At 38.5% G+C, this 57,671-nt stretch carries 41 protein-coding genes and 1 pseudogene (2 of these 42 running past the window's edge); 21 read left to right on the top strand and 21 right to left on the bottom strand.

The features are described 5' to 3' along the window. The 3 genes from S4054249_RS23195 to S4054249_RS23185 all read right to left on the bottom strand — a co-directional run. Window positions 1–1,509, bottom strand: partial view of a DEAD/DEAH box helicase gene (locus tag S4054249_RS23195; RefSeq protein WP_046356742.1) — the beginning only. It extends 1,590 nt beyond the left edge of the window; 1,509 of the gene's 3,099 nt are visible here — the first part of the coding sequence; its start codon is at window positions 1,507–1,509; the stop codon falls past the left edge of the window. A gap of 146 nt (window positions 1,510–1,655) precedes the next feature. Further along, complete coding sequence (locus tag S4054249_RS23190) at window positions 1,656–2,621, bottom strand: ParB N-terminal domain-containing protein (RefSeq protein ID WP_046356741.1); 966 nt, start codon at window positions 2,619–2,621, stop codon at window positions 1,656–1,658. Between the two features lie 17 nt (window positions 2,622–2,638). Beyond that, the gene (locus S4054249_RS23185) at window positions 2,639–3,868 is read right to left on the bottom strand and encodes an AAA family ATPase (RefSeq protein ID WP_046356740.1); all 1,230 of its coding nucleotides are present in this window, start codon (window positions 3,866–3,868) and stop codon (window positions 2,639–2,641) included. Between the two features lie 708 nt (window positions 3,869–4,576). Here S4054249_RS23185 and S4054249_RS23180 point away from each other — a divergent pair. Beyond that, window positions 4,577–5,791, top strand: coding sequence for a replication protein A (locus tag S4054249_RS23180; protein ID WP_046356739.1), 1,215 nt, complete (start codon window positions 4,577–4,579; stop codon window positions 5,789–5,791). 47 nt (window positions 5,792–5,838) lie between these two features. Here S4054249_RS23180 and S4054249_RS23175 read toward each other — a convergent pair whose 3' ends face one another. Next, window positions 5,839–6,714, bottom strand: coding sequence for a DNA replication terminus site-binding protein (locus tag S4054249_RS23175; protein WP_046356738.1), 876 nt, complete (start codon window positions 6,712–6,714; stop codon window positions 5,839–5,841). Between the two features lie 2,707 nt (window positions 6,715–9,421). Between S4054249_RS23175 and S4054249_RS23170 the strand changes: the two genes are divergently transcribed. Beyond that, complete coding sequence (locus S4054249_RS23170; protein ID WP_046358249.1) at window positions 9,422–10,777, top strand: class II 3-deoxy-7-phosphoheptulonate synthase; 1,356 nt, start codon at window positions 9,422–9,424, stop codon at window positions 10,775–10,777. A 29-nt stretch (window positions 10,778–10,806) separates the two neighbouring features. On the opposite strand, the gene ppsR is transcribed toward S4054249_RS23170, so the two are convergent. Beyond that, entirely contained in the window at window positions 10,807–11,616 is an 810-nt protein-coding gene (ppsR, locus tag S4054249_RS23165; protein WP_046358248.1) for a posphoenolpyruvate synthetase regulatory kinase/phosphorylase PpsR, read from the bottom strand. Between the two features lie 141 nt (window positions 11,617–11,757). Between ppsR and ppsA the strand changes: the two genes are divergently transcribed. Next, window positions 11,758–14,133, top strand: a complete 2,376-nt coding sequence (ppsA, locus tag S4054249_RS23160) for a phosphoenolpyruvate synthase (protein WP_046358247.1) — start codon at window positions 11,758–11,760, stop codon at window positions 14,131–14,133. 434 nt (window positions 14,134–14,567) lie between these two features. Here ppsA and S4054249_RS23155 read toward each other — a convergent pair whose 3' ends face one another. Next, window positions 14,568–15,869 (bottom strand): HD domain-containing phosphohydrolase, encoded by a 1,302-nt coding sequence (locus tag S4054249_RS23155; protein ID WP_046358246.1) that lies wholly within the window; start codon window positions 15,867–15,869, stop codon window positions 14,568–14,570. 96 nt (window positions 15,870–15,965) lie between these two features. Here S4054249_RS23155 and S4054249_RS23150 point away from each other — a divergent pair, with 96 nt between their 5' ends. The 9 genes from S4054249_RS23150 to S4054249_RS23110 all read left to right on the top strand — a co-directional run bounded on the left by S4054249_RS23150 (window position 15,966) and on the right by S4054249_RS23110 (window position 28,716). Next, window positions 15,966–17,030 (top strand): response regulator, encoded by a 1,065-nt coding sequence (locus tag S4054249_RS23150; RefSeq protein WP_046358245.1) that lies wholly within the window; start codon window positions 15,966–15,968, stop codon window positions 17,028–17,030. Next, entirely contained in the window at window positions 17,027–17,566 is a 540-nt protein-coding gene (locus S4054249_RS23145; RefSeq protein ID WP_046358244.1) for a heme NO-binding domain-containing protein, read from the top strand. The genes S4054249_RS23150 and S4054249_RS23145 overlap by 4 nt, the downstream gene beginning before the upstream one ends. Before the next feature lie 2 nt (window positions 17,567–17,568). Then, window positions 17,569–18,519 carry a sensor histidine kinase gene (locus S4054249_RS23140; protein WP_046358243.1) on the top strand — a complete coding sequence of 317 codons (951 nt, stop codon included), beginning with the start codon at window positions 17,569–17,571 and terminating at the stop codon, window positions 18,517–18,519. A 505-nt stretch (window positions 18,520–19,024) separates the two neighbouring features. Continuing rightward, window positions 19,025–22,147 (top strand): glycosyl hydrolase family 18 protein, encoded by a 3,123-nt coding sequence (locus S4054249_RS23135; RefSeq protein WP_046358257.1) that lies wholly within the window; start codon window positions 19,025–19,027, stop codon window positions 22,145–22,147. 85 nt (window positions 22,148–22,232) lie between these two features. Then, a complete protein-coding gene (locus S4054249_RS23130) occupies window positions 22,233–23,666 on the top strand; it encodes a lytic polysaccharide monooxygenase (RefSeq protein WP_046358242.1) in 1,434 nt (477 codons plus the stop codon). A gap of 67 nt (window positions 23,667–23,733) precedes the next feature. Next, window positions 23,734–26,193 (top strand): glycosyl hydrolase family 18 protein, encoded by a 2,460-nt coding sequence (locus S4054249_RS23125; protein WP_046358241.1) that lies wholly within the window; start codon window positions 23,734–23,736, stop codon window positions 26,191–26,193. Between the two features lie 155 nt (window positions 26,194–26,348). Continuing rightward, window positions 26,349–27,119: a substrate-binding periplasmic protein gene (locus S4054249_RS23120; protein WP_046358240.1), complete on the top strand. Its 771-nt coding sequence runs from the start codon at window positions 26,349–26,351 to the stop codon at window positions 27,117–27,119. After that, window positions 27,116–27,526 carry a hypothetical protein gene (locus S4054249_RS23115; protein WP_046358239.1) on the top strand — a complete coding sequence of 137 codons (411 nt, stop codon included), beginning with the start codon at window positions 27,116–27,118 and terminating at the stop codon, window positions 27,524–27,526. The genes S4054249_RS23120 and S4054249_RS23115 overlap by 4 nt, the downstream gene beginning before the upstream one ends. Before the next feature lie 5 nt (window positions 27,527–27,531). After that, entirely contained in the window at window positions 27,532–28,716 is a 1,185-nt protein-coding gene (locus S4054249_RS23110) for an anhydro-N-acetylmuramic acid kinase (RefSeq protein ID WP_046358238.1), read from the top strand. Here the strand turns inward: S4054249_RS23110 and S4054249_RS23105 are convergent. Then, a complete protein-coding gene (locus tag S4054249_RS23105) occupies window positions 28,705–29,199 on the bottom strand; it encodes a hypothetical protein (protein WP_046358237.1) in 495 nt (164 codons plus the stop codon). The genes S4054249_RS23110 and S4054249_RS23105 overlap by 12 nt on opposite strands. Window positions 29,200–29,315: 116 nt before the next feature. Next, on the bottom strand, window positions 29,316–30,455 hold the full coding sequence (locus tag S4054249_RS23100) for a Na/Pi symporter (RefSeq protein ID WP_046358236.1): 1,140 nt from the start codon (window positions 30,453–30,455) through the stop codon (window positions 29,316–29,318). A gap of 333 nt (window positions 30,456–30,788) precedes the next feature. On the opposite strand from S4054249_RS23100, the gene S4054249_RS23095 reads away from it, so the two are divergent. Beyond that, on the top strand, window positions 30,789–32,768 hold the full coding sequence (locus tag S4054249_RS23095; protein ID WP_046358235.1) for a sensor histidine kinase: 1,980 nt from the start codon (window positions 30,789–30,791) through the stop codon (window positions 32,766–32,768). A 76-nt stretch (window positions 32,769–32,844) separates the two neighbouring features. Beyond that, entirely contained in the window at window positions 32,845–33,348 is a 504-nt protein-coding gene (locus S4054249_RS23090) for a YcgN family cysteine cluster protein (RefSeq protein ID WP_046358234.1), read from the top strand. A 59-nt stretch (window positions 33,349–33,407) separates the two neighbouring features. Here the strand turns inward: S4054249_RS23090 and minE are convergent, their stop codons facing one another. The 3 genes from minE to minC are packed head-to-tail and all read right to left on the bottom strand — an operon-like array spanning window position 33,408 to window position 35,189. Continuing rightward, a complete protein-coding gene (gene minE, locus S4054249_RS23085; protein WP_039610476.1) occupies window positions 33,408–33,671 on the bottom strand; it encodes a cell division topological specificity factor MinE in 264 nt (87 codons plus the stop codon). A 1-nt stretch (window position 33,672) separates the two neighbouring features. Continuing rightward, the gene (minD, locus tag S4054249_RS23080) at window positions 33,673–34,482 is read right to left on the bottom strand and encodes a septum site-determining protein MinD (protein WP_046358233.1); all 810 of its coding nucleotides are present in this window, start codon (window positions 34,480–34,482) and stop codon (window positions 33,673–33,675) included. A gap of 5 nt (window positions 34,483–34,487) precedes the next feature. Further along, window positions 34,488–35,189 carry a septum site-determining protein MinC gene (gene minC / locus S4054249_RS23075; RefSeq protein WP_046358232.1) on the bottom strand — a complete coding sequence of 234 codons (702 nt, stop codon included), beginning with the start codon at window positions 35,187–35,189 and terminating at the stop codon, window positions 34,488–34,490. 146 nt (window positions 35,190–35,335) lie between these two features. Between minC and S4054249_RS23070 the strand changes: the two genes are divergently transcribed. Further along, window positions 35,336–35,617, top strand: coding sequence for a YcgL domain-containing protein (locus tag S4054249_RS23070; protein WP_046358231.1), 282 nt, complete (start codon window positions 35,336–35,338; stop codon window positions 35,615–35,617). Further along, the gene (locus tag S4054249_RS23065; RefSeq protein ID WP_046358230.1) at window positions 35,610–36,626 is read left to right on the top strand and encodes a lytic murein transglycosylase; all 1,017 of its coding nucleotides are present in this window, start codon (window positions 35,610–35,612) and stop codon (window positions 36,624–36,626) included. Before S4054249_RS23070 ends, S4054249_RS23065 begins: the two co-directional genes overlap by 8 nt. Before the next feature lie 64 nt (window positions 36,627–36,690). Here the strand turns inward: S4054249_RS23065 and cydB are convergent, their stop codons facing one another. From cydB to S4054249_RS23045, 4 genes are all read right to left on the bottom strand, one after another. Further along, complete coding sequence (cydB, locus tag S4054249_RS23060; RefSeq protein ID WP_046358229.1) at window positions 36,691–37,692, bottom strand: cytochrome d ubiquinol oxidase subunit II; 1,002 nt, start codon at window positions 37,690–37,692, stop codon at window positions 36,691–36,693. After that, window positions 37,685–39,031 carry a cytochrome ubiquinol oxidase subunit I gene (locus S4054249_RS23055; protein WP_046358228.1) on the bottom strand — a complete coding sequence of 449 codons (1,347 nt, stop codon included), beginning with the start codon at window positions 39,029–39,031 and terminating at the stop codon, window positions 37,685–37,687. The genes cydB and S4054249_RS23055 overlap by 8 nt, the downstream gene beginning before the upstream one ends. Before the next feature lie 16 nt (window positions 39,032–39,047). Further along, window positions 39,048–39,593 carry a GbsR/MarR family transcriptional regulator gene (locus S4054249_RS23050; protein WP_039610469.1) on the bottom strand — a complete coding sequence of 182 codons (546 nt, stop codon included), beginning with the start codon at window positions 39,591–39,593 and terminating at the stop codon, window positions 39,048–39,050. A 405-nt stretch (window positions 39,594–39,998) separates the two neighbouring features. Next, complete coding sequence (locus tag S4054249_RS23045) at window positions 39,999–40,592, bottom strand: carboxymuconolactone decarboxylase family protein (RefSeq protein ID WP_046358227.1); 594 nt, start codon at window positions 40,590–40,592, stop codon at window positions 39,999–40,001. A gap of 67 nt (window positions 40,593–40,659) precedes the next feature. Here S4054249_RS23045 and S4054249_RS23040 point away from each other — a divergent pair, with 67 nt between their 5' ends. Together S4054249_RS23040 and S4054249_RS23035 are read left to right on the top strand one after the other, a co-directional pair. After that, complete coding sequence (locus tag S4054249_RS23040) at window positions 40,660–41,262, top strand: MarR family winged helix-turn-helix transcriptional regulator (protein ID WP_052961161.1); 603 nt, start codon at window positions 40,660–40,662, stop codon at window positions 41,260–41,262. Between the two features lie 81 nt (window positions 41,263–41,343). Further along, window positions 41,344–42,873, top strand: coding sequence for a cytochrome-c peroxidase (locus S4054249_RS23035; RefSeq protein WP_080928466.1), 1,530 nt, complete (start codon window positions 41,344–41,346; stop codon window positions 42,871–42,873). A gap of 119 nt (window positions 42,874–42,992) precedes the next feature. Here the strand turns inward: S4054249_RS23035 and S4054249_RS23030 are convergent, their stop codons facing one another. After that, window positions 42,993–45,590 (bottom strand): ExeM/NucH family extracellular endonuclease, encoded by a 2,598-nt coding sequence (locus S4054249_RS23030; RefSeq protein WP_046358226.1) that lies wholly within the window; start codon window positions 45,588–45,590, stop codon window positions 42,993–42,995. 523 nt (window positions 45,591–46,113) lie between these two features. Between S4054249_RS23030 and S4054249_RS23025 the strand changes: the two genes are divergently transcribed. After that, window positions 46,114–47,100: a hypothetical protein gene (locus S4054249_RS23025; RefSeq protein ID WP_052961160.1), complete on the top strand. Its 987-nt coding sequence runs from the start codon at window positions 46,114–46,116 to the stop codon at window positions 47,098–47,100. Between the two features lie 60 nt (window positions 47,101–47,160). Here the strand turns inward: S4054249_RS23025 and S4054249_RS23020 are convergent, their stop codons facing one another. Next, window positions 47,161–47,817, bottom strand: a complete 657-nt coding sequence (locus S4054249_RS23020) for a DUF1826 domain-containing protein (RefSeq protein WP_046358225.1) — start codon at window positions 47,815–47,817, stop codon at window positions 47,161–47,163. Window positions 47,818–48,062: 245 nt separating this feature from the next. Here S4054249_RS23020 and S4054249_RS23015 point away from each other — a divergent pair. Continuing rightward, window positions 48,063–48,824, top strand: a pseudogene (locus S4054249_RS23015) (IS5 family transposase). Window positions 48,825–48,855: 31 nt separating this feature from the next. On the opposite strand, the gene S4054249_RS23010 reads toward S4054249_RS23015, so the two are convergent. Next, complete coding sequence (locus tag S4054249_RS23010; RefSeq protein WP_046358224.1) at window positions 48,856–50,844, bottom strand: methyl-accepting chemotaxis protein; 1,989 nt, start codon at window positions 50,842–50,844, stop codon at window positions 48,856–48,858. A 283-nt stretch (window positions 50,845–51,127) separates the two neighbouring features. On the opposite strand from S4054249_RS23010, the gene S4054249_RS23005 reads away from it, so the two are divergent. Continuing rightward, on the top strand, window positions 51,128–56,377 hold the full coding sequence (locus S4054249_RS23005; protein WP_046358223.1) for a hypothetical protein: 5,250 nt from the start codon (window positions 51,128–51,130) through the stop codon (window positions 56,375–56,377). Window positions 56,378–56,613: 236 nt separating this feature from the next. On the opposite strand, the gene S4054249_RS27110 is transcribed toward S4054249_RS23005, so the two are convergent. The 3 genes in view from S4054249_RS27110 to S4054249_RS22990 are tightly spaced (at most 44 nt apart) and all read right to left on the bottom strand, a layout consistent with a single transcriptional unit that may run on beyond the window. After that, complete coding sequence (locus S4054249_RS27110; protein ID WP_052961159.1) at window positions 56,614–56,832, bottom strand: hypothetical protein; 219 nt, start codon at window positions 56,830–56,832, stop codon at window positions 56,614–56,616. Next, a complete protein-coding gene (locus tag S4054249_RS27105; protein WP_052961158.1) occupies window positions 56,832–57,380 on the bottom strand; it encodes a DUF1501 domain-containing protein in 549 nt (182 codons plus the stop codon). The genes S4054249_RS27110 and S4054249_RS27105 overlap by 1 nt, the downstream gene beginning before the upstream one ends. A gap of 44 nt (window positions 57,381–57,424) precedes the next feature. Then, on the bottom strand, window positions 57,425–57,671 hold the 3' end of the coding sequence (locus tag S4054249_RS22990) for a hypothetical protein (protein WP_046358222.1). 599 nt of this gene lie beyond the right edge of the window; the window shows 247 of its 846 coding nt (coding positions 600–846); the start codon falls outside the window, past its right edge — the gene reads right to left on this strand; the stop codon is at window positions 57,425–57,427.

Genomic DNA, 57,671 nt, shown 5'->3' with positions numbered 1-57,671 from the left:
TTCGTACACACCTTTCGAGATAGCATAATATTGCTGAGCTATTTGTACGTACTGGAAAGTATTGGCAATGGAGTTAACTTCATGGCAGGGTGCTTTATCCCAATCTAGTAAAATTTGTCGATCATCAAACATTACTTTACCGATGACATGATGCTTTTTATCTCGTTTGAGCTGCAATGTTACTTTCGGTAGCAGTACCTTTTTAGAATTTTGCAGTTCTTCAACTTGCCACATCTTGCGCTGTAAATAAGGCCTCACTTCACAGTTATACCAGTGATAAGCAACCTCATCTTCAACTGGAAGCTTAAACCCGCCACCTTGAGCTTCGAAGCCCAAACCGAGAAGCATTTTTTCGCATCGATTTAATTGCTTCTCTGTTGAGTATTTCTTTGTAGAGTCGAATAACGACAACTTAAGGTGCGTATATTCTCCCTCATTTACTGACAATTTAGCGACTAACTTGTTTTTGTCGATTAGGTTTTCATAACCCTGTGGAGGAGGTATCACATTATCAGCAAAAATATCTTGGAATCGCTTAATAACAGCTTCAATTTTAGCCTTTTGAATACTAGGCATTGTATGCAAATGAGCAATTTCTTTTGCACTTAATTCTGATTCAATTCGCCCAAGGAGCATGTTTTCAGTATCAAGGTAGACAGGAGGATCTGATTTTATCAACAACCATTGATCAACCTCAGATAAATGACTGACCAGCTTAAAGTCATCATTCTCCTTTTGCCAAGAAAAATGTAAATGCTGCATATGGCCGAACTGAAGTGGCTTGCGACTATTGCCAAAAAAGCAACGTTTAGTAGAGGTTAGCTGTTGAAGAGCTGCAAACCCCCACTTACCCGATAATTCAAAATGTCCTGGTGTATTTTGCGAGCGTACCCAGCTGAACAGACGATAATCACTCTCAAGAATATCTTTCGGTGGAACATGTGCATTGAGTTGTTTTTCAGTAAGTACACGGCCTAACGGATAATGCCCATCAGGCTTATGAGGTGACATTTTAGGGTTTAATAACACTTCATTGCCTCGTTGTTCCAAGACAAACAAAAGTACATTAGATGCGTCTAAATCCGATGACTGCTGAAGTGCTGATAATTCATTAAACCAATCATTTACCAAAAAAGATTCGCCAAAACCACCTGAATGGTCGACCTTCAACTTTAATAACACAGCAGCAATATGACGACATTTAGGGTTATTCGAACACGAGCACTGCGCTTCAACAGAAGGAGTCCCTTTTACTTGCTCAATTTTGATGTGCTGCGTAAAGGTGTTGCCATGATTCCCAAGAACTTGAGCATCTATTCTGGAAAAGTCATCACTGTGCTCCAAAAATGATATTTGATCATCATTTAGGTACTCTTTAGCCTTCGTTAACATAGCAGAATTGAAATACTGCTTTAAGAAACGATCTGATAAAGGAAACTGCGACGACTGTTCCTGTTTAATTTCTTCAAATAAAGCTAATAGTTGCTCTTTAGATAACTGCGAGGACATTTCTTAACAAGTAATAAAACGTAAAGGACCAGTATATGAAATTACCGTTTTGAGCTAAAGAGGAAAATGGGACTAAATTATGAAAAATTGACTGGTTGGATGTCAAAAAATATTAAAAAGGCCTAGAAAAACTAGGCCGTAACATATTAATTAAAACTGTTTAACAGTTTTTGTAACTGCTCTAAACGTTTATCTGTCAGTACCTTATCATCAATTTTTACAGTGATTGCACCTGAATTAAGACTGCGTTGGACTTTAACGTACTTATTTTCTAACAGTGCCTCTGAACGGCTTGTAGACTCGTCATTAAACGTAGTTAAGTACTTAGTTATGGCAATGGCACGCTTTTCATCACTCATTTCTTCAGTGAAAAGTGTCTGAACTGAAAACTGGGCAAGCTTTATATCAAATTGCTCAGGTTGTTCTTTTCTTGCATTTATGAGCTTTTTAGCAACTTCTCGGCCTAAATGATTTGGCGTAGGATAGAGCAAAACAACATCACGATTTATATGTTCGTATGCTTTAATTGCATCAGCAACTGCGGTGTGTGACACCCCCTCTATCGCAGCAATTTCTCGGTATGAGCCTTTATTACCAACTTCTTGAAGCTTAGAACGAGTCTGTTCATAAGCTTTACCTAATTCCCATAAACTCGGTGCAATATATTGATCTGAGGAAACCGCTAATACTTTCGCATCTTCACTTGTAAAGTCTTCAGAAGTCAACACTACATAGTTCGCTTCGGCAATTAAACAAGCCTTGCGCCTTCTAGAACCGGATAATACATGAAGCTGACCGCCTTTTTCCCAACAAAGCGCTGGATGCATATTTCGACCATCATTTTTGATAGCAGGGAGAATATCAGCAACCGACTTTTCGTTTAATAAGGATTGTTCACGTCGGTTCTGACCAAATACAACTGTTTTGTCTGCAATTTTAGAAAAAGGGATCACTTCACACTTTAATTTGATCGTTCTATTAGGATCGCTGGGTGATGGCATTTGCACAACATCACCGATATTTGTTTGACCAAGTAATTCATCCAAGCTGCTATTTTCTACAGGTGTTGCAAAGGGATCTAATCGAGTATCATTCTTACGTTTTCTAGCCATTGTTTAACCTTGGTTTATTAATCTAAGCTTGATTGTGTGGAGGCCCAATTTGAACGAATTAGCATTTCTAATTCATCGACGACATCTTTTATGTTTTCTTGAGCGCGAAGCAAGGACTCTCTGCTTGCAAGCGAGTCTGATGTTTTTTGATCGAAAATAGTATTAAAAGAGGAGGAACTTGCTGTGATTGCAGAACTGTGATTAATGGGATAGCTCATAACTTGACGGCCAAATGCGGTTCTAACGTCTTTAACAATATCTCGTTGTGAATGATTGCCTTTAACATAATTAGTAACAAGGAATTGCATAAAGTCCCAACCATCATGACCAAGAGCTGCAACGGTATGATAAATCTCACCAAGCCTTTTAAGGTATTTGTTGTTTGCGTCAAAATCTACAGCTTCTGGGTGAACAGGGATCAGCATGGCTGTAGAAGCCATCAGAGCGTTGTAGAACATGAAATTAAGAGAAGGAGCAGTATCTATAAGAATTATATCAAACTCGTCTTGTACAGGCTCTATGACACGTTCCTTTAACTTATGGTAATGTCTTGTTTGCTCGTAACCATTAGATTCTTTTAATTCGGTTGCGGTTTCATGCTCAAAATAGAAGTCGTCCATACCAGACGGGAGGATTCTAATATTTGGAATATGTGTCTTTTGAAAAGAATCAGCAACAAGTTGAGACCACGTTTCACCTTCATCAAGCTCTATGCAATCACGCATAAGATCGCCAACAGTGATCGGATCATGATCATTGGAAGGAAAGAAACTAGAGGAGGATCCTTGAGGATCTAGATCAATTATGCCGATCCTGTAACGTTTAATATTTGTTGTAGCCAATGCAGCTGCTAAATTGACCAAAGATGTTGTTTTGCCACAACCTCCTTTTAGGCTGTTGATTACAATAACTTGGAGTTTGTCGCTTGAGTCTCTGTGATCTGCTTTGATCCCAAGGATATCGGCCATAGCAAAAATATTACTTAAGGTGTAAGCATAATGACCATTAGCGCCTTTTTGGATTTGTAATAGATCAAAATCGCCTTGATCATGTCTTCTTTTTAAAGTGCGATTATTAACACCTAATAAATCGGCTGCTGCTTTTTGAGTATAAGTTCTGAGTTCTTTATCATCAGATTTGAGATGTGCTCGATAGTGTTGAATTCTACCTTCAAGAGATCGTTCTGCAACTTCAGCTGTTGCTTTCAACAATTTATAAGTAGAAAGTGCGTTGCTATTTATAGACATACGTATAATCCTTAAATTTATACCTTATATTATAATGTCCACCTATTGAAACGTAAACCTATAAAGTAGAAGACATCTAAAAAAAATATGATTTATTAATTTTCATAAGATTAATAAAGAAGTTTAAGTATGTTTAAATATAAAGGTATATAAGGTTAAGGACGCAGAATCTAATTCTAATTGCTTGTTTTAAATGAATTTTTGTAATTACAGCAGATCAAGAAAATACGTGGTAAAGATCAGATCTATTACTACTGACAGATCAAGATAATACTAACCACTAACAATCATTTTATTATAATAACAGCTTATCCACAGTCTTATAAACAATACTGGCGTTATAGATCAAATTTATACTAAGAAAAATAAAGTAGTTATCAACAAACCTTTCAAAAATCATAAAAATAAGTATATATAGATCTGATCTATACTATGAATAGATCAGATCTTTACTAAATCGGCGTACTGTTATGCACAGGGCTACGACAAACATAAGTAAAATCGAGCTTTTTTGAAAACATTTAGTATGAAGAAACACGAATTTGCACCCCTGTTAGTAAAAAATTGATCTGTGTAGCCATTAAAGTAGGTAAAATATTGATCTATGAAAAAACTTGAGAACAGATCAGTTTTTTACTAACTTTAATTATTAACTTTTTCCTTTGAATGTGTTGTTATTAGCTGTCGGAAGAATCAGGAAGTAAAAACATGAGCCGCAAGGTAAACATCTCTGTTGACAATCTGCCAGACTCATTAAGAGGTCAAATCCATGGCGTTGAGAGTGCAATTGATAACGAAAGTTTAGCTCTCTTTACGGATAACAAAGATGTACGAATTTCAATCGAAAATACCAATCATGGCCTGAGAGCATATTCAAATACTTTTAACCACTATGATTTGTGGGGACGGTTTGTTCGTTCTGGTTACAAAAAGTTGCCATTAGAAGAGGCGCCTAAAAAAACCATTATTACAAGACGGATATCTGAGAAAGTTGATGGTATTTTGTACGATGGTGAAATAAAAATCACCCCAGCTGTCGTGAGCAGTAAAAAAGATGGTGAAGAAACGGAGTTTTTAGTTTGGCCATCAGATAGGGAAGAAAAGGTTGAACGAGCACTTATTCGCCTTGCTTCAAAAGGAAAAATAGTAAAAATTAATTTTAAGTCCGGTATTCAATATGCTGTGATTTTTTCTATGAATGAATTGGCCCAAGAGCTTAAAGCTGTAGGCCAATCAATGCCTTACCCTCAAATAAAAGAATCTTTAGAAGCGCTTCAAGGTTCTAAATTGTCTTTCAAATATCGAGCGACAGATACAAAAAATAGTAGCGTGGATGATTCGTTCTACGAATCTAATATGAACTTCTTATCTTCATTACATTTTAGTGGTAAAAAAGGACAAGGCGGAAATATTAAATGTGTTGCTTGTCTTAATGCATTTGTACATAACATGATCGATAATTTAGAGTACAAAGGTTATTATTTTAATAGTGCTCAAGAATTAAAGCGCGGATTATCTCGATGGATGATGCTGAGACTTTATCATTTATGGAGATACGCGGCGCCTGGAAAAACATATCACTTTAGACTTTTATCGATAATGGAAAAGTATGGTTCTATCTATTCAACGGATGAGATTACAGATAATAAATTGAAAGCTCTTCGTCGAGATATGACAACTACTATGAAAGATCTAATCGAAAAAGGTGCTATTTCTGAATATAACATTTCAAACGTGAAAGATGATGATAGTGGTCGAATTGTAGACTATGTTTATGAAATGCATCCATCAACACAGTTTTGTGAAGAAATTTTAGCCTTGAATAAACATAACAAACGAATTGAGATTCAGGGTGGTAAAAGACTAGTTGAAACTGCTGAAATCATTGATGAAGATATTCTAGAAGAAATTGTAAAGAAATAACAGAAAAGGCTAATTATGTTAAATTAGCCCTCAATAACTCTTGCTCTTTAACTATCGTTTAGATTTTCAAGGTAAATCCTCTCTATTAGGTAAGAATAATCCTTCTTTCTCACATCGATATTTCTAGAATTGTAGTTAGGCAGAGATCCTATTTTCGTTTCTTTTTGAGGATTTAACAAAATAAATGGAAGCGCTCCACTAACATGATAACGATTTTTTGCTGTAAACCTGATGTTTACTTCAGGTGTTACTCTTGTCGGTCTTTTAATTCTTAATTTACTTTTTTCGCTTAAACTGGATACTCTAATTTTTTCTAACTCAACAATTTGTTGCCAACTTTGTTGATCTATTACTCTAGGATTTGAATATCCAGATGATTTATTAAGCATTTCTAAAGCTAAGGACTTTGATAACGTAGTAGTAGAGTGCTTTTTCATCCAAGTGAAGCGAACAGAATAGGGGATTGTATCTTCAAAGTGTATTTTTCGATAAGCTGCTAATGTAATTAAATTTGGTATCGCATTATGTACAGCTTCAAACCTTGCGTCGTTATTAGATATTTTAAGAATTAACTCTTTAAAGTTGTTTTTTGCTTTATTAACTTCAATTAGACGAGCTTTCAATTTTCCTTCAAAATCATTGACTGAAATAAGGCCTGGGTGACGAGTTAGAATTTTGCTACTTTTTTTATCTCCTACATAAAGATCTTTATATCCAGAGATACATTTCTTAAAAGCCTCATCACCAGATAGAGTAATAACAGGAATACTATCTGGAGCCTTTTTTTCATCTTCATGTTTTACGTCTGGTAATTGAAAATAGCTACAGTTAATAATTTCAGCTATTTTTAATTCTTCACATAACAAGTTTATTTGGTCATTTAGGTAATCAAAATTACTTCTTAATTTAAATTTGGATGACATTGTAATTTTATAAGTATGATGTGTTCCTTTTATTATATATAAAAAATGGCTGTTTATCTAATGTAATCAATAAAATTAGTTAAATAGGATTAAGAACACATCATCCGAATGTGTTCAGCGTGCATGGATATTTATATCTTGTTAGTTTGTAAGTTTAAAAATCAGGCGATGGTGTGGATTATTCTTAATAACATATAAGTATGATGTGTTCCTTTATAAAATACCATTTCTTTTATTATTATCAACTTAAATATTGAAATGTAATGTTATACAAAAGATTAGTTATTCATTTAACGCACATTTGATATGCAGGGCCAAACTTAAGAATAATGTACAGACTTTTAAGAATCGAGAATAGGCTAAATAAAAGAGAGCTTATTTTATACAGTTGAGTTTCAGAGTTGAGTTTCAGAGTTGAGTTTCAGAGTTGAGTTTCAGAGTTGAGTTTCAGAGTTGAGTTTCAGAGTTGAGTTTCAGAGTTGAGTTTCAGAGTTGAGTTTCAGAGTTGAGTTTCAGAGTTGAGTTTCAGAGTTGAGTTTCAGAGTTGAGTTTCAGAGTTGAGTTTCAGAGTTGAGTTTCAGAGTTGAGTTTCAGAGTTGAGTTTCAGAGTTGAGTTTCAGAGTTGAGTTTCAGAGTTGAGTTTCAGAGTTGAGTTTCAGAGTTGAGTTTCAGAGTTGAGTTTCAGAGTTGAGTTTCAGAGTTGAGTTTCAGAGTTGAGTTTCAGAGTTGAGTTTCAGAGTTGAGTTTCAGAGTTGAGTTTCAGAGTTGAGTTTCAGAGTTGAGTTTCAGAGTTGAGTTTCAGAGTTGAGTTTCAGAGTTGAGTTTCAGAGTTGAGTTTCAGAGTTGAGTTTCAGAGTTGAGTTTCAGAGTTGAGTTTCAGAGTTGAGTTCAAGTTTAAGTAAAGAGTTGAGTTCAAGTTTAAGTAAAGAGTTGAGTTTCAGAGTTGAGTTTCAGAGTTGAGTTCAAGTTTAAGTAAAGAGTTGAGTTCAAGTTTAAGTAAAGAGTTGAGTTCAAGTTTAAGTAAAGAGTTGAGTTCAAGTTTAAGTAAAGAGTTGAGTTCAAGTTTAAGTAAAGAGTTGAGTTCAAGTTTAAGTAAAGAGTTCAAGTTTAAGTAAAGAGTTCAAGTTTAAGTAAAGAGTTCAAGTTTAAGTAAAGAGTTCAAGTTTAAGTAAAGAGTTCAAGTTTAAGTAAAGAGTTCAAGTTTAAGTAAAGAGTTCAAGTTTAAGTAAAGAGTTCAAGTTTAAGTAAAGAGTTCAAGTTTAAGTAAAGAGTTCAAGTTTAAGTAAAGAGTTCAAGTTTAAGTAAAGAGTTCAAGTTTAAACAACCTGTGTTAGTGGCAACTAATATAAATTCGGATTAACGATAAATTTAACATAACAAATATTTGTGAGCATAAAAAGCGATTGGAATGCGCATATACTTTTGACCAATATTTTTTTAAATTTTACTCAGTAATAATTTATATTATTTATATAATAAAAGTATGATGTGTTCCTATAAGGTTAACCCTTTCTAGTTACTTTGACAAGTTTCGGTTTGCTCACACTCTGGAATATTTAAGTTGAAGAAATATCAAAATCAATATTTTATCAATTGATCGAATAAAGTTTTAGATCGCTTATTCCCAACAGGATTATTACTCAAATCAAAATAATTAACAATTTAAGGAAATATTCATTTTTAAACTCAATACTTAAGCATTAGAATGAGTAGGTTTAAACAGCTGGAAGTAATAGCGTGACGAACTGAAAATAGTTAAATACGTCTAAAAGTCAAAAGTGGCTTGTATATAAGTAGAGCCTCGGTGCTACTGTACATAGAAAAAGGCAATTAAGAGTACTAAGGATAATCACTTTTCAAAATAAGAATGGGAAAGTAGTTATCTATAAAATATGAAATGAATCCACGAATCCACGAATCCACGAATCCACGAATCCACGAATCCACGAATCCACGAATCCACGAATCCACGAATCCACGAATCCACGAATCCACAATTTATTATTGCCATTTTTTTAATTTAAGATATCTCAATATTAATCTTAATAACTTCGATAAACGTACAGGATCATTAAGAATCTGTTAAAGGAGATTACTAATTTGATTATATTGCTCTAATGATTAATCTGAAAAATGAGGGGATGTATTAAATTTAAGCACATAATATCATTTTTAATCATTTCTCCAGGACTGGGTAGAACGAAAACAACATTTATCAACCATAGTTAGAATTTAAAAGGTATGGAAGTGTGCTAATTAAAATTAACAGAGTAAGTTCAAATGATACTCAAAAAAGAAATAGGAATGGGCTTAAAATATAAAAACTCATTAATAAAAAAAGACAAATTACAGTTTAAAAAATCAAAATTGAAATACTTACATTTGAAATTTTCTCAGTAACTTCCATTATTGCTTCAGGTTCCACTGGTTAATACTAAACGTATCCCTGAAAACCCTCTAAGATAGGAGTTATTTAACATAATCACAATTCAGCGTTAATCAATTAATGCCCAAAAGGCGTGTTATTTTGAATACTTTTGTTTTAATTATGCACATTATTGAAGTTAAATTTAAAACAATAAAGTATGATGTGTTCTTAGGTGGTAGATGTTATTAGTAAAATAATTGAAATTTAACTAATTTGTGCTTGATGCTTACCGTCCTATACGATAACGTGCATTGTGAGGTAACTAATGAGGAATGAGAAATGAAACCTTGGAGTCCAGATAGCTGGAGAGAACATCCGATTGTACAACAACCGGAATACCCAGATAAGAACCTATTAAAAAATGTAGAAGCTGAATTAAATGCAGCTCCGCCGCTTGTTTTTGCAGAAGAAACCAGAAGCCTATACAAGAACCTTGCAGATGTGTGTAATGGTAAAGCTTTTTTGCTACAGGGTGGTGATTGCGCAGAATCATTTTCAGATTTCAGTGCAACCAACATTAGAGACACATTCAAAACTTTATTGCAGATGGCTGTCGTTCTTACTTATGGTGGTAAATGCCCAGTAGTTAAAATAGCGCGAATGGCCGGCCAATATGCAAAACCGAGATCATCTGACTATGAAACGATTAATGGTGTTTCGCTTCCATCATATCGTGGTGACATCATCAATAATTTTGAATTTACGGAAGAAGCTCGGATCCCTGACCCAAACAGGTTGATGAAAGCATATCATCACAGTGCTTCAACATTAAACTTACTTAGAGCCTTTGCACAGGGTGGACTTGCAGATTTACACCAGGTAAGCCGTTGGAACATGAGTTTTGTTGCAGCTAATCCTTTACGAGATAAATTTCAACAAATGGCAAATCGCATTCAAGATGCTTTAGAGTTTATGGAAGTGTGCGGTATTGATGCTTCTGTTGCGCCTAGTCTAAAAGAAACCCATCTATACACATCCCATGAAGCTTTGCTTCTTGGGTATGAACAGGCGTTGACAAGAAGAGATCATTTATCTGGCGATTGGTATGATTGTTCCGCGCATTTCGTATGGATTGGGGAACGCACTAGGCAGTTAGACCATGCTCATATCGAGTTCTTTAGAGGCATAAAGAACCCAATAGGTGTTAAAGTTGGTCCGGGCATGGACCCTGATGAATTAATCAGATTAATTGACGCTTTAAACCCTGAAAATATACCTGGTAGACTAACTCTTATAACAAGAATGGGAGCGGACATTTTACCTGAAAAGCTGCCAAACTTGGTCAGAAAAGTAAAATCTGAGGGCAGGAACGTGGTTTGGTCTTCTGATCCGATGCATGGTAATACAGAGAAAGCAAGCACTGGCTATAAGACGAGAAGCTTTAACAACATTCTGAGAGAAATAAGCCAATTCTTTGCAGTTCACAAGTCAGAGGGAACTTACCCTGGTGGTGTGCATTTAGAAATGACTGGACAGCATGTGACAGAATGTATTGGTGGCGCATATGGCTTATCTGATGAAGACCTAGCACAACGCTACCGAACTCAGTGTGACCCTAGGTTGAATGCAGATCAAGTTTTAGAACTCGGATTCTTAGTTGCTGATTTACTTAAGGATGCTAGAGACAGAGTTTAATAAATAAGGCCGCTTTAATGCGGCCTTTTTTAATATTTATTTCTGGATAAGCCTGCTTCCGCAATAATTTTTGCAGAGATTTCTTCAACAGAGAATTTCGTAGAATTCAAAAAAGGCGTTTTATGTCTTTTAAATAACATTTCTACTTCACGTACCTCAATACGACACTGTCTTATTGACGCATATTTGGAATTAGCCATTCTCTCCTGTCGAATTGAAGCCAATCTTTCTGGATCTATCGTCAATCCAAATAACTTACTTTTATGTTCTAATAGAAATTTTGGAAAGTTACCTTTTTCAAGATCATCTTCGGTAATAGGGTAGTTAGCTGCTTTTATGCCATATTGTAAAGCTAGATACAAACTTGCGGGTGTTTTACCACTTCGACTGACACCGACTAAAATAATATCTGCTTCATCATAGTCTTTAACGTTCGCGCCATCATCATTTGCAAGTGCGTAGTTAACAGCTGATATTCTGAAATCATACGTTTTTTCATGAATGCTATGTGTTCTGTGAACCTTAGGTACTGGTTTAACTTTTAGCTCTCGTTTAACAATTTCGCTAGCATAGGATAAAAAGTCGTAGCAAACACCTTTTGAAGATAAAATAATATCTGACAATTCAGGGTTAACAAATGTAAAGAATACGAGTGGAGGCTCACCACTGGTTTGTGCAACTTTATCTATAGTCGCTTTTATTGTATGAGCTTTTTCAACTGATTCGATGAAGGGCATTGTTTTATGGTCAAATTCTACCGGGAACATTGACAATGTTGCATGACCAAAAACTTCTGCTGTAATGGCAGTGCCATCTGATATATAGAATGCTGTTCTCATTTTAACCTTTTCATTACTTTTTTAGTATTTTTTCAAGTCTTGGTTTACGCGGCTATACTTACCGTTGTAGAATGCCTTCGACCTAAAGGAAGGTCAATTAATCTCTCACATTTATTACAATTTGTTTTTGGAGACAGTTCCGTGCAAGACTACGTTCTCTGGTATCAAGAATTGGGTATGCATGACGTACCTCGAGTTGGTGGTAAAAACGCTTCTCTTGGTGAAATGATATCTAACCTTGCTAACGCTGGTGTACAAGTACCAGGTGGATTCGCAACTACAGCAGATGCGTTTAATGAATTTCTAGAGCAATCAGGGCTCAATGAAAAAATCCACACTATTTTAGACACCCTAGATGTTGACGACGTCAACGAACTGGCAAAAGTAGGTAGCCAGATCAGACAATGGGTCATCGACACTCCTTTCCAACCAGAATTAGACCAAGCAATTCGAGAAGCTTACAAAACCCTCCATGGTGACGATAGCAATGACGTATCTTTTGCTGTTCGTTCATCTGCAACTGCAGAAGATATGCCAGACGCATCATTTGCTGGCCAACAAGAAACTTTCCTAAATGTTCGTGGTATTGACGCAGTAATGGTTGCTATCAAGCACGTTTTTGCTTCGCTTTTCAATGACCGAGCGATTTCTTACCGTGTACACCAAGGTTACGATCATAGAGGTGTAGCACTTTCCGCAGGCATCCAGAGAATGGTGCGTTCAGACAAAGCATCTTCTGGTGTAATGTTCTCTATTGATACTGAATCAGGTTTTGAGGATGTAGTATTCGTAACTTCAAGCTATGGCCTAGGTGAAATGGTCGTACAGGGCGCTGTTAATCCAGATGAGTTTTATGTTCATAAGCCTACTTTAGCCAATGGCAAACCTGCTGTAGTAAGAAGAAATATCGGTTCTAAAGCAATTCAGATGATTTACTCAAGTGATGAATCACATGGTAAACAAGTAGAGATTGTTGATATGGACCCAGCTCTTTCGAACAAATTCTCAATTACAGACGAAGAAGTTCAAGAGCTCGCAAAACAAGCTGTTATCATCGAAAAACACTATGGCCGCCCTATGGATATCGAATGGGCAAAAGATGGTAACGACGGCAAGCTGTATATAGTACAAGCTAGACCAGAAACAGTCCGCTCAAACGAAGACTCAAACGTGATGGAACGTTTCCAGCTACAAGAGAAATCAAATGTAGTATGCGAAGGTCGAGCAATTGGCCATAAGATTGGTTCAGGCATTGTTAGAGTTTTAACATCAATTGATGAGATGGATAAAGTTCAACAAGGCGATGTGCTTGTTACTGACATGACAGACCCAGATTGGGAACCTATCATGAAACGAGCTTCAGCAATTGTAACTAATCGCGGTGGCAGAACGTGTCACGCAGCGATCATTGCTCGTGAATTAGGTATCCCTGCTGTAGTTGGTTGTGGTAACGCAACTGACACTATTAAACACGGTGATGCTGTAACAGTTTCATGTGCTGAGGGTGACACAGGTTATATTTATGAAGATGAATTGAAATACGAAGTTATTTCATCACGTATAGATTCTATGCCTGATCTACCTTTAAAGATCATGATGAATGTTGGTAACCCAGACCGTGCGTTCGACTTTGCAAAATTACCACATGCTGGTATCGGCCTTGCTCGTTTAGAGTTTATTATCAATCGTATGATAGGTGTCCACCCTAAAGCACTTATTAATTTTGATAGTCAGTCTGAAGAACTTAAAGCAGAAATCAGCGATATCATTGCCGGTTATGACTCACCTGTAGAGTTTTATATTGCAAAGTTAGTCGAAGGGATTTCTACACTTGGCGCAGCTTTCGCTCCTGAAAAAGTAATTGTTCGTATGTCTGACTTTAAGTCAAACGAATATGCAAACTTAATCGGTGGACAGCAATATGAGCCGGAAGAAGAGAACCCAATGATTGGTTTCCGTGGTGCTTCTCGTTATATTTCTGAAGACTTCAGAGAATGTTTTGCATTAGAATGTGAAGCAATTAAACGAGTTCGCAATGAGATGGGTCTTACAAATGTCGAAATTATGATTCCATTTGTAAGAACACTTGAAGAAGCAGCTAAAGTTATTGAACTATTAGAAGAGCATGGTCTAAAGCGCGGAGAGAATGGTCTTCGTGTTATCATGATGTGTGAGTTACCTTCTAATGCACTACTTGCCGATGAATTTTTAGAGTACTTCGATGGTTTCTCAATTGGTTCAAATGATTTGACTCAGTTAACATTAGGTCTTGATAGAGATTCAGGTCTAATTGCTCACTTATTTGATGAAAGAAATCCGGCAATCAAAAAGCTACTATCAATGGCAATTAAAACTGCTAAAGAAAAGGGCAAGTATGTTGGTATTTGTGGGCAAGGTCCGTCTGATCACGAAGACTTTGCAGCTTGGCTTGTAGAGCAGGGAATAGATACTGTTTCACTAAATCCAGATACAGTATTAGAAACATGGTTATACTTGGCTGAAAAGTTCAATAAATAACCATTTACAAACTGCACCTATACCTTAGGTGCAGTTTGTTTTGCTTCAACAGTTCGCTTCAACAGTTCGCTTCAACAGTTCGCTTCAACAGTTCGCTTCAACAGTTCGCTTCAACAGTTCGCTTCAACAGTTCGCTTCAACAGTTCGCTTCAACAGTTCGCTTCAACAGTTCGCTTCAACAGTTCGCTTCAACAGTTCGCTTCAACAGTTCGCTTCAACAGTTCGCTTCAACAGTTCGCTTCAACAGTTCGCTTCAACAGTTCGCTTCAACAGTTCGCTTCAGCTTTCTTTTTGAACAAACTAGTTAATAACAACTCATTGCTGAATTATCCCGAATGCAATTAAGTATGATGTGTTCGTATAAATGGCAATATGTTCTTATTGTTGAAGGTGTTAGTCTCAATTTTTTTTCATTGAGACTAAATTTAACATAATTAATTATCTACAATCATGATTCTAAAAGGGGTAGGCTTTTGAGTCTCTAGTTGCTGCAACTTGGAAATTGAGTTCTCTGAAAAAATATGACCTTTAGGTAATAACATTATGCCTTGAGCATTATGCATTGCTAATCCTAACTCCATACCAGCTTTGAGCTGTTGTGCAGTGAGTATACTCATGCTGCCAACTTTATCTGTTTCGGTCTGATCTTTAGACAACACATTAAGTAGCGACTCAACAACTTTTGGATGGTAAAAACTGCCACTATACATCTTTATAATTTCCAAAGCGTTTTCTTTCCGTTCGTCCATTGGACGTTGGCTTTGATACAGGTGCTCTATATAGTCTCTTGCAACCGCAAGTATTTGTGCTCCTATCGGTATTTCTTTTCCTTTTATACCTTTGGGAACACCTTGACCGTTATACTTCTCAAATTGACTATAAATTGACTCGGCTACATCACTTAAATGCTGAGCAGGCATTAACATTAATTGTGCAGTGGCAGGATGCGTTAAAAATACTTTCTTCTTTTCTGCATCCAATTCATGGAAAGGCCGTGAATATAGAGTAGGGTCCATAGCTAGTAACCCTACTTGCGATAGATACCCTGACATTCTTACCATATCAGCAATTTCAGAACTCAATGAAAGACCTTTTGCTACTTGGTAGCAAAGTTTAGCAATATGTTTAGCCTTATCGGCATCGAGGTATGGGTTTGCATTAATAAAATTATAGAGTAGCTCTACTGTGCTTCGGTGTTCTTTCTTCTCATTTTCATTTGCTGATTCAAGTTGTTTAAGTACTTGCCTGATTTGCGAAGTCCGTTTTTCTACTAAACTTTCCAGATTTGTATTGAGTTCTTTAAGTTCTTCGTTTTGTGCTTGTACCTGCTTTTGTAATAGATCATTTTGCTTTTTTAATTTAGTTAACTCAGCTGCTTTATTAATTTCTCTTACTAACTGCTCGTTGTTCCAAGGTTTTTGGAGGTAACCGTGTATTCCACCGCTGTTGATAGCATTGATTGTGTCTTGGATATCTGAATAGCCAGTTAATAAGATTCTTCTGGCATCTGGAGAAATTGCCTTTGCATGAGTCAAAAACTCAGCACCATCCATATTTGGCATTCTCATATCAGAAATAATGACATCAAAATCAATTTCCCTAACTCGATCCAAAGCTTCATGACCAGACTGGAATAATTCTGCCTTTATTCCATTTTGTCTCAAGAGCCGACCTAAAGAATTGAGCACACTTTTTTCATCATCAAGGCAAAGTACGACAATTGGTTCGTCATTCATAAATAAGAAGTACTCCAACACACAATTATTGATTTGTTATTAGTTTTAAAACTAGACTAAACTTTAATAAGAAACAATATAATAGGCACGCTTTTGATGAAAATAAAACCAACGAATGTTCTGATATTAGATGACGATAAACTAATACTTAGATCTCTTGCAAGATCGCTGTCACGAGTGCTAAAAGTCGATAATATTGTCACTATAAACGATCCTACGTTGGTTGAGCAGTATCTTTCAAATTCTGATGTAATGTATGACTTATTTATTACAGATTATCAAATGCCTTCAATGAACGGAGAACAGGCATTAAAAATAGTACAACTAAAAAGCCCAACTACCATTAGAGTGCTTATGTCAGGAGACATTGACTCAGTGCGTAGCGATTTTAATCACGTGTGTGCCAATATTTTCATGCCCAAACCATTTTCAATCGAAGATATCAATTTCTTAGGTTATTTTTATCAAAAGGCCAACTGTTTTGATATTGCTGGCGACAACGCTGTACAACAAGGTTTTGTACCGTACGTTCCATTACCAAAAATAAGCAATGACCAAACGCCTGTTAAAGAGTCCCAGTATTTAAATACCACATCAGAACTAGAAGCTTATTTAGATGTCTCAAAATTAGATAATGCTGACAGACGAGCAATCCTAAGAACAACAACAAAAATGCTTAATGAGCAATTGGAATTTATTGACAAATTTATTGATACGGTTGGCTGGGTTGAAATCAATCAAGCCATAAAGCTTTTCTTCTGTTGGGGCATCAAATCATTTGCATTTGCAAGGCACAACAATGTAGATGAAAACGAATGTATTACTATATTTTGTATAATATTCAGTTACTGGATCAACAAAGTAATTCATTTATATTTAAAGGTCGGATTTAGACAGTCTTTCGAACTGTCAGTTCTTAACCGATATGCATCGGCTTGGGGAGTTGAACAATCCTTTATTCAAAAAAGGCAAAAAGCCATCATTGAAAAGCCAAGTTCAGAATTAGCACTAATATGTAAGGCGGTCCTAGAAAATATGAATACTGACATAGAAAGCTTAGTATCGGACATTTTAAACTCTGAAATTGCGGACATGCAAAGTCTTACTAAATTACTATCAACCAACAATCAAATGAACTCTATCAAAGAGGGCTCTGTATGAAAGGTTTAATTTTTAGGTGTTTAGAGGAGTTAGTAATTGAAACTAAAGGAATGGACTTATGGGAGGAGCTTTTAGAAAAGTATTGTCCTGCTGATAGGGTTTATGTAAGTGCAAGATCTTATCCAGATGAAGAATTAGTGAATATGGCAGTAAGTGTATCTCAAGTACTTGAGCTACCACTCCCTGATACCCTAAAAGCATTTGGAACATACTTGTTTTCTTTTCTGGCAAAAAAACATCCAGCGATAGTTTCTGAGTTCAAAACTTTCGAAGAGCTCATAGTTTCAATTGACGAAGTTATACATCGTGAAGTTGAAAAGCTTTATGATGAGCCAAATCTACCTACCATTAGCGCAAATGTGATTGACTCAAACACGATAGAGTTAATCTATAATTCCCCTAGAAAATTATGCTTTTGTGCTGAAGGGCTCATTTATGGCTGCGCCGAACATTTCGATGAACAGGTAGAAATACAACAAACCACCTGTACACATAAGCATGATCAAGTTTGTACATTTATTATTAGTCACGGCTAACTATGCAAAATTATTACAAAGCGTACCTGCGAGAAAAACAAGCTAGAGACGAACTAGAGCAACTACTAGAAGAAAAAACAAGCAAGCTTTACACACTTAATGTCGAACTAGAAAAAAAGCTCGAACAATTACAACAGCAGCAATTAGCTGTTGTACAGTCAGAAAAAATGGCGACTCTAGGCACGCTTTCAGCGGGAGTTGCACATGAAATAAATAACCCTCTGGCTTATCTAACATGTAATTTAGATACTCTAACAAGTTACTCTGACGATATAGCTCTTTATTTAAGAGCTGTAACAAAGCTAATTAATAACGAGTATTCTTTTGCGGAATTTAAAATTGAGGTTGAAAAGCTACAACAAACCATATCAACTTCAGATTTGATACAGGATGTATCAGATATCTCAGAAGATTGTATTGAGGGATGCCAGCGGATCAGCAAAATAGTCGCTAACCTTCTAGATTTTGCTAAACCTAAAATAGTGACAAATACTGAATTTGAAATTAAAGAAGTAATAGACCAAGCAACACAATTATTAGAAAACAGACTCAAACAGCTGCAAGTTAACATTGATTGTGAGCCAGAGCTGCTGATCGAAGGAAATAAAGCAAATCTAACACAAGCATTTATAAATATACTGGTTAATGCCGCTCAATCTTGTTTAGAAAAACGGGAAATGAATCCACAATATAGAGCAACGTTAGTATTAAAAGCCCATAAACATAACAATACTGCATTAATTCAAGTCATAGATAACGGCAAAGGAATAGAAGAAAGTAGTATCAGTAAGGTGTTTGACCCTTTTTTCTCAACAAAGCCTTTAGGCGAGGGCACTGGAATGGGCCTCGCGGTAGCCTACGGAATCATTTCTAACCATCAAGGGGTGATATCATTAAGCAATAATAGAGACGGCGGCGTGACTGTTTCTATTAAAATACCACTTACAACTTAAACTATTCTCCTACCAAAAATACAAAACCCCTATAGTTTATAAGACTTAAGTCTAAATCAAATGCCATTTCATAAAAATGGCATTTGAAAAATATCTGTGTGCGAAATCAAATTAACAGATATTTAATTACTATTTTATATAACCATTGGATATAGCTTATAACTTAACAAAGTTTACGTACGCGTAAACTTTCGGATAACTTTTATTAATGCGAAAGTTTACATTTAGACCCAGTTCAGACACAAACTATTAATAACCAACTGTTATATATGCAATAGTATTAAAATTTACCTATAAAAGAGATGAATTGGATTCATATGTAGCTTACAACCCGAAAAATTAGTTTTATTCATAAAGAGCATGTAAATGCAGTACATTAGTATTAATTGAAAAGAAAAGGTGTTCATTATTTAACCACACCAACATTGACGTGTTTAATTTCTATGTTAGCTTTATTTAACAAATGTTAATCACAATTAATGTAAAGGTTGGTGATAAAATGAAAATGAGAAATCATATAATAAATGCACTCAAGTTGAGTTCAATCGCAATTGCAATTAGCACAACATATGCAAGTGCATACGATTGTACAGGTCTAGCAGATTGGCAAAACGGCTATACTTACGTAGGCGGTAATCAGGTAGTACAAACAAATACTGCCTATGAAGCAAAATGGTGGACAAGGTCAGAGCCTGCTACAAATTCAGGCCCAAATCAGGAATGGAAAAAACTAGGTGAATGTAGTGGCGGAGCTGTTAATAACCCACCGGTAATCAGTCAGTTAAAACCAGTTTCAGGTTCTGAATTTAACCAAAATGACAGCGTTGCCATAAGTGTAAATGCAGTTGACGTTGACGGAAACGTAAATCGAGTGGAGTTTTATGTTGACAACACGCTCATTGCAACTGATACCACAGGCGTAGCAGACACATTTGATACTAATTGGACGGCAGGACAACCAGGTCAATATCAAATAAGCGCTAAAGCATTTGATGACAAGAATGAGGCTTCAAACATACTATCAAATCTCTTGACAGTAAAAACATCTACTCCTGTAAATGAAGCGCCTGTTGCTGCGTTAGACATTAAATCAAAGCCTGTAGAACTCGTTGTCGGAAGCAATGTTGTTTTCTCACTTTCAGGTTCTGATGCAGATGGAACATTAAGTAAACTAAGCTTTGCTGTAAATGGTACAGAAGTCGTCGCAACTAACGGCACTGCAACAGAACACACTTGGGTTGCACCAGCAGATGGTACTTACAACTTCACACTGACTGTTACTGACAATGAAAATGCAAGTACTAGTGTCACGACTCAGCTTCAAGTTGGTGCACAAGTGCCAGGCGACCGCGATGCATGTAAACCAGATGGTCTATACCAAACTCCTGGCGTTAATACACCTTACTGTACAATCTATGACGCAAATGGCCGTGAACTTATGGGTGCGGATCATCCACGTAGGGTTATCGGTTATTTCACAAGTTGGAGAAACGGTGCAAATGGTCAGCCTTCGTACCTCGTAAATGATATTCCATGGGACAAGATTACCCACATCAACTATGCATTTGCACATGTCGATGCTGCAAACAAAGTGTCAATCGGAGATCCTAACGCTGCGGGTAATCCAGCGACTAACATGGAATGGCCAGGCGTTGCTGGCGCTGAATTAGACCCAACATTGCCTTACAAAGGCCACTTCAACCTTTTAACTAAGTACAAAAAGCAGTATCCAGATGTCAAAACATTGATCAGTGTTGGCGGCTGGGCAGAAACAGGTGGTTTCTTTGGTCCTGATGGCTCCAGAGTTAACAGTGGTGGTTTCTATACCATGACTACAAATGCGGATGGTTCAATTAATAATGCAGGTATCGAGACATTTGTTGCGAGCTCTGTTGAATTCATTCGTAAATATGGATTTGATGGCGTAGATATTGATTATGAATATCCTTCTTCAATGAAAGACTCTGGCCACCCAGATGATTTCCCAATCTCAAATGCAAGACGTGCAGGGTTGAACGCGTCATATCAAGTCTTAATGAAACGTCTTCGTGAAGAACTTGATAAAGCAGGCCAACAAGACGGCGTCCATTACATGTTAACAATTGCGTCTCCTTCATCTGGCTACTTATTACGCGGAATGGAAACATTCCAAGTTACTAAATACCTAGACTATGTAAATATCATGTCATATGACTTGCACGGTGCTTGGAACTCACACGTTGGACATAACGCAGCGCTATACGATACAGGTGAGGATTCAGAACTTAAGGCTTGGAATGTTTACGGCACAAAAGAGTTTGAAGGCATTGGCTACCTAAATACAGACTGGGCAGTTAAATATTTCCAAGGTGGGCTATCTGCTGGTCGAATTAATATCGGTATCCCATACTACACACGTGGTTTTAAAGATGTTCAAGGTGGTACAAATGGTCTTTGGGGTCAAGCAGCACTTCCAAATCAAGCCGACTGTGCACCGGGTACTGGTGTAGGCGAGAAAAACAAATGCGGTAATGGTGCTGTTGGCATTGACAACCTATGGCACGACAAGAACGATGTTGGTTTAGAAATTCCTGCTGGCTCAAACCCATTATGGCATGCTAAAAACCTTCAAAACGGGGTTGTACCTAGCTACCTATCGATTTATGGCTTAACACCTGATACAGATCCAGCAGACCAATTAACAGGTACTTATACACGTCACTATGACTCTGTTGCAGTAGCCCCTTGGTTATGGAATGCACAAAAAAATGTATTCATCTCAATTGAAGATGAAGAATCTATGGGCACTAAAGTCGATTACGTAATCAATAAAGGTCTTGGCGGTATCATGTTCTGGGAACTAGCCGGTGACTTCGATTACGACCAAGCGAAAGGCGAGTACTTCATGGGTTCGAGTATGACAACGTTAGCTTATAACAAGTTCAAACAGTCAGGTTCGCAATACGATGTACATCGCGGTGACATAGCTTTCCAAGTACCAACTGAACAAGTTGACATATCATTTGAAGCTAAAAACTTCCCAGTAGGTGATGATAACTACCCTATAGCGCCAACATTTACGTTTACCAATAACTCCAATATTGATTTATCTGGTGCGAAAATATCGTTTGATGTTCCAGTGTCAACTTCTGCAATCTTCAAGTCTAATTGGAATGCGCAAGAGAAATTAATTATGGCTGTAGACGTAAATAGCTCTAATGCAGCAGGGAACAACATTGGTGGCTTTGATAATGACTTCCATAGATTCTCAATCACGTTTATCGATGATTGGGGCAATCAACCTAAGTCATTTGCACCGGGTGAGTCTGTCAATGCTCAAGTTATGTACTACATGCCAGTAACTGGTCCAGTTAACTTTACAGCAGAAAAAGATGGTAAACGTTACGCGTTTAAGTTTGAACATCCGACACTGCCGGCTGCTAAACCAGGAGATGGTAATGGTGGACCTATCACTCACTGTGAAGGCACACCAATTGCGGAAATCCCTGTATACCCAACATTTCCGCGCGGTACACATGCTGGCCAAGGTGACCTTATAATCGATGGAAAAGGCGTTTATAAAGCTAAATGGTGGAGTAATAAGCAACCATCTACAAGTTCAGATTATCAAAAAGTCTGTTCACTTTAGAAAGTAATTGGAGGAGGGCAACCTCCTCCACAAAACCGAAGTCAACATAACAAAAAAATCAGCATGTAGTATCAAGGTGAGCGAAATGAAAACTCTAAAAAGAAAGGTTTTAACGTCAGTCTCTGTTGCTTGTACAGCCTATCTGACATTACATTCAATCAATGCATCTGCACATGGCTTTATGGACTACCCAAAAGCAAGACAATCAATCTGTGAGGCACAAGGCGGTTATTGGTGGCCAGACGATGGGTCAAACATTCCAAACTTGGCATGTAGGGCAGCATTTTTAGAATCAGGATATGTTCAGTTTGTACAAGAGCATGAATTTGCGTCACTTATTGCTGATTATAACAACCAAGCAGCCGTAGAAGCCGCAATACCAGATGGCACACTTTGTGCGGCAGGTTCTAATGAAAAAAGAGGCATGAACCTACCCCATGCAGATTGGCAAATAACTGATGTTAAGCCAAATGCAAACGGGGAGGTTGCAATACGATTTAGAGCAACAACACCACACAACCCAAGCTTTTGGAAATTCTATTTAACGAAACCTACATTTAATGCCACTACAGATATGCTCAATTGGACAGATCTGGATTTGATTACTGAGGTAGGCAACATCAACTTTGTTACAGACCCAGACGGTAAAAAATTCTACGAAATGACGTTAAATATTCCTCAAGAAAGAAGTGGCAGAGCAATTCTATATACCCGTTGGCAACGCAACGATGTGGCTGGTGAAGGCTTTTATAATTGTTCAGACATCAATATCGTGACAGATGTTCAACCAGTCGATTGGATCAGTGCCGGTTATTTCATTAAGCAAGGTCAAAATGCAACCGCCGGCGATACTGTCTGGGCGAGAGTTTTCAACGGCAATGGTCAAGAAATTATTAAGCAATCACTAAAAATAACATCGACCAATGAAACAAATTGGCAAACAGAATTAGCAAATATACTTAATACTAACTACTCAACAGATGTGCAAGTTGGCGTAAAAGGTGCTGATGGAAACATAAACTTCGACCAAAATAATATTTTAACCAACGAAGTGTTTGTAACAGATGCAGCCAATACGTACAACTTAACCATTCAGGTTAAGCAACCTAACACGCCACCTACAGTACATAAGCCTGATCCGATAATAATGAATGAACTGACAGAGGCCCAGTTACATGTTCACGCTTTTGATAGTGACACAATGGAACTGAGTTATACGTGGGACGTTCCAGCAGGCCTTACATTCACAGGGACAGGGGCAACAATTACATTAAAGGCCGCAGATGTCACAAACGACACTAGCTATACAGTTGGAGTCAGTGTTTCAGATGGCGAATTGTCATCAACAACAACTGCGGATATCACCGTTAAGAACGTCGCTAGTACACTAAAACCTTGGAACAAGTCAAAAACATACGTAGCAGGCGATAAGGTAAGCCATAACGGTGTTGATTATGAAGCTAAGTGGTGGAACCGAGGCGAAGAACCTGGAACAACACAGGTTTGGAAAAAGATTTAAACAGATGTAAAGGTCGCTCCAATTATTGGGGTTTGGATATAACATGTAAAATAAGGTTGAGATAGTAATGAAAATTAATAATTTAACTGCAGCTATAGGATTAGCATTGATGTCTACTGGATTGATGGCAGCACCTTCAGCTCCACAAATCAGTTGGGAACCGCAAACCTACTCGTTTGTAGATGTAAATCTAGAAGGTAATGGCTCGTACAAGCAAATCGTACAAGCTAAAGATGTTGTGACAGTAAACATTAAGTGGAACTCATGGAGTGGCACAGGCGGCGACAGTTATAAAGTTTATTTTGATAATCAAGTCGTAAATCAAGGTCCTCTAGCAGCGGGCACTAAGGGCGGTACAGTTTCGTTCCCGTATACTAAATCAGGTCGTCATACACTATACCTAGAAATTTGTGACGCAACTGGTTGTGCTAAAAGTGCAGGTAAACCAATTGTAATAGCAGATACGGACGGCGGTCATTTACAGCCATTAACAATGGATGTAGATCCTAATAACGCTAACAATGGCACTATTCCAGGCATGGTAACGGGTGCTTACTTTGTAGAGTGGGGCATCTACGGCCGTGATTTTGATGTGTCTAATATTCCTGCGCACAACTTATCTCACCTTCTTTACGGATTCATTCCAATTTGTGGACCTAACGAATCTTTGAAAGAAATTGAAAATGGTAATAGCTGGCGTGCATTACAAAAAGCATGTGCAGATTCTCAGGATTATGAAGTTGTAATTCACGATCCTTGGGCGGCAGTGCAGAAGACGCTGCCTGGTACTGACAACAATGACCCAATCCGTGGTACATATGCTCAGTTAATGGCGCTTAAACAACGTTATCCTGACCTGAAAATCTTACCTTCAGTAGGTGGCTGGACTCTATCAGACCCTTTCCATGGCTTCACAACTAAAGCAAACAGAGACACGTTTGTCGCATCAATGAAGCAGTTTTTGAAAACTTGGAAGTTCTATGATGGTGTTGATATTGATTGGGAATTCCCAGGTGGTGATGGTCCAAACCCAGGTTTGGGTGACCCTGTAAATGATGGGCCAGCTTACATTGCGTTAATGCAAGAGCTAAGAGTTATGCTTGACGAGTTAGAGGCCGAAACGGGTCGTAAGTATGAGCTTACTTCTGCAATTGGCTCTGGTTATGACAAGATAGAAGACGTAGACTATCAAGTTGCTCAACAATACATGGACTACATCTTTGCCATGACTTACGATTTTTACGGTGGTTGGAATAATGTAACAGGTCACCAAACTGGCATATATTGCGGCTCACACTTAAGCCAAGGTGAATGTGACGGAACTGGCTTAGACGATAATGGTGAACCAAGAAAAGGTCCTGCATATACACTTGATAACGCAGTTAAAGCTTTATTAGCGCAAGGTGTTAACTCGAAGAAAATCGTTGTAGGTGCTGCTATGTATGGCCGTGGATGGGATGGCGTATTTGACTCAAATACGACTATTCCAGGCAATCCTATGACAGCGCCGGGTAATGGTAAATATTCAGGTTCCACCAGCGAAGGTGTCTGGGAAGCTGGCATCATGGACTATAAAGCAATTGCTAAAAACCTTGTTGGTGGTGGAAATGGTTTGAATGGCTTCACAGTAGGATATGATGAACAAGCTGAAGCAGCTTGGGTTTGGAACCAATCTAAGGGTAAACTTCTTACGTATGATAGCCCTCGCTCAGTTCGTGCAAAAGGCCAGTACGTTAACCTACACAATTTAGGTGGTCTATTCGCTTGGGAAGTTGATGCAGACAATGGTGATATCTTAAATGCCATGTATGATGGATTAACTGGTGGTATGCCTGTAAACAGAGCACCGGTTGTTAACGTTGACGCAAATTTAACACTAAACTCTGGCCAATCGACTAACCTTACAGTGAATGCAACTGACCCTGAAGGTGCGGCATTAACATATGCTTGGTCAAGTCAAGGTCTTACGTTAACAGCGGCAAACACAGCAACAGTTGGCATTACTGCGCCATCAGTGGCTACTGACACAACTTTCCAATTGAAAATCGTCGTAACTGATGACCAAAACGCAGCTACGGAGAAAACAGTATCTGTGTTAGTGAAGGCAGATGTACCAGCTGGTGCTCCAGTTGTTCAGCCAATAGCAAATGTGACTGTACAAGAAACACAATCTGTAAATGTCTCTGTAGTAGCGACTGACCCTAACAATGACCCACTAACGTATACTTGGAATGTACCAGCAGGTCTTACTGTATCTGGTCAAGGTGCATCAGTGCAACTAACAGCGGGTGATGTGGCTCAAGACACAACAGTGACAGTATCAGTAGCTGTGTCTGACGGTACACATACAACAGCTACATCTTTTGATGTGACCATCACAAATGTAGACTCAGGTGCACCGGCTTGGGATGCAAATACTGTGTACGTAGGAGGAGATAAAGTTACTCATAACGGTTCGCTATATCAAGCAAAATGGTGGACTCGAGGTGAGGAGCCTGGAAAAGCACAAGTTTGGAAGGCGCTTTAATCCGGCTGCATTAAAAGTTAGGGTTGATATTCATAACTGATTTGTGAATTGACCAATGGATAGGCCAACCCTATTATAAACAAAGGTGCAAAGCACCTTTGTTTTTTTTCCTAAATAAATCATACTAAGTTTATAATTCCACTCAGAAACGTCATGTGAAAAAGATCTTAATTGCAATTGCTTTCTACTCAAGCTTCGTCCATTCTGCGCCAAACTGTAAAACAGAAAAAAAGGTCGGTATAGGTGGCACTTGGCCCCCATACATCCGATATGAAAACGATGTCCCAAAAGGTGTAGATATAGCGATAACTAAGTTAGTTTTTGAAAAAGCAAAGATCTGTATTCAGTTTTTGCGTTTACCTAGCTCAGCCAGAGGGTTAGTTGAATTATATAAAGGATTTATTGATGTTTTGCCCTCAGCTAGTTTTAATATAGAAAGAGCACAAAACGCACATTTTACAGTTCCTTATAGGCGGGAACGCATGAGATTATTTACCAGACTTGAACTTGCGCCAGTCAAAAGCCTTACTGAATTGTTTGCCGCAGAATACACCTTCGTTACAAACCCTGGGGCATACTATGGCGAGGAGTTAAGGCAAATCTTACAAATTTCTTGGTATCAGCAAAGGCTTGTAGAAGTCGCAAGCGCTTCAAGACGAATGGAACTGGTAAACAAAAAAAGAATCGACTTTTTAATAGAGGATGAATACAGCGGATATTATTATATCAATCGACTTGGGTACGATAAATTAAGGTTACACTCATATATCGTCAACGATAATGCTATCCACTTTATGTTGAGCCGGATAAATTTCACTCAGCAAGAAATTGATGCGGTTAACGAAGCAATAGAAAGCTTAAAACCAGAAATAGAAAAAATATTAAAAGCGGCACAACCAAAAGAGCTAACTAAGGAGAACATTTGAAATATCTTTTATATTTGACGCTGTTGATGATATCAACATCCGCCCTGTCAAAAGAAAAACCATATTCAATAGATACTTATTTACCACAAATTAATCTGAACGAATTTTATAACCAAGATAAAATTAGACCGAAGAACAGTGACTTTAAGATAAACAGTACTCTTGCAATGTCAACTGACGAGGGAAACAGGGCCGTACTTATCAATATCTCTAATTTGTCCTCAGGCCGAAGGATATTGGAGCCTGAGCAGATCATGGTTTTATATGCCAATGGTCAAGCCCACTTACTGACAGCATTACCAAAAAAAATTATTCTTGATGGTTATCAAGCAGTCAATTTGACTCTCGAACTAGGTCACAATATTTACCCAGTCATTTCAGTCTTAACCACTAACAATATTCAGTAGTACTTATGAACCCACATATACAAAGACTTTACAAACTATCAGAAAAAAAACAAAGAACCATTATAGGCTTAATGAGCGGAACATCTTTGGATGGCTTGGATATCGCCGTTTGTGTGATTTCTGGGTCTGGCATAAGTACACAATGTAAAGTTACTCATTTTGAAACTGTCGCTTATGACGATGCAATCAAAGAAAAGATTTTAGCTGTCTTTTCTAAAGAATATGTTGACCTGAAATATATGACTTTGCTCAACCCTTGGATTGGCACTTACCATGCACGCTTAGTTAACGAGCAATTATCAAGATGGGGAATAGAAGATAAAGACATCGATCTAATAGCAAGCCATGGGCAAACGATTTATCATTGTCCAAATAGTTTCCATGATTTACCCGACTTTAAACATGGTACTTTGCAGATTGGGGATGGCGATCATATTGCTATAGATACAGGTATAATAACCTTATCCGATTTTAGACAAAAGCACATAGCAGCAGGGTTCGAAGGTGCGCCTTTAGCACAATACGGTGATTATTATCTGTTCGCTGAGCCCAATAAAAACACTTTACTTTTAAATATCGGTGGAATTGCAAATTTTACATTTATAGGGAAGAACCATACTCTTAATGACATCATTTGCTCTGACATTGGACCTGGAAACACCTTGATGGACCAATATGTCCGAAAATATTTAAATCTAGCTTATGACCAAAATGGGGACTTAGCTTCTAAAGGTATAGTATGCAAAGAATTACTATCGGCATTGACGTCATTGGACTTCATTATACAGCCTATGCCTAAAACCACTGGCCCAGAATTGTTTAATGTAGACTTACTAGAATCAATAATTTTGCACAAGAAGCTTAAAATTTCGCACCATGACACACTTGCGACATTAAATGAATTCACTGCATATTGTATTGTTGACCACATTACAAAGCTAGATGTTTCAGGAACAGTAGAGGTCATAGTCAGTGGTGGTGGTGCCCACAATGACACACTTTTCAATAAACTAAAGGATAAACTCTCAAGGAATTTTAATATTGTGAAGCTTGATAATGATGGAATTGATACAGACTCTAAAGAAGCTGTACTGTTCGCCGTACTTGCGAATCAATGTGTCATGAGTGAAAGTGCAGATGAGAATACACAAGGGCAATTGACCTTCGGGAAAATTTCACTACCTCTGTAAAGCTAAACCGTCCATTAATTCATTTTTCCAGGCAGTCAATCTTGCAGATAGGATCTTAAAGAAAGGCTGCTGAGATTGAAAAGTTGATGAATCTGCCTCATTACTATCAATCCCACATGCCAACTCAACCTGTGCATCCACGATGTTTTTAACCCCACCAGTTTCTCCAAGCAAACTAAGCTGTGTCATGTAAGTACCTGCTTTACCATTGCCTTTTAAAATAAGTTCAACAGAGCCTTTTACAATATCTAGATCATCTAGCACTACATTTCCGCTAAAGTTGACATACCGAGCATCTATATGAGTAGAAGTAATCACCAGTGTATTGCCTGAAGCAGCGTCACTTGGCAACAAACAGTCCAACACAAGCTCGTCCCCTTGGACCTCAAACTCAATTTCATCAAGTGCAGATGCCTTCCCTATAGGAAAAAGAGGGTCTGTATGTGTGTATAACTCAAATTGAATAGTTCTAGAATTTCGCATTAGATACAACTAAAAGTTTTAATCAGCTTTATTGTGAAGTTTTTTTATTGCATTTATATGAACAAAACCTCGGTGACAAAATAAAGTCACCGAGGCGTTATATTGTCTAGCTTAAATTAACGAACAGCTAGCATGATAAGACCGGGTACTACGAAGAATGAACCAAGTACATATCCGAACGCAGCAGTCTTGTTCTTAGCACCCACTTCAGCAAGCTTCTCAGCACACTTGATTGGGATTTCGCGCAGTAGTGGCAAACCGTAGATTAGACCAACAGCGAAAACGTTGAACATTACATGTACTAACGCAACAGTTAACGCTACTTCACCCGCAGGGCCTGTGATTGAAGTTGCTGCAAGTAGCGCTGTAATAGTAGTACCGATGTTTGCACCCAGTGTGAATGGGTAGATTTGACGCGTAGTGAAAACACCGCTACCTGCAAGTGGAATCATTAAGCTAGTAGTCGTTGATGAAGACTGAACCATAACAGTAACTACAGCACCTGAACTGATCCCTGCAATTGGACCGCGGCCGATTGCACCATGAAGTAAGTCTTTTGCTTTACCTACAAGTGCTTGTTTTAGCAGCTTGCCTAAAGTTGTTACAGCAAAGAGGATTAATGCGATACCAATAACAACCATTGCGATACCAGCAGCTTTTCCATCTAGGAAACTTACAGAATCTTTAACAACGCCAACAGCTGGTTTCACTAAAGGCTTGATGAAGTTATAACTCTTAATTGATAAGTCCGCATCACCAACGAATAGGTGCGCAAGACTGGCAGAGAACTTTTCTAATAAACCGAACATGATCTCTAATGGTAAGAAGATCGCTACCGCAAATAGATTGAAGAAATCATGTACAGTAGAAGCAGCAAAGGCTCTTTGGAACTCTTCTTTAGAACGAATATGACCTATAGATACTAATGTGTTTGTAATTGTAGTACCTATGTTTGCACCCATAATCATAGGGATGGCGATTTGTAATGGCAAACCACCAGCAACTAAACCGACTATAACAGATGTTACAGTAGAAGATGATTGAACTAGGGCTGTAGCAAGTGCACCCAATAGAAGTGCGACGAATGGATTAGTAGCAAAGGCGAAAATTTCTTTCGCACCTTCAGAACCGCCGGAAGCAAGTTTAAAACCACCACTGACTGTACCTACGGCAACTAGCACTAAATAAACAAGAAATGCAATTGCACCCCAGGTTAGTAACTTTGATGGTAATGACTTTTGGCTATATTCACTCATTGATTTATCTCGTTATGTCAATGCCATTTTTTATGGCACTTTGATGACGTTTTTGTTTCAGGACGCATTTAAACAAACAAATATGACAGAAATATTTCAGTCGCGATAATTGTACCTACAAACCATTACTGATTAATGTCTTAAATCAAGTAAATAGACAGGGCAAAATAGCTCGAGATAGCTATGTGACTGTTTTATTGAGTTTTTATCAAATTAATCTGTGTTACAATCCTTTACAATCCACTTAGGCTTAAACAGAAATCATTCTCAGCCTCCATATTTGCTACATGATTAAAGGCTAAAGTTTGACTAAAAGAATGAAGAGAATAAGTAATGCGTTGTTTTTTGCTGGTACTGCTGTGTTTTTTTTGTACACCAATCATTGCTAGTCCATTGACCAATATAGAGCCAACAACAATAAAACCAAATACACAGGCTCTCTCTCTAAATAATGAAGCGATGTTTTACCTCGATTACGAAGGACAGTTTCGCAGTGCATTTGACTTTGACCGCCATTCATACCACTTCAGGCCAATTAGCGAAATAAATAAGAAACCAAAAATAAGCATTTATTCGAAATGGGCATACATTAAGCTTGATAATCAAAGTAAGGTCACAGACTGGAAGATGTCATTTGGCTTTCCTCGCTTAGCTAAGCTGTCAGTATATAAAAAACTACCAAATGGGTGGCAAGACCTTGTGAATTTGGACGAATCGGACCCTTTCAGTAAACGTCCAGTTCAAGATCCACAAATGTATATACCTCTGAACATGGATTTTGGTGAAAACATCTTTCTTATCGAATATCAAACGTTTGCAAACGCGCCAGCAAATTTGCAAATTCATACTCCTGAAAATTACCTTAAAGAGTCACACAAAAGTATCATCACTAATGCAAGCCTCACTGGCGTGGTTGCTGCTATCTTATTAATCGTTTTAGTAAATTTATTTTTTAATAAAAATAGTACAAACGTTTTTTATGCCGCTTGGACTTTTTTATTCTTTTTAATAGTCGTTGATACTGCGGGGTTCAGCTTTCAGTATTTTTGGCCCTCATACAATGCATTCTCTGGTCAATTTTCAATATTTTTAATGGCCACTGTCCCACTTTTTCATCTACTATTTGTCAGAGGCTTCTTGCAGCTAAAGCATTACCATCCAGCCTTAAATAAAGTCTATGTTGCTTTTATCGTACTTTACACAATCACTGTACCCACTGCTTTGTTGCTCGACACGGTCTATTTCAATCTCATTTTAAGTACACTAGTCATCCCTGTTTTTGTTTACACTTGTTCGTGGAGCATTAAGCAAAAGGGTCCAGGGATGCGTACTTTCACGTTTAGCTTGATAAACCATCTATTGTTTTTAAATATATTTACTATTTTGGGGGCAAGCTATGGCAACTTTATTGATGTTTTCGACATTACTTCATTCATCAAAATTGGGTACCTGATAGAAGTACTTTTATTCACCATTGCACTTGCTTTACAACACAAATCTCTGCAATCAAGGTTGTTAAGTCAACTTCAACATCAAGTGCATGCATTGAATCAAACAGTAAATACCAAACACCGCGAAGTTAGCTTTAAAGAAGAAAAGCTAAAAGAGAAAGAAGAGAAACTATTTACTGATTTGTCACATGAACTCAGAACGCCCCTAACTGTAATGAAGATTCAAGTTGAATCATTGCAGTACAATATTGTAGACAATGTTCAAGACTCCTATAACAAGCTAATGAGTAAAATTGATGAGCTCAATACCTTTATAGACCAACTGATGTTAGTAACAGATGACAAGGATATCGCATCGCTTTTAAGTCAAGAATCTACTAATGCACATGTCTACATTAATGAAATTTTCCAGACATGTATCAGCCAAGGTGACCCAAAAACATCAACATTTTCCATCACTAATAAATTAGACCGCTCATTGTCTATTACATTAGACAAACAAACCATCTCAAATGCAGTATGTGAAGTAGTAAAAAATGCTCTGAGATTTGGAGGAGAGGGCGTCGAAATTTCATTAAATACATATTTAGATCACGATTTCCTTGTGATCAGAATAGAAGATTCGGGCATGCCCTTGTCATATGAAGCACACCAACAATTGTTTCAACCTTTATTCAGAGAAGAAGTGTCTCGAAGCACGCTCATGGGTGGTAAAGGAATGGGACTAGCAGTGTGCAAAAAAATTGTAGAATCTCACGGCGGTAAAATCGAGTCACACAATAGTTTACTTGGCGGCTTATGTATCGAAATCTCTTTGCCTATGGATAATTCCGTACAGATTAGTGATGCCCAAGCAAGTTAAGGATCGCAATGTAATCTCTTTGCGCTATAACTGACTATACAGTAAAATCTGATGTTCAGTTTTTTGGGCGTTAATTATGAGCAGTATAGAATTTTGGGAAGCGAAGTCTTTAGCAGACATGAGCACCGAAGAGTGGGAAGCAATTTGCGATGGGTGTGGTAAATGCTGCCTTCATTCGTTTATTAATAGTGAAGAAGAGGAAGAACAATTCGAAAGCACCGATGTACTAAGAGAAGGTGAAGAATTGTTATACACTGATGTGATCTGCCAGTACAGTGACATACAAACCGGTGGATGTACACGCTATAGTGAGCGTCAAACGCTTGTCCCTACTTGCGTACAGTTAACAAAAGAGAACCTTAAAGATATTTTCTTTATGCCTCAATCATGTAGTTACCGTCGACTACATGAAGGTAGAGGTCTGGCAGCATGGCACCCACTCAAAAACAGTGGGTCTAAATCACTAATGCATGAATTAAATGTCAGTATAAAAGGCAAGGTCGTAAAAGAAACCGATGTCGACCTAGAGGAAGAATTTGAAGAACATATCGTCGAATGGCCTGAGTTCGACTGCGATTAATATCAAAATAATCTCCAGCATTAAAAAAGCCCACGATACTAGTATCATGGGCTTTTTTCTTATTTTTGTTCGTCTTCAGGCAAAGTAACATTTAATTCAAGTACTGCCAAATCGTCCTCGTTTTGCTCAAACTGAACATTCACAGCATCTGAATCTACTTTTACATATTTACTAATGACTTCCAAAATATCCTGCTTAAGTTGCGGCAAGTAATCTGGCGTGCCACGCTTAGAGCGCTCATGAGCAACAATAATTTGCAAACGTTCTTTCGCTAAAGAGGCGCTATTCTTTTTTTCTGAACGAAAATAGTCAAGTAAAGACAAGTTAACCTCCGAAAATTCTTTTCAGTAGACCTTTCTTTTCAACATTTAAAAATCTAAAGTCGATTATTTCACCAAGCAATCTGTCAATTGCGTCACTGTACGCTTGGCCAGCATCAGAATCGGTGTCTAAAATAACGGGCTGACCAGAGTTAGAAGCGTTGAGAACCGACTTCGACTCAGGTATGACACCAAGAAGGTCAATGGCTAAGATTTCTTGCACATCTTCTACAGATAACATTTCGCCAGTGGCTACACGCTCAGGGTTGTAACGGGTTAACAGTAGATGCTCTTTGACTGGCGCCGCACCGTCTTCAGCGCGTCGTGACTTACTTTGCAATATCCCTAAAATTCGATCAGAGTCTCTTACCGATGATACTTCAGGGTTTGTGGTTACGATCGCTTCATCAGCAAAATAAAGCGCCATCATTGCACCAGCTTCGATACCAGCTGGCGAATCACAGATGATAAAATCAAAGTCTTCTTTTAGTTCATTTAAAACTTTTTCTACGCCTTCACGAGTCAAAGCATCTTTATCTCGCGTCTGAGATGCAGGAAGAATGAAAAGTTTTTCTACTCGCTTATCTTTGATGAGCGCCTGATTTAAGTTTGCTTCACCGTTGATGACGTTAACGAAATCATAAACCACACGGCGCTCACATCCCATGATTAAGTCGAGATTTCTAAGGCCAATATCAAAATCGATGATGGCTGTTTTATAGCCTTTTAATGCTAACCCCGTACCAATTGCTGCACTCGATGTAGTTTTACCCACACCACCTTTACCGGAAGTTACGACAATAATTTTTGCCATTAGATTTATCCTTTGACCAATGCTGTTAATTCTAAAGATTCATTTGTTTGGGTAATCTTACAAGGATTACCCCAAAATTCCCCTTGAAGGGAATCGCTGATCCAGTAGCTACCATTAACTGATACTAGCTCAGCTTCCAATTTTTGACAGTAAATACTCGCAGAATCATTACCTTGTGCACCAGCAATTGCACGGCCTCGTAATGTTCCGTAAATATGAATATTACCATCTGCTATTACTTCTGCGCCGTGACTAACAGCCCCCATAATAATCAAATCCCTGTCTTTGGCGTATATTTGCTGACCTGATCTAACAGTCCCATTCACCACTTGAGCTGGCACATAAACATGTTTTTCAACAACCTCAGTTTGAGTATTGCTTGAAATGCTTGGCGCAACATCTTTTGTATAATTCAAAACAGACATGCCAATGGATTTTGCAGTGTCGTTATGCTCGTCACTACCATTGCAAATACCAACAGGATTGAGTGATAGCTCACTTAAGATAGACTTTAAATCTGAAAGTACCAAAGGCTCGTCTTGGACTTCGGCCAGATTTATTACGATAGGTGCGCCTTTAAAGAACTTAGGCGCCTGAGATATTTTTTCACTCAACTGTGCTTTTACAATACTTAAGTCAGCATTCAAAAGCTGTAATACAGATAACGTGAAAAGGTTCCCTTTGAGTTCGAAAGATTGTGTAGACATAAGCGCTCAAATATAACTGCGTACTCTTTGTTAAATCTTATTTTGACCCCGTACTATGTACGTTTGAGAGCAGCAAAACTTTCCAATTATTATATATGTCATGGTATAGTGCTGGTTTAAGATAAGCAAGAATTTATAGGGTTATAATGCTAAGTGCAGTATACAAAAGTAGTAAAAAAGCCGACACCTACCTTTTTATTGAAAAAAGAGACGATTTCAGCAAAGTTCCTGAACCTTTAATGGGCACTTTTGGCACCCCAATATTTGTCATGTTAATTGATCTTGCCAAAAGAGAAAAACTTGGGGTTGCAGATTTAGACTTGGTTAAGGATAAATTAACTGAACAAGGTTTTTACTTGCAGATTCCACCTCCAGAAGAAAATCTTTTGGATGAATTTAAAAAACGAAATGGAGCAAAGAGTGACTAAAACTTTAAAAGTTATACTTACATCTCTGTGTTTTTCAGCATCAGTCAATGCAACAACGCAAGCAGACTTCGATAAATACGTTCAAAAACTAAAATCAGAAGCACTTGCCAAAGGCTATGAACAATCATTAGTAGAATCAGCTTTCGCGACAGCTAAGTTTAAAAAGAAAGTGATCAAAGCAGACAAGACACAGCCGGAGATTGTCGAAACGCTTGAAACTTATCTTCCAAAGCGTGTACCTGACTGGAAAATAAAGCGCGCGAGAAAGTTGTACAAAGAAAACAAAGAGCTTCTAGACCAAATTGAGCGCGATTTCGGTGTACAAGGGCGGTTTATTATAGCACTTTGGGGACTTGAGAGTAGTTTTGGTCGAGTGCAGGGAGGCTACCCTGTTATCAGCGCACTTGTCACCTTGGCATTTGATGGTAGACGCGAAGCACTTTACAAACGCCAATTATGGGCTGCTTTAGATATATTACGTGATGGCCACATAGGTTTAGACAAGTTCAATGGCTCATGGGCAGGTGCAATGGGTCAAACTCAATTCATGCCCACTTCATTTAACGCTTATGCTGTTGATTATAATAAAGATGGCCGCAAAGATATTTGGACAACAAAAGAAGATGCCTTTGCATCCATTGCAAACTATCTTAAAAGTGTAGGTTGGAATAATAATTTAACATGGGGAAGACAAGTTAAACTACCTGATGGCTTTTCCGAGAATTATGTATTGAAGAGAGGCACGAAAAATCATAGCCAATGGCTTGAGTTTTTTGCAAACTCCGAACGGTCTCTAGCTGACTGGCAAACCCTAGGTGTAAGGCGCACAGATGGCACTGATTTGCCAAATGTGAGTATCAGTGCAGCTTTAGTTATGCCGGATGATATCAATGGCAGAATGTATTTAGCTTATGATAATTACAAAGCTCTGATGAACTGGAACCGAAGCTATTATTTTGTAACCAGTGTTGGATATCTCTCTGACAGGATTGGTTATCCAAAAATTTAATTAAATTTTTTGGATAAAAAAGGCAGCGTAACAGCTGCCTTTTTGTTGGGCTAATGAATGAAATTTAATAATAAGATAGTGCTTGTGTTTTTCCCCAAAAAACACGATATGAAAACAATGTGTAGCCAATAATTGCAGGTACCACCACAATGACACCATACAGCATAAAAGTAAGAGCTGAAGGATCTGCGAGAGACTCATAAATTGTGAGTTGATTTGGCACAACGTAAGGGTAAAAGCTATGTAGCAGACCTGAAAAACATAAAAGAAATATTGATGTTGCGATGGCGAATGGCCGCCAGCTTTTTAGTATGTCTTCAGCATCATCGAAGCTACTTAATAGCGTATTTTGTATGACGAATAAAATCATACACAAAACCGGTATTGGCAATAGTATGAGTGATTCGTTTAGATCGAACCATTTTGCAGCAACAAAGTCGTTAATTAATGGATTGACAGCGGAAACCGCAATCACACCGCAAGCCGCAATGATGTTGGTCTTTTTGCACCAATTAACGGCTTTTCGTTGTAATTGACCCGTTGTTTTCATAATTAACCAAGCAGAGCCAATTAATGCATAAGCTGCCACAACACCAAACCCGCTTAAAATTGCAAATCCATAGCTTTCTACACTTTTCTCAAACGACATAACATATAAACCAAGCATAAAACCTTGAGAAAATGCAGTAAGGATACTGCCTATTTTAAAACTAAAATCCCACGTATCTTGATATTTTGTTTTTGCTTTAGCACGAAAATCAAAAGCAACCCCCCTTAAAATCAAACCCAAAAGCATTAAAGCGACCGGCAAATAAAGTGCTTGTAATATCACGGAGTGGGCAAGTGGAAAAGCAATCAAAGCGAGTCCAACTGCCAATACAAGCCAAGTTTCATTAGCATCCCAAAAAGGACCAATAGAAGAAATCATGGTATCTGCTTGTTGTTTATTTTTAAATGGTAACAGAATACCAACACCAAGGTCATAACCATCCAAGACAGCATAAACAATTATTGCCAATGCCATTAATGCACCGTAAAACACAGCTAAGAATTCACTACTAAGCATATTGTTCACCTCGCATTGGTGGATTCAATTCGTATTCTTCAACTTCGACCGCTTTATCCGCTGTATAAAATAACGTTTTAATGTAAGCCGCAAGCAATATCGCATAAACACTTATATACCCGATCAGCGTGTATAAAACATGCTCTGAAGGGACTTGGGTTACAAGTTCATCAATTCTGACTAAACCTTGAACCATGTAGGGCTGCCGGCCGATTTCGGTCACATACCAGCCGGCCAATGTTGCTATCCACCCTGAAAAAGTCATGACAACAAGCAATTTGAGCTGCCACACTGGTAGCACTTTATGTTTCCATAAAGTAACTCTCGCCAATGCTGCAACGAATATCATGAACAAACCAAGCCCAACCATAACGCGAAAACCATAAAATACAGGCTTCACCGGGGGGTGCGCATTTTTGAATTCATTAAGGCCTTTAATTTCACCATCTAATTCATGTGTGAGGATTAAGCTAGCAAGATTAGGGATCGCAAGTTCAAAATGATTCTTTCTATTAGCTTCATCCGGAACAGCAAATAGCAATAAAGGAGCACCTTTTTCTGTTTCCCAAACGCCTTCCATCGCAGCCACTTTTTGTGGTTGGTGCTCAAAAGTATTGAGTCCATGTAAATCACCAACAAAAGCCTGCAATGGAGTAAGTACCATAGCGACCGTCAGTGCCACTTTAAGTGTCAGTTTAGGTGCATGTTTGTGATCATTTTTGAGCAAACGATAAGCGCTGATCCCCGCTATTAAAAAGGATGCCGTGATCCCTGAAGCCAACAACATGTGGGAAAGTCTATAACCAAAAGATGGATTAAAAATAATTGCAAACCAATCTTTGGGATAGAATACACCGTCAATAATCTCGTAACCAACTGGTGTTTGCATCCAGCTATTTAGAGACAATATCCAAAAAGCAGATATCGTTGTGCCTATGGCAACAACAACAGTAGAAAAAGTATGTACAGCAGGACTGACACGCTTCATACCAAATAACATAATCCCTAAAAAGGTGGCCTCCATAAAGAAAGCAGTCAGAACCTCATATCCCAACAAAGGGCCTGCAATATTGCCAATACGCTCCATGAAACCTGGCCAATTTGTGCCAAATTGAAATGACATGGTGATACCACTGACAACACCCAAAGCGAATGTTAGGGCAAAAATTTTAACCCAAAACCGATAAGCCCGGAGCCAAACGGGTTGCTTTGTTTGAACATATCTGACTTTAAAAAAAACCAAGAACCATGCAAGCGCAATGGATATGGTCGGGAAAAGTATATGGAAACTTATATTGGTCGCGAACTGAATTCGCGACAGCAATAAGGTATCAAGCATGACACACCTCTGTTAGTTACGACTTTTTCAATAACTTATCCTTGAGGTCGATCACCTTACTAACAGACGAGCCTAGCTTCATCAATGATTGCAATTGTTCAGGTGTCAACCTCTGCAATTCAGCTGACCATTTAGTCACTGTTTCTAAAAGATCATGTATGGATTGCATTTGCTCCTGAGCGTACTTTTCCTCTGGCGAGTTAGCTGTATCTAAAATTTGGTCGCGTAACAAGGTCAGGGTAGGGTCAATTTCTCGCTTGCGTCTTTCTTCAAACACTTTATTCGCAAGATCCCATATAGTACCGTTCGGCGCATAATATTCTTTTCTATCGCCAGGGATATGATGAACTTTTACAAGTTGCCATGACTGCAACTCTTTGATCCCCATACTTACATTGCCACGGGAAATCTTTAGAGCTTCTGCAATTTGATTTGCTGTGAGTGGGTGTTCATTAATAACGAGTAACCCCACCATTTGTCCAATCGTTCTATTAAATCCCCAACGACTGCCCATTTCACCGCAATGGAGCACGAAGTTTTCGATTTTTGGTGATAAATTCATAATTCTAAACGTTCAGTAATTATTGAAAGTAAAATATACAAAGAATACTGACTCAGATCAACTAAAGTTTCAATTTTTTCTGAAACTTCAAAATGACACTGTTTTAAAATTTAAAATAATGGAGTCAGTACCTAAAGCCAGACTGTAATCTAGTCTGTTTTGAACTGTTTGTATATCGCTTGCGTAAAATGTTTTAAAAGTTTTGGTAAATAATGAAACTTTCGAACTAAAATTGGCCAAATTGGTTTAATGCAGCATGGCTCAACGAAGAAGGGGGGATTAGAACTGGCTATAGGTTTCACAATTAAGCTTGAATATTAAACAGTTCATTTTGATATACAGAACTAATATAAAAAGGCTTTATCTTACGATAAAGCCTTTGGTAGTTGAGATGTAAAGGTAGGTTTAAGACTGATGTTTTCCAACTTCCCAGTTGTTTTGTTTTAATAAAGTCTCGCCAGCGTCAATAGCACCTGACTCTAAAGACGTTGCCATTGAATCATTCCAGCGGTTTAAGTAACCGAATAAAGAGATAACACCCAAGATTTCGACTATTTCACCATCATCCCAGTACTTTTTCAGTTCTAATTCGATATTGGTATCTACAGCATTTGGTACACTTGAGGCGGCTAATGCAAACTCAAACGCTGCTTTTTCGCCTTCAGTGAAAACATCAGATTCACGGAACTGCCAAATTTGTGCCAATCGATTATCAGTACCACCATATCGTTGAGCTGCTAAAATTGTATGAGCCTCACAGTAACGGCAGCCCGTATTTGCGCTTGTGATATATCCAATTAGTCTTTTTAGCTCTGATGTAACACGGCCATGATTCTCCATAACTGCTTTATTGAGATTTATAAATGCACGTGCAATCGCTGGTCGAATTTGCATTGTCAGTACGCTATTCGGGCAAAACCCCAAGGTTTCGTTAAAAAATTTTGCAAGCTCAGTGACTTCCTGATCGTGATCTTGTGATAGTGGGGTAACTAAAGGCATAATCAGCTCCTGTTGAATTTATATTTTTTGTTGCATATGCAACACAACATAACTCTGGAGAACCTACTTGTCTAGTGAAATCTCAAATAAAAATGCATTAAAAAATAGATTGGCAAGCTTTAAACAAAATAAGCAGAGCAAATTAGCGTTAGAAACACATATCCCTTTTCAAGTCGCTGTAGTTAGTAACCTGTTATCGATTTCAAGAGATCCGATTATTCGAGATTTGACAGATTTGGATACTAGGGAGCTTAGAATACTGGTTAATATCGGCTCCTATGGTCCAATTACAGCCTCTGATATTGCCTATCAAACCAGACTAGACCCATATTCGACAACCAGAGCAATAACAGCATTGCTAAAGAGAGGGTTGGCGCAATACGCACATACACAAATACAGACTCGAAGCAAACCGGTTGAGTTAACAAAACTAGGTGAAGAGATATATTGCAAAGTAGCAACGCATCTAAAACAAAGAGAAAAAAAACTGCTAGAAACCTTGTCGGAAACAGAACAAACCATGTTAAGTGCGCTCCTACAAAAACTAGAACTTAATGCAGAAGACGTTTTAGCAAATGAAGTAAAACACTGTGAGTCGAATGAACAGGCAGTGACAAGAGATCATAAAGAAATCGTAAGATGGCATAGCAGAACGCATAAAAAGAACTAGCGCTCTGCTGCATTTATAAAAACATATTTTTTGCACATTTAGTGACCAAGCTAAGTGGTATATCTAAAAAGGGGCAAAAATATGAAATACAAAAACCTAATCTATTTGGGCGCGTTAATTTTATTCAACGCACCCAGCTCGCTGTTACACGCAAAACCAAACCATGGCCACGACAAACCAAAGAAGACACTTAGGCACAACTTAATCCAGACACAGACTGAAGCAGACATTCGATTACAAGAAATCGTTACTCAGCAAAATCTACAAGAAACTTTACCTGATACCTCAAGTTTACCTAAAATTATGGACCCATTACCACAGCTGGGTATGAAACTCTTTTTTAGTAAAGCGCTTGGCGGCGAAAAAACTGTAGCCTGCGCTAGCTGCCATCATCCAAGGTTAGGTGGTGCCGATGGATTATCTTTACCTATCGGCACAAATGCCGTTAACCCAGATATCATAGGGCCACTTAGATTGACAGCAGACACCATTAATATCCCGAGAAACTCGCCTACAATTTTTAACGTCGGCCTAGCAACCTCGAGTTTATTTTGGGATGGAAGAATTCAACGCTTTACTACCACCGCTGAAAACGGGCAGCAAATTGAAGTCATAAGCACACCAGATTCTGGTTTTCAAGTTGCTGATGAGCAAGTCGGAAATGATTTAGTTGGTGCTTTGTCTCGCTTCCCTGTAACCTCAGTGGAAGAGATGAGAGGACAAGCATTTCCAGACGCCTTTGATAACCAGTCTGTTCGCGAGCACATAGCACAGCGTCTAGGAAATTACGGCTCTCAAACTGATCAACTAGACAAAAATCAGTGGTTAATAGAGTTTAGACGTGCTTTTAACAGTAATCAAAGCGCAGAGTCATTAATCACCTTCGATAGTATTGCGTTGGCTTTAGGGCAATATCAATCTTCTGTAAATCTGGTCAATTCACCTTGGAGTGCCTATTTACGCGGTAACCAAAACGCAATGACTCAAGCGCAAAAACGCGGCGCTACTTTATTTTTTACGCAAATTAGTGAAGGCGGCGCTGGCTGTGTAAACTGTCATGGTGGCAGTCGATTCAGTAACGATGGCTTTTTTAACTTAGCGTTTCCCCAGTTTGGGATCGGGCTTGATGAGCAAAATGCAGATTTCGGGCGATTCAACATTGACTCACAACAGCGTAATTCATTTGCTTTTAGAGTCCCAAGCCTACTCAATGTTGAACTAACAGCCCCATATGGACATTCAGGTGCATATGAGACTTTAGAAGAAGTAGTCGCACACTATGTAAACCCTGAATCTACAATTAGTGGCTTTTTCGAAAAGGGAGGTGCTTGTGGTCTGTCGCAATTTAAAAATGATACCAGCTGTGAAACACTAAACGTGAATGCTGAATCAAATAGCCAAAGTGCACTCGCGTTACTGCAGTTGTCACCTTTTGTCGCAGCGCCATTGGATGCAGCACAACAGAGCGATTTAGTTGAATTCTTAAAAGCGCTAACAGATAAATGTGCTGAAGACCCTCGCTGTGTGAGAAAATTTGAACCAACCCCCCACACCCCAGATCCAGATAACTTAAGACTAAGAGTTCAAAAGGCAATCATAGGACAAGTATAAAATAATCAGATCATAATCAATGAAATGCCCCTTATTCTTAAGGAAACAAGGGGCTATCTGTAGACAGCTAAAAACAGTGATTGAAACCGAATCGCGTTCGAAGTAACAATCTACCCTTTTTAATTACGTGAAATTTTGTAGCTCAAGGTTACATTACGGTAAGGCAAAAAGCCTCTTAAACCTATATGCCACGTGCCATGTTGGACATCATCCACAACACATTGTTCGTTACTACCCCATAGGTAAGGTCGGCAATCAAATTTATGGAATCTTGGCTTACGTTTATGTCTTAGATATAAATCAGCCTCACCTTGACCTTCAATTTTAACTTCCAAATTACTATATCCCTCAGGTACTTCAATTGAAGTACGCTGCCACCAGAACCAGCCATAAATATTGTCGATTTCACCTTCGATAACTGGATATGGGTCTTGGGTTTGCAAGTCAATAACAATTGGGTCATGATCCGATGAGCGATATGCATGCGCGGCATAAAGAGACTGCCGATGCTTGTCAGACTTATATTCAATGTTGTAATCAAGCGACACAGGTTCATCTGCATTAATATGCCAATCAGATACCGCGAGGACTTTTTGCGTCATAGCGCTGCTGGCAAAAGCATGATCTAGGCTACCTAAACGACCTTTGAACACATACGAATAACTTGTGCTGTCCGCATTGATCACATCACGGAGATTTTCGTATCCGTTGACAGTCATTTGCGTAATCGGGTCTTCTTTATTGTAAGCATTGAAATCACCCAAAATAACTGTGTCATCATCTAATACAGAAGTTGGGTTGCTTGCTAACCAGCGATTGAGCTCATCAACTGCTGTAACTCGAGTTTGATTCCAACAGCCTTGACCGTCGAACTGGTCTTGGTCCAACCCTTCAGCCTTGCTACAACTGCCTTTTGAACGCAAATGCGTGACAACCACATTGAAAACGTCCGTAGTCTGTATATCTTCAAACGATTGCATAACAGGAGGGCGGTTACCATAGTCAAATGGCACGGCATCTGTATATGCGGCAGTGCCGACTTCTTTTACTTTGTTACTGCGATAGATTATCCCAGACATGATTGCATCAGTGCCGATCGCATCTGTCCCCATATCGACATACTGATAAGTGTTGTCAGCATCCGCCATGGTTAAAGCATTTGCCAACTCTGCTATTGCACTAAACTCGCCAAAGCCATCGTTTTCGACTTCCAACAAACCAATTACGTCTGCATCCAAGTTCAATATTGCCGCAACTAATTTTGCCTTCTGACGCTCAAACTCTTCAATAGAATCTGCACCGCGTTCCGTAGGAAACCCGCCACCTAATCCGTCACCGTTAAAGAAGTTGAGCACATTCATACTGGCAATTCTAAGGTTCCCTTGCGCTTCTATAGGGCCATCTGTACGGGAATTTTCTGATACAAAATTAGGCTGCTTAACAGGGTTTACTCGATACTGAGAGAACCCATAGCCTACGACGCCTTCAACACCGGTGACTTTATCGCCAAGTCTAAGCGTATTGTAAGCATCAAGCTCGGCAGTAGGGTAGGGGATAATTTCAGGGTTTTGCAGTGAAGAGCCGTCATCGAGCGTAATTTCTTTCGTTAGGTTGAGTCGTTCAACTTCATTTGCACTGTCACCGGGTTGTGCAACCTGAGTGCCTTGATATAAACGCTCAGAGCCAAGCTTTAGCTCACCGTAACGTTTTAAGCCATAATTGTCATTGACGAATAACTCATTCGTGATATTGACCAGCATACCCTCGTAAGCTTCAAGACCCAATTGCGAAGGAATGGTGATATCCGTGCTCACTACCGCGTCGGTACCACACAAAACCAGACCCGTCACGCTGCTTATTTGAGTCTGGCCATATGATTCTCGAACACTACCAGCTAATTTCACAACTTGGCCTTCTACAATAGAACTATCTTGGTATGAAACAAATATTCCTTCAGATGTAAGCGCATTGTCATCGTGATCAAACGACTCTTCTTGCACGAAGAAGCCTTTTAGCTGATCGTCACCAACAAAAGAGGCCGTAACCACACCTTGCAACTCTACTTGCTCACCAACGAGTGGACTTTCATCTGTTTCACCCTGTATTGCGTGGATCTTAGTATTGTTCTCATTACAAGTGAGTGCTGGTGGCTCCGTAGGATCGCTTGCGTTATGTATGCCTATATTTGAAAAGTCATCTTTTGCCAACGCTTCCCATTCATTCGATGGAAAAAATTCATCAGTCGCGATTGAATCACCAGAAGTTATTGACGCGAAACGAACTAAAGTTCTGTCTTTTGTAGATACACCTTGATCGCTCCATGATGAACCAGGATCAACACCTATCTGGCCAATACTATCGACGATTACATCGTTCTTAGTCAATACAACTGCATCGTCACCATTAAACCAACTACCATCTTTTTGTTGTTGAGCTTTTAAACGTAACTCTTCAGCAGCTCGTGCATGCACGACTACATGTGTAGCTTTAGGGGCAACGATTCCTTCTAAGACAATTGAGGTCGCTGAGTTTGTATTGCCATTAAAATAAAATTGAAGACGATAGTCGCTTAAGTTAATTGTAGAATCTGAATTATTATAAATTTCAACAGCCTTGTTGTAACTGCTTCCTTCAACATATTCAGAAATCATGACTTCAGCATGGGCTGGCAACAAAAAACATGTGATTGCTGACGCGACTAGAGATTTTTTGAACATAGTTATTTCCATTTACCGTGTTTTATAATGAATTATTTAGTAATTGAGGACGTAACTCTATATGAAAAATATTTCAAATGTAATATTTGTGTGACTTTTATATGTCAATTTTGAGTTTTTTATCCCTTTATAGTAGTCATTTATTCATGGACTAAAGAGCTCAGAGGGAATAATGTAAAAATGAGTCATAGAAAGGCTGGATATCAAATTTAAAAGTTCACCACAAAGGCTAAGCCTACAGAATAACCGCATTAAATCTAATCTTTCGAAATCATAAATAAATTTATTTTTGATATCTTATAACAATTAAAACCATTACTAGGCCGTATATTTTTTGACCAAGCAAAGGCTCGTAAGTTAATGTCTAAAAGTCAAACAATTTGACTAACCTTCAAAGCCTAAGCCGTTACAGGAGGGGCTCAAAGCGATTGTTTGGGACTGTAGGTTTTAATAGGGAATCGCCAGATACTCTCAGCTGGATAGATAACAACATGTAAAGTAACTATAATTTAAGGATAATTAAATGAAATCCAATCGATTGATTAAATTAGCATTATTATCGTTTTCTGCGCTGAGCGCTCAGCACGTTCTAGCTCATCAAACACCGACAGTTTTAGATAACGAAGATTATGAAATAGAAAAAAAATTGGGTTTAGATATTGACTGTGGAGCTGACGCAAGTGCACTGCAAAAGGCGCTCGGTAAGGCTTATTCAGCACAATTAGTTCAATTAACCGTTACAGGTGAATGTGCTGGGCCTTTGTATATTCAGCATGGTCGTTTTGAAATTATAAATGACGCAGGTTTAAGCGGTTCAATCAGAGTTAAACATAACCAAGAGTACCAACAAAAAGCCGCTGTCTTGTTGAGCTCTAGTAACGTCGCCTTCAAAAACATAAATATTGATGTACCGAATGATATGCCGGCTGTTGAAATCAAAGCTAACAGCTTAGCGAAGTTTAATCATGTCAGCACAAATGCAAAATCGCCAAATGACTCCTCTTTTTTACAGTTTTTAATCACAGACAACAGTACTGCTTACTTCGAAAAAATGTCAGGTAACTCAGTTGGTGTGTATGGCAGCTCCTTTGTTGAATTTTCGAAGCGAAGCGATCAGATTAAGCTAGAGGTTTATGATACATCAGCAGCACAATCTGCGCAGAATAACCACTTCCGTTCGGTTCAAGTAGCAGGGAATGGTTATTTTTTAGGTGACAATCAAAGTAATGTGAATTTACTCATGATATGGAGTAAAGGTGCGGCTGAGATCAATAATCAAAGCCGAGTAGGTGAGATCATGATGGGGGGACAAAGTCATTTTGCAGCCTACAAAGAATCTCTCGTTGCAGGACCTTACTCACTATGGGGAAACGTCGTTTTTGAATTAGAACATTCAACTGCTTACAACTGGAAAGCTGTTGATAAACCCTACTCAATTATTATCGGTAACAACGCCCATGTGAATGGGAAGCTATACCCTGGCTGGAGTTGGACGGGACAAGCTAAATAGTTAAAAATAAATTGAGAAAGAGGAGTGAACTCTTCTTTCTCTTCATTCAACTAAAGGAAACTAGCTAATATAGTCTATGTAAATGCAAAGCTTTGACTCGTCATTATCAAACATTGGAGATGCACAAACCACAGCATTATACTCTTGATCAATCCATTTTTTTCCTTTCACTAATGCAATATCCCCATTGCAAAGCGTGTTCACATCACATGCATTTGGTTGCTTTATTGTTGGTGCGAGTTGATTTTTCTCTAGCGGGTGATATTGCACGAAGTCTTTTTCTAGCCAGCGTTCGCCACTACCACCTAATGTCGACATCATTTTTACAATCCCATTTTGAAAATGAAAAGCAGGGCTAACTGAATAATGGGAAGGCAATATACGTAAACCTATTTCTTCGGGTTCTAATAGCTCTTGAAACATGGCTAACATCAACTCAATATGTTCAAACAGTAAATCACCATGAGTAGTCGACGAAAACATCGCTCTAATTCTGTCAAATAACTCTCTGTCAATTGCACCTTGATATTGAAAATGACTATCTTGGGCTTTTTTAACATAATGAATGGCAGCGTTACTTTTTGCCCAACTTGATGGGCAACAGAAACAGGTTAATGCTGTATCTGTCTCATATATTTTTGAAAGGACACTTGCCGAGTCTTCGATTAAATATTTAGTGCTTGTAGAGGGAACACTTACTTCAGAATTAACGCTCATAAAACCATTTTGTTATGTGATAATATTGCAACATTATCACTTTACTTATTTCAAGAAAAGGCTTTCAAACCAATTATTACGAATAAGAATTAGTTTTATTACGGTAATGCATGAATTAGATTTTAAAATATTTAAAAAAGAACCACACCGGTACTAGGGCGTGTTGATCTTTCGTGGGTGTTTTTTGAACAGCATGGTAAAGAGTTATAATTTGCTTCGCCAAAAGTAAAACCATAACCCATACCATGCCAAGAACAATGCTAACTGATATTCGATGGCAACTGCTACTCCACGTTATGAAAAGTACAGGTCGTATTTACGATAAAACTGAACATCGAATGACATTTTAAGGAATAATTTATCGAATGAGGACAGGTATTCCCTGGCGAGATCTACCCTCTGAGTTCGGAGAGTGGAGTACCGTTTACAGACGATTTAATCTTTGGTCAAAGAAAGGGATTTTAGATAAGCTTTTCAGAAGCTTATCTAGTATGGCTGATTTTGAATGGGTCTTTCTTGATGGCTCTATAGTTCGAGCGCATCAGCATAGCACTGGTGCAGCTACTGAAAGCTCAGAGCAAATAGGAAAAAGTCGCGGGGGCAACTCAACCAAAGTTCACTTAGCTGTGGATAGTGGTGGCCTGCCGATTTGCTTTGATTTATCAGAAGGACAACGCCACGATATAGTGCATGCCGAAAGCTTAGTTGAACAACTCGATGAAGTTAATACAATCGTTTGTGATAAAGGATATGACAGCGAACCTTTCCGTACATTTGTTAAGGAACGTGGCGGAGAAACGGTAATTGCTAAACGAAATTACGGACAAGATATAGACAAAGACAGTATGGATTGGTGTCTATACAAGTATCGTCACTTGGTCGAAAATGCCTTTGGGAGAATTAAGCATTATAGAGCAATTTCAAGTAGATATGACAAGCTGGAAAGGAATTATGCCAGCATGTTATCGCTGGCATTCATGTTAATGTGGCTACCGATGTATTGTTGAATGCAAAATGTACAGAAAAGATCAACACACCCTAGTCTATTTTAAAGTTATCCATGGTTCTTTGTAATGTATCACTATTGAGTTTCATATCTTCAAATAACTCTTTCAAAGCAATAGACGTTTCTAACTCATCATTTGCCGCTTCTAACACGGCCGAGGTATTCGTCGAAATATCTTGCGCCACTGTTGATTGCTGTTGTGCGGCTGTCGCTACTGAGGTTGTTAATTGCTCTACATTATTACTGTGTTCACTCACTTGCATTGAAACAAGGCGAGTTTCCTCGACCTCGCTCATTATTTCACTGGCTAATTGCGTGTTTTCTTTAATGGCATTAACAACGCTTTGGCTAATCTCATTCAAGTTACTCAAAAGGGAAGAGATTTGCTCTGATGATTCTTTACTGTTATTGGCAAGTCCACGTACTTCATCAGCAACCACTGCAAAACCTCTGCCGTGTTCGCCCGCTCGCGCTGCTTCAATTGCAGCATTGAGTGCCAGTAAATTGGTCTGATCTGCAACACTGCGAATTGAATCTAAAATGGTGTTAATCTCAGCCACTTGTTTTTCCATTTTTGCCGCCATGTCGTTGACCATATCCATATGCTCAGACAGTGCATTCATCGCATCTAGGTTTCTTTGGTTATCTTCTAGTAACTTTTTAGACTCATTGTTTAATTGATCACTGGCAGCTAAGGTGTCAGAAGCTGAACGGGCAATTTCTTCGCTGGTGGCAGCCATTTCTTCAATCGCAGTAGCAATACTCGACGCCATTGTTTGTGTGCGCTGTGCATCTTCGTTTACGTGGCTTGCAGCTTTGTCCATTTTTTCGCCCAAGTCCGTGCCAACGTTGATTGATTTTGACAAGCCGAGTAACAAATCTTTAAATGCATACACCGTGTTATGAATAGACTCTGATATTTGTCCAAGCTCATCACTGGTTTGCAGCCTCACATCTAAAGTTAAGTCACCCTCACTTGCTACTTTTTCTAAGATGCCAGTTAAGTGATTCAATTCGTGTTTCAATGAAGTCACCAAGTGCATATTTATAACTGCTATCACACTCATCGCAAGTACAAACGCAATCGTAATAAACCAACTTTGACTTACGAGATCACTTTTTACAGCTGCGCTGTGGTCAACAGTTTTCAGCCATTGCTTGTCTAAAATCTTTTTAACCGCAACAATTTGAGCAGTCGCTTTTGGAAACCAATCACTACTCGACATCAAGGTACTAAAATCTGGGTTATCCTCATTGATCAGATAATTGATCACGCTATCCAGTTCTTTTGCACTCGAGTCAGACATTACTCTGTTATAAGCCGCTAGTTGCTCGCCTTCCAATGACGTTTCTAATTGCTCTTTTAAAATACCTAACTGTGTTTGATAGTAGGTTAGTTCGCCCCTTACCTGTGAATTAATGCTCTTCTTTGACAACACACCATTAATCTTGCCTCGTAATTGGCCTTTACGCTCTTTGCTTTTGGCTATTAAAAATGCAATGGACAGCTTGGATGCGAGATCTCGATTACTGATATATGCTTGCATACGGGTTGCGGTGTCTATCGCAATTTGATTTAGGTGGCTGTAGTACTTAAATGCGTTTTTGCCATTTTTATCATCTACTTCACGTCTGATTGTCGGCTTTTCACTTAACTCTTTAAACAAAAAAGGCAGCCACTTTTTTACTTTTTCGTCATCTTTAAACTGACCAGAATACAAGTCTCTAACGGTCTTCTCCGCCTTATCAGCCTTTGTTCTTTGCGCTGATAAGGCACGTTTTCTATCTGCCGTCGGATTCCCTAAAAAACCAGCAGACAGACCTCGCTCTACTGCATGATGGTGAGCGACCTTTTCAATTGCATCTAATAACTTAATGTATTCTATATCCTGCGATGTAGATGAATAATCATGCCAATATTGCGTCGCGACTTTTGCAAGGAGGATAAAAATGAAGGCAATGAGTGCAAGAGAGCTGATTATAGTAAGTTGTAAAATGGATAAGCGTTTTAGCAAATTCATTTATTTCTCCGAGGCGTAAACCTAATGCCACTCTCCAAAGAGAGGCTAATAATTGTTCCTTACCTTAAAAGATAGACAAAAATTCGCTAACGATATAAGTTTCTTCATGAAAATAATCGTAAAACATTCAGCATGCGTGATTACTTAATTTAGAGTAGTCACTTTTGTATCAAAATAACCCCTTTTTTCAAATCTCAGCGTTTAAACACATATTTGGTGCTAAACATAGAAAATCTATATAGATTTCTGCTATCTTTGGCGCCTGTACCTAAAGGGCTCAATCATGATTCACGTTTTATTACTATTTTTCTGTCTGTTTTCAATTAGTCTCACCGCTGGACAGCTCAAAGTCACGGATATCAAGTTCAGCCATCAGAAAAATCACCTCAATCAAATCTTGTTTATTTTTAATAAAAACATCGCAGAACCAGGCAATATGCCACATGCGCAACAGATAGAACATATTCAGTTGCCAACAAAATATAAACGCCTGTGCCGCTGGAGGTTTGAAGGCTCAAAATCACTCAGTTGCGACTTGTATACAAAAGTACCAGCTCTGTTCCCAATCACGGCCGGTGTTAAACGCGGATTTAGAGGCGTAACAGAGACATTGAACATTGAGTTTGAGCAACAATGGTACAAACGAGACCTACCAATACAGCATGCCGAAGCCAAAAGTAATAAAATCATAATAAGCTATGATGCAAGTTTAATAATGAATGAAGGCGTAGCTGAGAGGTTACATAACTCTATTGATTTTTTTAGTGACAATGAACCAGTACAGCCAATCTCAACCTCTTCTGAGCAAACGGCCAACTATACCCAGTTAAATTTTGAGTTTAAGAAAGACATCGCGCACACAAAATTGATGGTTGTATTGCCGCAAGGCTCACAGTTAAGTAATGAGCATATCAAAACAGAGCAAGATATAGTTATTTACAGTAAGCGTGCTAGACCCATACAACCTGAATTTTACGGTCTATTTTGTCAACCTTTTGGGATCAGCCAATACATTAGTGATTATATCGAGATAACGGAAGATGAGGTGAAAACCTGTGCGCCAGAATCTTTGGCGGTAGCATTTTCAGAACCACTTAAAAATTATCTATTGTTGGCTAACATTATCCAAAATCAGGTAGATAAGAGTTCACTTGCTTTTGAGCAGCCACGTAAACACAATTTAGGTGCAATGTACGACATATCACTCGATGGTGATACCCAATATAAGTTCAGTTTAGAAGGTATTAAGGGGGTATCGGGTGAACCTTACGTAAACACATCCGAAGCGGTGCATTTTAAAACACGGGAAAGCACACCTTATTGGCGATTATCAAACTACCTTGGCACTCAGTTAAAAACAAGCGAACTCGGACATGTATTACTTAGTCACCGAAATAGCAAAAACCTAAAAGTACAATATAAATTAATAAACAACTTACACGCTTTGCACGCTTGGCAATCGAGTTCGGTTGAGAGTCAAAACACTGAGTTCAAAGAGCTCAAATTACTGAATATATCAAACAAAAAACTTCGAACCGAGCAGTTACCGATAAAGCCTTTGATGGAGCATCGTAGTGGAATTTTAATCTACAAAATATCCGGGGCAAGCGCCAACTCAAAGACAGAAACGTCACGTATAAGTCAAAAGTCAGACTTGGAGACGCTCACTGCATCGGATTTTAACTTATTTGTCCAATTTGGATCAGCACTGTCAATTTTTACCTATTCATTTGAAGACAATTTACCACTTGAAACACGCATTTGGTTAACTTGTCAGAAGTTTGAAAAACCCAAATTTTTAGGTACTACTGATGAAAATGGCCAACTGAATATATCGCACAAAGCGATTCAGAAAGTGATGGTTGCACAAAACAGTCAATGTTGGATTTGGGCGCAAGATGAAAGTGGTCAAGCAATGGTGCAATTGGACATGAACAGACAAAATGCCATTGCAGCACATACTGTGTTTAGCCAACCAATCTATCAACCCAACGAAGCCATTGATTTCAGTATTGCCGTAAAACAGCATACTGAAGAAGGCTTAGTCGCTCGCACTAAAAATATCCGAGCTGTCATCAAGCACCCGAACAGGTCTTCATTAAAAGCCTTGGAAATCTTTCCTAACTCTATTTCTCCACAAGGCTTAATACATTTCAGCATACCTACAGGTTTTAAGCAGGTGGGTAATTATAAAGTCGAACTATACGTGGGCTCACAACGTGTAGACATGTACGACTATATTAAAGTTGCCCAATTCACCCCTCCAGAAATCGAGTTTTCTTGGATTCATGACAAATACGTGCAGATCAACACACCTTTTAACGTCAAGGTACGCGGTGTGACTTATAATGGGCAAGACGCCGATAATTTTACCGGCGAATTGAGAGTAAAGTTTCAGTCCATCTATGAGCCCCAGGATTCTTGGCCTGAAGGTTACGATTACAGCCACTTTTTCGAAACACCACCCGAGAATAAAACACAAGTGGTTCAACTTAATGAACGAGGCGAAGGGGAATTTACTTTAAGTTCAGACACACCTTTTATGGGGCTTTCACTGTCTTCTCAAGTCACATCAAACTCCGGAGAAACAGCTTTTTACCACACTGCATTACCGTATTTTTCAAGAAACCATTATATCGGAACCACTTTAGAGAAAAATAAGCTAAACGTGATCGCGCTAACTCAAGATGGTACCGAAATTAAAACGAATGTCAGCATTTCAATCAATAGTTTACAATCTGACGACGATAAGGATTTCGCACCTTTTGTGCTGTGTTCAGGCGTGACACCTTTGTATTGTGATATACCAAAAGACATCGATGACTATGCTGAAATAAAAATAATCAGCGGCGATGAGGGATACGTTTGGAAAAGAGGCTATCAACTACGTTATAAAGAAGAAACAAAAAAACCAACTAAACAGACCTCACCAAAGCTCACAGGTAAACCTTCAACCTCGGTAGGGGATAAGTATGTGTTAAGCATTGAATCTCCCATTGATGGGCAGGCCGCGGTAACAATTCAAGCGGGCGAGTTGATGAGAAACTTTTTCGTCGATGTCAATAAAGGCAATAACGACATCGAAATAAAAATAGATGACGCATTGATACCTGGTTTTGAAGTGACTGCATTTGTACCATCTACCTCAGAGCGCATTGCTAAGAGCAAAAGTGAATTTAATCAGACAATCAAGCGAATAGTGGATGAAGCGCAGCAAAAAGCATCACGCAACCTTGAGAGCCTGAATTCTATTTCTTTACCTAAAAAACCGAGCGTTTACGGATATGAATTAAGTAAACTTATTCATGTAACGCCAGCCGAAAAGCTCGTTCTTGAAGTCGAACACCCTAAAATCATTGAGCCTAACGGCACACTTGAAATTAACATCACTAGTAACCAACCCGCTGACGCACAAATATGGTTAGTTAACGATGCTTTGTTCGATGTATCGCATGAATCACCGAGCTCAGTCTCTTTTCAACAGTTATACCATAGGTTTTCTTACCATCAACCTTGGCATTCAGTTCATAACCAAGCAGATTGGCTACTCAATACAAATACTGATAATAATATTCTTGCGGCCTTATTCGCGGGCCAAGTTCAATACCGCAGACGTATGGCGGCATTAGCGCCGTCAAATGCAAAACATAATAAGTTAGATCAAGCACAGTCAGTGTGGCTCACACCAATCACGTTGACTGCAAATGAAAAAAAGAGCATCGAAGTGAAACTTCCGCAACTCAATGGCAGATGGCGACTATTTGTATTAACGCTAAATGAGTACAATCAAGCAAGATATACAAGTACTTTAAACACTCAAGCCGATATTGAGTATCAAATATACGCGCCCGAGAAAGTCCTTCTCAAGGATAAACCCGTTGCTGTGGTTGTCATCAATAACCCCAACGATCACTTAGTTAAAGACCGTGTTGAAATACTCTTTAACGGCACGGTAATCAAAAAGGACAGTTTTGAATTGGGTGCTACTCAATCAAAAAGATTTGAAATACCATTACACGATTTAAAATCAGGCCTAAGTACGATTTCAATACAAAGCTTACGCGACACAAAAAGGCGCTACCGGCAAGATATTGAGGTGTTAAAAAATACAGTACAAAAACGTAGCATTTTTAGAGTGGACCCATTGCATTCAAATTCCATTTTCGTGCCAAGTACTTCTGTGATTGAACACGCTCGAGTAAGCATGTTAAACAGTAATGCGCCTAACTGGGAGATACTTGCCAATTACCACCGTCATTATCCACACCAGTGTTTAGAACAAACCCTTTCAAGGGCTGTGAGCTTAACCTATAACCCAGTAAACAAAGTCGCGAAAAACGCCAAACTCGCCGAGCTGCTAAAATCCAGTTTAATGCAAAATGTGAGTTACAGCGGCTATCAGTATTTTAAAAATTCAAGTACAGATCTGATGCTTAGTGCTTACGCATTGCTGGCAAACAAGTGGCTCTCAAATACAGACTATCAGTTTGAATTTGACTCTGCACTGTTAGATGAGCTGAAAAGTCAATTAATGAATGCAATTGACCATACGCATTATACGCCACAACATAATCGCTATGAGAGAGAGTGGCTGTTATGGGCGCTATCAACACATAACGTGATAGGGTTACCTGAAATTAAGCAAATATATGCCTTGGGCGTACTCGATACAACGAGTCACCTTTTGCAACTACAAGCGCTAAAATCGGCGGGGGAGAAGCAAGAAGACATTGAGTCCGTTTTAATAAATATCATCGGAAGGGGTTATCAAGATCAATCTTTCAATGCCCTTGGATCAACATTAAATCAATGCTTAGCCATTCAACTAACTGAGAAACAAGACATCAAAGAAAAGTTATTTGAACCTGTGATCTCAAAACAACTTCAAATTGGGCATTTTGGCAATACACTAGTCGATAGTATGTGTACATTAGCATTGAAAGAACTGAAAAGTTCACCACTACCTAAAGTGGAAACTCACAAACTACATACTCAAAATGAGATGTCCGAACACCGTATTAACGATGCGCCATTGGCGCCTTATTATTTACACCTGCAAGCACAAGCCTTGCTATCAAAAACGACATCCGAGTTTAATGGTTTAGAAATAACAAGAGAATACCGAATTAAACAAGGTGAAAACTGGCAACTTACTGACGCCAAAAACTTAAGTGTAGGGCAATTAATAAAAGTTACTTTAACCGTCTTTTCCCCAGTAGAACGAGAGCACGTACTCATAAAGGACTTTTTGCCCTCAGGTGCATTAGTATTAGACCCTACACTGAAAAAACAAACTTATTGGCGCTGGTTAGAAAAAAGAGGCATTCAAGCTATTGCCGTTTCAATAGATCAAAGTGGCCAAACGTTGGCCTCGTGGCATAAATATAAATTAGCTCCAGGCACAACTCAATTTGAATACTTAGCTGAAGTTCGTTATCAAGGTGAATTTTTGGCACCAGCAGCAACAGCTGAAATGATGTATATTCCAGATATCAGGGGACAAACCGCAGCACATAACGTGACTATTGATTAATATAGGTAAACATCGCTGTGATTATTCATCATCTGGTTTAGGCTGTTTAAGGCAACGTTTCTTAAGCTTTGTTTTGTAACGACTACCATAAACAAAACATAGATAAATTAATAATATAACCAAAATTAAGAACAGGCTGCCACTGTTTATAGAATGCATATAGACCTCTTAGGTTTTAATTCAAGTATAGCAAGTTCAAAAGCCATGCACGCTAGCGCACTTGCTATACCTATTATCTAAGCAAATAGTGCGGGGCGCGCAGCAAACTGATTCAAGTTTGGACATACTTGTTCTAGTTCGGTATCAGCTATTCCAAGCCATAGACCCAAAGCTGCTCCGTACTGGTCTACAGACATTGTTGGAATCAATCGACCACTACCAGCATCTAACTCATGATTAAGCTCAGAAGGCGGTATATCACCAAACACAGTACCGCCATTGATTGCACCTCCCATCACAAAATGATGTGCTCCCCAACCATGGTCTGTCCCATCACCATTCCATCACCATTGATTGCAAGCGTGCGACCAAAATCAGAGGCTGTAAATAATGTGACATTGTTAGCTAAACCCATACTTTCCATAGAAGTATTAAAAGCATTGAGTGCGCCATCTAATGCAGACTGTAATTTTGGTAGAGTTTGAGCTTGTCCAGAGTGCGTATCAAACCCTCCCATAGATACAACAAAGATTTGCCTGTTAGTACCCAGTTGTTCTTTTACCGCTAATGTCCGAGCAACGGACTCAAGCTGCTTACCTAACGACGTCTTTGGGAACACTCCAACATTATTGGTTTGTGACAAAATTGCATGATTAAACATAGTGTTTGCTTCGAATGACTGAGTAATTTTAGTGGCCAGTTCTTGTTCAAGTAAATGAGTACTTTGATGGCCTAAAGCACTAGATTGGCAAAATGAGTAACACATCAAACGGCTGTGTAGTAGAAGGTATACAAATGCTAACAGTAAGTCTAAACACCCAACTTTTTGGTCAGGTGTTAGCAAATTTAAAGACTCACCGAATAAAATTTAATTTGATGTTGAACAAGTTAGTTAGTCGGTGCTTTTCCAGAAAGTTTATCATTAAGCCAACGCTTAAAAGGGCGTCTAAACTGAAAAGTCCCGATTCGTTCTGGGTAGTGATACAAGCTACCACCTTTTAATTCTCCCACCAAACTTTGCATTTGTTCAAAAATATATTTACGTGGCTTTTTGTGCCAATAATGATAAATCTGCCTATTGCCAGCTTCGCAAACTGTACCATGACGAGACAAGATAATGCCCAAAGCAAACTGC

It is taken from the genome of Pseudoalteromonas luteoviolacea (assembly GCF_001750165.1).
GTDB classification, from domain to species: domain Bacteria; phylum Pseudomonadota; class Gammaproteobacteria; order Enterobacterales; family Alteromonadaceae; genus Pseudoalteromonas; species Pseudoalteromonas luteoviolacea_G.
This window is presented reverse-complemented; position numbering and strand designations above follow the sequence as displayed.

What these genes read in the sequence shown, in the direction of transcription:
- S4054249_RS23155 (WP_046358246.1), bottom strand. Translation starts at nt 15,869, where the DNA reads ATGAATGACGAACCAATTGTCGTACTTTGCCTTGATGATGAAAAAAGT.
- S4054249_RS27110 (WP_052961159.1), bottom strand. Translation starts at nt 56,832, where the DNA reads ATGGGAGGTGCAATCAATGGCGGTACTGTGTTTGGTGATATACCGCCT.
- S4054249_RS23170 (WP_046358249.1), top strand. Translation starts at nt 9,422, where the DNA reads ATGAAACCTTGGAGTCCAGATAGCTGGAGAGAACATCCGATTGTACAA.
- S4054249_RS23045 (WP_046358227.1), bottom strand. Translation starts at nt 40,592, where the DNA reads ATGCCTTTAGTTACCCCACTATCACAAGATCACGATCAGGAAGTCACT.
- S4054249_RS23095 (WP_046358235.1), top strand. Translation starts at nt 30,789, where the DNA reads ATGCGTTGTTTTTTGCTGGTACTGCTGTGTTTTTTTTGTACACCAATC.
- S4054249_RS23025 (WP_052961160.1), top strand. Translation starts at nt 46,114, where the DNA reads ATGAAATCCAATCGATTGATTAAATTAGCATTATTATCGTTTTCTGCG.
- S4054249_RS23010 (WP_046358224.1), bottom strand. Translation starts at nt 50,844, where the DNA reads ATGAATTTGCTAAAACGCTTATCCATTTTACAACTTACTATAATCAGC.
- minD (WP_046358233.1), bottom strand. Translation starts at nt 34,482, where the DNA reads ATGGCAAAAATTATTGTCGTAACTTCCGGTAAAGGTGGTGTGGGTAAA.
- S4054249_RS23090 (WP_046358234.1), top strand. Translation starts at nt 32,845, where the DNA reads ATGAGCAGTATAGAATTTTGGGAAGCGAAGTCTTTAGCAGACATGAGC.
- S4054249_RS23185 (WP_046356740.1), bottom strand. Translation starts at nt 3,868, where the DNA reads ATGTCTATAAATAGCAACGCACTTTCTACTTATAAATTGTTGAAAGCA.
- S4054249_RS23070 (WP_046358231.1), top strand. Translation starts at nt 35,336, where the DNA reads ATGCTAAGTGCAGTATACAAAAGTAGTAAAAAAGCCGACACCTACCTT.
- S4054249_RS23130 (WP_046358242.1), top strand. Translation starts at nt 22,233, where the DNA reads ATGAAAACTCTAAAAAGAAAGGTTTTAACGTCAGTCTCTGTTGCTTGT.
- cydB (WP_046358229.1), bottom strand. Translation starts at nt 37,692, where the DNA reads ATGCTTAGTAGTGAATTCTTAGCTGTGTTTTACGGTGCATTAATGGCA.
- S4054249_RS23175 (WP_046356738.1), bottom strand. Translation starts at nt 6,714, where the DNA reads ATGTCATCCAAATTTAAATTAAGAAGTAATTTTGATTACCTAAATGAC.
- S4054249_RS23100 (WP_046358236.1), bottom strand. Translation starts at nt 30,455, where the DNA reads ATGAGTGAATATAGCCAAAAGTCATTACCATCAAAGTTACTAACCTGG.
- S4054249_RS23030 (WP_046358226.1), bottom strand. Translation starts at nt 45,590, where the DNA reads ATGTTCAAAAAATCTCTAGTCGCGTCAGCAATCACATGTTTTTTGTTG.
- S4054249_RS23135 (WP_046358257.1), top strand. Translation starts at nt 19,025, where the DNA reads ATGAGAAATCATATAATAAATGCACTCAAGTTGAGTTCAATCGCAATT.
- S4054249_RS23125 (WP_046358241.1), top strand. Translation starts at nt 23,734, where the DNA reads ATGAAAATTAATAATTTAACTGCAGCTATAGGATTAGCATTGATGTCT.
- S4054249_RS23190 (WP_046356741.1), bottom strand. Translation starts at nt 2,621, where the DNA reads ATGGCTAGAAAACGTAAGAATGATACTCGATTAGATCCCTTTGCAACA.
- S4054249_RS23140 (WP_046358243.1), top strand. Translation starts at nt 17,569, where the DNA reads ATGCAAAATTATTACAAAGCGTACCTGCGAGAAAAACAAGCTAGAGAC.
- S4054249_RS23150 (WP_046358245.1), top strand. Translation starts at nt 15,966, where the DNA reads ATGAAAATAAAACCAACGAATGTTCTGATATTAGATGACGATAAACTA.
- S4054249_RS23035 (WP_080928466.1), top strand. Translation starts at nt 41,344, where the DNA reads ATGAAATACAAAAACCTAATCTATTTGGGCGCGTTAATTTTATTCAAC.
- S4054249_RS23020 (WP_046358225.1), bottom strand. Translation starts at nt 47,817, where the DNA reads ATGAGCGTTAATTCTGAAGTAAGTGTTCCCTCTACAAGCACTAAATAT.
- S4054249_RS23180 (WP_046356739.1), top strand. Translation starts at nt 4,577, where the DNA reads ATGAGCCGCAAGGTAAACATCTCTGTTGACAATCTGCCAGACTCATTA.
- minC (WP_046358232.1), bottom strand. Translation starts at nt 35,189, where the DNA reads ATGTCTACACAATCTTTCGAACTCAAAGGGAACCTTTTCACGTTATCT.
- S4054249_RS23050 (WP_039610469.1), bottom strand. Translation starts at nt 39,593, where the DNA reads ATGAATTTATCACCAAAAATCGAAAACTTCGTGCTCCATTGCGGTGAA.
- S4054249_RS23145 (WP_046358244.1), top strand. Translation starts at nt 17,027, where the DNA reads ATGAAAGGTTTAATTTTTAGGTGTTTAGAGGAGTTAGTAATTGAAACT.
- S4054249_RS23110 (WP_046358238.1), top strand. Translation starts at nt 27,532, where the DNA reads ATGAACCCACATATACAAAGACTTTACAAACTATCAGAAAAAAAACAA.
- ppsR (WP_046358248.1), bottom strand. Translation starts at nt 11,616, where the DNA reads ATGAGAACAGCATTCTATATATCAGATGGCACTGCCATTACAGCAGAA.
- S4054249_RS23005 (WP_046358223.1), top strand. Translation starts at nt 51,128, where the DNA reads ATGATTCACGTTTTATTACTATTTTTCTGTCTGTTTTCAATTAGTCTC.
- S4054249_RS23055 (WP_046358228.1), bottom strand. Translation starts at nt 39,031, where the DNA reads ATGCTTGATACCTTATTGCTGTCGCGAATTCAGTTCGCGACCAATATA.
- S4054249_RS23105 (WP_046358237.1), bottom strand. Translation starts at nt 29,199, where the DNA reads ATGCGAAATTCTAGAACTATTCAATTTGAGTTATACACACATACAGAC.